Below are 41,423 nucleotides of genomic sequence, written 5' to 3'. Positions count from 1 at the left end.
GTCCGGGACTGGAGATCGTTGATCCAGCCCGCCCGTCGGAGGCTTCAAGGCGGCGAGGTCCGAACAGGGCTCAGCGCCGCCGCGCTTCCGGATAACGACCGCGCGGAGCGATCGGGCTTCGTCGAAACGGTATTCTTTTTCAAACTCCGGACGATGTCCGGCGCTCCGTGGCCCTTTCCATCAACTCACAGCCGGTTTGGCGTGGGATCACACGCACTTGCCCCCACCTGACCGCTTCGCGGTCTGTTCGCCCCCATAGGGGGCGGATGCGCGCGCCGGGCGCCGCAGCGCGGCTTCTTCCCCCTGTGGGGGAAGACGACCGCGAAGCGGTCCGTAGGGGGCAAGTGTTCGCCTGCACTGAGCTCCCCGACGGGAGGACGGCCTGCTAGTCTCGCCGCCGTTCCTCAAGCCTCCGGATTCGCCCGTGTCCCAGATCGCCGTCGCCGACCTCACCAAGGACCAAGCCGATGCCGAACTGGCCTGGCTGGCCGACGAGCTGGCGGCCCACGACCTGCGCTATCACCAGCAGGACGCCCCGACGATCACCGACGCCGAGTACGACGCCCTCAAGCGCCGCAACCTCGACATCGAGGCCCGCTTCCCCGACCTGATCCGCGAGAACTCGCCGTCGATGCGGGTGGGGGCGGCGCGGGCCGAGCAGTTCTCGCCGGTCGAGCACGGCGTGCCGATGCTGAGCCTGGACAACGCCTTCTCCAACGACGAGGCCACCGAGTTCGACGCCCGCATCCGCCGCTTCCTGCGCCTGACGAACGAGCCGGTCTTCTACACCGCCGAGCCCAAGATCGACGGCCTGTCGGCCTCGCTGCGCTACGAGAAGGGCGTGCTGGTCCAGGGCGCGACGCGCGGCGACGGCCGGGTGGGCGAGGACGTCACCGCCAACCTGCGGACCATCGCCGACATCCCCCACAAGCTGAAAGGCTCCGGCTGGCCCGACGTTATCGAGATCCGCGGCGAGGTCTATGTCGAGCTGGAGGCCTTCGCCGCCTTCAACGCCGCCGCCCTGGAGGCCGGCCAGCGCACCTACGCCAACCCCCGCAACTTCGCCGCCGGCTCGCTGCGCCAGATTGATCCCAAGATCAGCGCCCAGCGGCCGCTGCGCTTCTTCGCCTATGCCTGGGGCCTGGTCAGCGACCCGTTCGCCGCCGGCCAGTGGGAGGCGTTGGGCAAGCTGCACGACTGGGGCTTCGTCACCACGGCCCCGCCGGCCAAGCGGGTGCGGGACGCTCAGGGCCTGCTGGACGCCTATGCCGAGTTCGAGGTGCTGCGGCCCAAGCTGCCGTTCGACATCGACGGCGTGGTCTACAAGGTCGACGAGCTGGAGCAGCAGCGCCGCCTGGGCTTCGTCTCCCGCTCGCCGCGCTGGGCCATCGCCCGCAAGTTCCCGGCCCAGCAGGCCCGCACGATCCTGGAGGCCATCGACCTGCAGGTGGGCCGCACCGGGGCGATTACCCCGGTGGCGCGGCTGAAGCCTGTGACCGTGGGCGGGGTCTCGGTGACCAACGCCACCCTGCACAACGCCGACGAGATCGCCCGCCTGGACGTCCGCGTCGGCGACACCGTGGTGATCCAGCGAGCCGGCGACGTGATCCCGCAGATCGTCCAGGTGGCGCTGGAGGAGCGTCCCAGCCCCGCGCCGGAACCCTATGAATTCCCTCACGAATGCCCCTKTCCGCTGAAGACGCCGCTGGCCCGCGAGGTCAACGCCTCGGGTACGGAGTCGGTGGTGCGCCGCTGCACGGGCGAGTTCGCCTGTCCGTTCCAGCGCATCGAGCACCTGCGCCATTTCGTGTCGCGCCGCGCCTTCGACATCGAGGGCCTGGGCGAGAAGCAGCTGGCGGCCTTCTTCGAGGAGGGCTGGATCAAGGAGCCGGCCGACATCTTCAGGCTGGCCCGCGACGAGGAGAAGCTGACGGCGCTGCGCGAGCGCGACGGCTATGGCGAGACCTCGGTGGCCAACCTGGTCAAGGGCATCGAGGCGCGGCGGACCATCGGCCTGGACCGGGTGATCTACGGCCTGGGCATGCGCGACATCGGCGAGACGACTTCGACGGTGTTGGCCCGGAACTTCGACCGCTTCGAGGACCTGCAGGCCGCGGCGGAGAAGGCTGCTCACCAACTGCCGGGGGCGGTCTATCTGGAGCTGGCGGGCGCGGCCGGGGTCGGACCCAAGGCCCGCGACGAGCTGGTCGAGGCCGGCAAGGGCGGGTTGAAGGCCGACCCGTGGCCCGAGGCCGACAGCCTGGAGGTCAAGATCGGCCACGCCGTGCCCAAGCTGAACAAGCCGGCCCGGGCCGCCCTGGCCGAGCGCTACGGCACGTGGGACGCCTTCGCCCAGGCCCTGGCGGAAGCCGGGCAGGGGGCGCCGGGCGACGACTATCTGAACCTGGCGGCCATCGACGGCATCGGTCCGGTGGCGGCCCAGTCGATCGCCCGCTTCTTCGCCGAGGACCACAATCGCGAGAAGGTCGCCAACCTCGTCGCCGAACTCGACATCCAACCGGTGGCCAAGCCCAAGACCGACACGGCCGTGGCCGGTAAGACCATCGTCTTCACCGGCTCGCTGGAGAAGATGACCCGCGACGAGGCCAAGGCCCAGGCCGAGGGGCTGGGGGCCAAGGTGGCCTCGTCGGTGTCGAAGAAGACCGACCTCGTCGTGGCCGGTCCCGGCGCGGGCTCGAAGCTGAAGACCGCGACCGAGCTGGGCATCCAGGTGATGACCGAGGACGAGTGGCTGGCGATGGTGGGAAGCTGATGACCGTCGTCGCCATCGACTTCGAGACCGCCAACGAGCAGCGCTCCAGCCCCTGCGCCATCGGCCTGGCCTGGATCGAGGACGGGGCGATCGTCGAGGTCGAGCACCACTACATCCGGCCAAGCGACATGCGCTTTTCGGGCTGGAACATCGCCGTCCACGGCATCCGTCCGGCCGACGTCGAGGACGCCGACGAATTCCCAGCGGTGCTGGCGCGGCTGCGGGACCGGATCGAGGCGGCGACGGTGATCGCCCACAACGCCGCGTTCGACATCAGCGTGATGCGCCGGACCTGCGAGCTCTACGGCCTGTCCTATCCGCGCTTCGACTACATCTGCACGGTGCAGGTGGCCAAGAACACCTGGCCGCAGCTGCCGTCGGCCAAGCTGGACGCGGTCTGCGGGTTCCTGGGTGTGGACTTCAGGCACCACGACGCCGCCCAGGACGCCTATGCCTGCGGCGCGGTGGCCCTGGCGGCCGTCGAGGCGACCCGGACGTCGCACATCCGCGACCTGCCGGGGAAGCTGGGCATGACGGCCGGGCGGCTGAACGCCGACAGCTACACCACCTGCTCCAGTCCGGGCCTGAGGCGGCGGGCCGGGTAGGGGATCGGCGAGCCTTGTTCGAACTTGGCCATCAATTCATGGCCGGTTCAGCCGAACGCGCGTTAGAAGGGTGACAACAACAGGGAGAGGACCCCCATGAAACTGCCCATCGTCGTCGCCGCCCTGGCTCTTTCCGCGAGCGCCCTGGCCGTTTCCGCCCCTGCCTTCGCCCAGGACGCCACGGGCCTATGGCAGACCGAAACCAACGGCGGTCAGGTCGAGATCAGCCGCTGCGGCAACAGCCTGTGCGGCAAGCTGGTCAACTCGGATCACATCAAGAAGGACCCGACGGTCAAGGACGAGAAGAACAAGGACGCGTCCCTGCGCACCCGGCCGCTGAAGAACATGCAGATGCTGTACGGCTTCAGCGGCGGCCCGACCAAGTGGACGGGCGGCAAGGTCTACAACGCCGCCGACGGCGGCACCTATTCGGGCACGATCACCGTGCTTTCGGCCACCGAACTGAAGCTGAAGGGCTGCATCGTGGCCCCGCTGTGCAAGACCGAGAAGTGGACGCGGATCAAGTAGAACTCGGAGTTTTCCCTCCCCCTCGTGGGGAGGGTGGCCCTGGCGTAGCCAGGGTCGGGTGGCGGCTTGCTGAGCCGGCAGGCCCCACCCACCAGCTTCGCTGGTCCCCCCTCCCCACGAGGGGGAGGGAAGGGCGTTCAGCCCGTCACCGTGTAGATCATGATCCCCGTCGCCACCGACAGGTTCAGGCTGTCGGCCCTGCCGCGCATCGGGATCTTGACGTTGACGTCGCAGGCGGCGGCCAGTTCGGGCGGCAGGCCCTGCTGCTCGTTGCCCATCAGGATCAGCGACGGCTTCACATAGTCGGCGCTCTTGTGGTCGACCGTGGCGGTCAGCAGGGTGCCGACCACGCTGCCGGGCCAGGTCTCGCGCCAGGCCAGGAACTCGGCGATCGAGGCCTTGGCGATCTTGACCGCGAAGATCGACCCCATGGTCGCCCGCACGCCCTCGACCGAATAGGGGTCGACGCAGTCGCCGACCAGGATCACCCCGCCGCAGCCGGCCGCGTCGGCGGTGCGGATCACGGTGCCCAGATTGCCCGGGTCGCGGACGGCCTGCATGGCCACCCAGCACGGGGCGCTCTCGGGCACGATGGCGCTGAGCGGCGTGAACACCTGCTTGAACACCCCGACCACGGCCTGCGGATTGTCGCGCCGCGAGACCTTCTCGAGGATCTCGCGATTGACCTCGATGACCTCGCCGCCGGCCTTCAGGCAGGCCTGGCTGGCCTTCTGGAGCATCGGATGGTCGGCGGCGTCGCGGCCGTACATCAGGATCTTGGGCGCATGGCCGCAGTCGATCGCCTCGATGACGATCTTCAGCCCCTCGGCCAGGAACAGCCCGCTCTCCTCGCGCTCCTTGCGCATATGCAGGGCGCGGACGGCCTTGACCGTATTGTTCGACAGCGAGGTGACGGTCTTCGCGTGCGGGGGGGCGTTCATCGCTTATGCCTCCGAAGCCCAGCGGGCGAAGAACGACAGGCCGATCTGGCGGTCGCCCTTCTCCTCGACCAGGGCCAGTTCGCCCCAGTCGATGACCCCGCCGCGGCCCTTCAGTTCCTGGGCCAGCAGGCCCGACATCGCCGCGCCCGAGACCCGGGCGGCATAGGCGTTCATCAGCAGGAACGAGGCGTCGGGGGCCAGGATCTGGGCGCAGTTCGCGGTCAGCTCGGCCAGGTCCTCGAAGAGGCGCCAGACCTCGCCGTCGGCGCCGCGGCCGAACTTCGGCGGGTCCAGGATGATGCCGTCATACAGCGAGCCGCGCCGGACCTCGCGGGCCACGAAGCGGCGGGCGTCCTCGACGATCCAGCGGATCGGCTTGTCAGCGAGGCCCGCGAACGCGGCGTTCTCGCGGGCGAAGCCGACCGACTTCTTGGAGGCGTCCACGTGGGTCACGGCCGCGCCGGCGGCGGCGCAGACCAGGCTGGCCACGCCGGTGTAGCCGAACAGGTTCAGCACCTTGGGCTGGCGGCCCTTGATCGCGCGGACACGCTGATCCTGCCAGGCCCAGTTGGCGGCCTGCTCGGGGAAGAAGGCCAGGTGGCGGAACGGCGTGAACTGGCCGTGGAACCTGGCCTCGCCCCAGGCCAGGGGGAACTTCTCCAGCGGCTTGCCCTTGAAGCGCYAGCGGCCGGCCTCGTTCTCGTCGGTGGGGTCGAAGACGGCGTCGGCCGCGTCCCAGACCTTCGGGTCCAGGCGCGGGGCCCAGAAGCATTGCGGCTCGGGGCGGACGACGGTGTAGCGGCCGTAGCGCTCCAGCTTCCTGCCATGACCGCTGTCGAGCAGGGCGTAATCGGCCCAGCCGGTGGTGCGCATGACGAGCGGGGCGGCGGCGATGGTCGGATTCATGCCCCCGCCAATACGCGCTCAGGGCAAGGCCCGTCCAGTCCGCGCCAGCAGGCGGGGCAGCAGACGGTTCGCCGCGCGGGGCGTATGGGGGGTCTTGTCCCAGTGGAACGGCGAGACGACGAACTGGCGAAGCGCCTCGGCCGCCGCCAGGCTCTGCAGCGGCCAATAGAGGATCGCGCCCAGCAGCGGCAGCATCCGCTGGCGGTGTCCGGCCCGCTGTTGGGCCACGGTCCCGGCGATGGCGACGCAGGTCCAGCCGAAGAAGACCAGCATCCAGTCCATCAGCGGAACCTCGGCGCACACGCCCAGCGTCGAGCCCAGGCTTTGCAACGCCAGCCAGGCGAGGAGGGGACCGTGCAGATGGGAGGAGACGACCGGAAGGGCCAGGGTAATGACGAGCGCGGCGAGGCCGCGCGGCGTGCGAGCGGCCCGACCCCGCGCATGGACGGCCAGGGTCTGGAGATGGCCCTTGATCCAGCGGGCGCGTTGGGGTTTCCAGACCTTGAACCCCGTCGGCGCGGTCTCGAAGGTGGGGTGGGACAGGACATCCAGCCGACGGCCGTTCGCGGCCAGGCGAAAGCCGATGTCGGCGTCCTCGGTGACGTTGTACGGATCCCAGCCCCGCACGGCCCGCAGGGCGGCGGCTCGGAAATGGTTGCTGGTGCCGCCCAACGGGAAGGGCAGGCCCCAGCGCGCCAGGGCCGGCAGGAAGACCTCGAACAGCACGGCGTATTCCAGGGCGAACTGGTCGGGCAGGAAGCGTGGGTCGGGTTCGATCCGCAACGGCGCCTGCAGGCAGACGAGGCCGGCGTCGGCCTGGGCGAACCGCGCGGCGGCCTCCCGAAGTTGGCCGGGATGCGGCGCGTCCTCGGCGTCGTAGATGACCACCAGTTCGCCGTGAGCCCGTTCGAGGGCGATATTGCAGGCGCGGGGCTTGGTCTGGGGCGAACCGGGCGGCGCGACCAGGACCTGGAAGCCGACTGGAAGCTCCAGCGCGCCGAAGGCGGCCTGGGTCTCGTGATCGCCGGCCTCCAGGGCGATCAGCACCTGCAGGCGGTCCCGGGGGTAGTCGAGCCGCTCGAGGTTGGCGACGAGCTCCGCCGCCACCGACGCTTCGCGATAGAGCGGGACGATGACCGTATAGGCAGGCAGGGCTTCGTCGGCGACCGGAGGGCAGGCCGTCGAAGCGCGGGGCGTGAACGCGGCGACCAGCTTGATGGCCGACTGGCTCATGAAGCCGACGAAGAACAGCAGATGAAAGGCTTCCAGCGTCGCCCGGGATTGCAGTCCGATCAGGACCGCCAGGACGACCGCCACGATGATCAGCCCGATCACCTGGCCCCGAGACAGGCGCCGGTGCGCTCCATCCGGCAGAGGCTCGGCCTTGACCGTTCCGTCTCCGAGCGCTTCGATCCACTGTCCGTCGGCCGTTTTCGCACCGAACGCGCGGCCCCGCTGGTTTCGTTCCTCTCGCGCCATAGCCCCCGCCGCGCAGATATCGCATCCAGCGAGCAGATAACGAATCCTCAACTATGGCGCGTCAATCAGAAAAACACCCGTTTTGGCTAAATCGTTGAGAGTTGCGACGTTTGGGTGATTCCCGTTTAGTGTCGGGTTCGGGGACTAGGTAGGGGAACGCCATATCGTGACGGTCGCGTTGAAGAAGCCGCACAAGTCGGCGCGTAAGCCCAAAGGGGACGGGCATCTGCGTCGCGGAGAAATCCTGGCGGCCGCCGAGAAGATCTTCATCGCCGAGGGCTACGCCGGGGCGACGATCCGCAAGATCGCCGACGCCGTGGGCGTGTCGTCGACGGCGCTGTACATGCACTTCCGCGACAAGGACCAGATCCTGCTGGAGATCAGCGACGACGCGATCGGCCAGCTGCTGGCGGTCAATGTCGACATCGCCCACCGGCCGATCGGCGCGGTGGCGCGGGTCAAGTTGATGCTCGAGGCGTACATGCGCTTCGCCTTCGACAATCCCAACACCTACCAGCTGGTGTTCTGCGGATCGCGCGACGTGATCTCCAAGGAAAAGCAGGCCGCCACGGCCGAGCTGGGCGATCGCTGCTTCGCCGAGTTCAGCGGGCCGATCCACGAGATCGCCGCCGCCGGCCGCCTGCGCACCGGCTCGGGCGAAAGCGCCGCTCAGGTGCTGTGGGCCGCCTGCCACGGACTGGTGGCCCTGCTGATCACCATGCCCGACCGCAACTGGGCGCCGCGCGAGGAACTGATGAAGGTCACCCTCGAAGGGCTGCTGCACGGCCTGGTCACGGACTGACCTCCATGCGCGCCGCCTTGCTCGCCGGCCTCGTCGTCGGCTTGGCGGTCGTCGCGGGCCCCGCCGCCGCACAGACCACAAGGCGGGTGATGTCGCTGGACTCCTGCGCCGACCAGTACGTGCTGGCCCTGGCGCCGCGCGAGGCGATCGTCGGCCTCTCGCCGCGCGCCGACGCGCCGGATTCCTTTCTCCGCGCCAGGGCGATCGGCCTGCCGCAACGCCGGACGACGATCGAGGCCGTGCTGGGCGCGGGTCCTGACGTGGTGGTGCGCCAGTGGGGCGGCGACGCCCGGCTGACGGCGGCCGTCGCCCGTCGGGGCGTGCGGACGGTCAGCTTGGGCGACGCCACCGACTTCGACGGCGTGCGGGCCAATGTCCGGCAGGTCGCCCGGGCCCTGGACCGCCAGGCCGAGGGCGAGGCGCTGCTGGCGCGGATGGACGCCGACCTGGCGCGGGCCAAGGGGGCGGGCAGGGGGCGCGCCGCCTTCTACCTGACCCCAGGCGGCTACACGGCGGGCCCCAGCACCATGATCGACGCCATGCTGCGGGCGGCGGGCTTCACCAACGCTTCGACCCAGCCCTATTTCTCGCCCGCGCCGCTCGAGAGGCTGGTGCTGAACCCGCCCAAGGCGGTGGTGCTGGGCTTCTTCGACCTGACCCGGGCCGGCGCCGACCGCTGGGGACCGGGGCGTCACGCGGCCCTTCGCCAGGCCACGCGGGGACGGGTGGTCGCCTCGCTGCCCGGCGCCATGCTGGGCTGCTCGGCCTGGTTCGCCGCCGACGGGGCGCGGGTGTTGGCGGAGGCGACGCGATGAGCCAGCGCCGTTTGGAGCTGATCCTTCTGCTGGTCCTGGTMGTCGCGGCGGCGATCGCCGTCAGCCTCGGCGAGAGCCCGCTGAGCGCTGCGCAATATCACCAGGCGCTGGTCGACCTGGCTTCGGCGCCGGGCGAGGTGCTGTGGACCATCCGCCTGCCGCGCGTGCTGATGGCCGCCCTGGTTGGGGCCGGCCTGGGCCTGGCGGGAGCGACCATGCAGGGGCTGTTGCGCAATCCTCTGGCCGAGCCCGGTGTGCTGGGCGTGTCGGCCTCGGCGGGACTGGGCGCGTCCCTGGCCATCGCCGGCGGGCTGGCGGCCTTGCCGGGCGCGATCGAGCTGGCCGCCCTGGTCGGGGCGCTGCTGGCCGGGGCGGCGGTGGTCGGCCTGGCGGCGCGGTTCCGCGAGCCCGAGGTGCTGATCCTGTTCGGCGTGGCCTTGTCGGCCTTCGCCGGCGCCCTGACGGCCCTGGTCTTCAACCTGTCGCCGTCGCCGGTGGCCGTCGCCGAGGTCCTGGCCTGGCTGATGGGGTCGGTCGAGAACCGTGACTTCACCGACATCCTGCGCGCCCTGCCGCCGATGGCGATCGGCGCGGGGCTCTGCCTCTACGCGGCGCGGGGCCTGCGGATGCTGACCCTGGGCGAGGAGGCGGCCCAGATGTCGGGCCTGCCGATGGCGCGGCTGCGGGTGGCGGCGGTGGCGGGCTCGGCCTTGCTGGCCGGGGCCTCGGTCGCCGCGGCGGGGGTGATCGGCTTCGTCGGCCTGGCCGCGCCGCATCTGGTGCGCGCCGCCGTCCGGGACGATCCGGGCCGGTTGCTGCGTCCCTCGGCCTTGGCCGGAGCCGTGCTGCTGGTCGCCGCCGACCTGGCCGCCCGCGTGATCCCGACGGAGCAGGAACTGAAGCTGGGCGTGGTCACCGCCCTGTTCGGCGCGCCCGTCTTCGCTCTGCTGGCCTGGCGGGCGGCGCGGAGCTGGCGGTCATGACGGCGGCCTGGACGATCGCGGGCGCGAAGGCCCGACGCGGCAAGGCCCTGGTGCTGGACGGCGCGTCCCTGGACGTCGCGGCCGGCGAGGTGCTGGGCGTGGTCGGCCCCAACGGCGCGGGCAAGACCAGCCTGCTGCGGGCGGGACTGGGCCTGATGCCGCTGGAGGCCGGTTCGGCCTTGCTGGCCGGACGTCCGGTCGGCGACCTGAACCCCGTCGAGCGCGCCCGTCTGGTCGGCTACCTGCCGCAGGAGCGCCGGCTGGCCTGGAACCTGCCCGCCCGGGACGTCGCCGCCCTGGGCGCGCCCGACCTGCCGCCGGATCAGGCGCTGGCCGTCGCCCGCGAGCGGTTGGAACGGGTGGGCGTCGAGACCCTGGCCGATCGTGGCGTGCTGGACATGTCGGGCGGCGAACGGGCCAGGGTGCTGCTGGCGAGGCTGCTGGCGACGCGCGCCCCGCTGCTGGTCGCCGACGAACCGGTGGCCGGGCTGGACCCCGACGCCCAACTCCTGACCCTGGACCTGCTGCGCGGCGAGGCGGCGGCCGGGGCGGCGGTGGTCGTCACGCTCCACGACCTGGGCCTGGCGGCGCGCCTGTGCGATCGGGTCCTGGTGTTGGACCGCGGCCGCGTGGCGTCGCAGGGGGCGCCGGTCGAGGCCCTGTCGTCCGACGTGTTGGCGTCGGTGTTCCGGCTGGACGGCTCGCTGATCGACACGCCCGCCGGACTGGTCGTCGCGGCTAGGCGCCGCTAGCCCGTCAGCGGGTGCCCGGCACGTAGCCGCCTTGCGGGATCGCCGTTGTCGAGGCCGGCGTCGCCCCGCCGATCGGCGGCAAGCCGCTGGCTGTCGTTCCCGCCGGGCCTGCATAGCTGTAGCCGCCGCGTTTCAGGTCGCTCGACAGGGTCAGCGGGGTGACGCCGCCGTTCAGGCGGGCGCGATAGACCATGGTCGTCTCGATGGTCCGCATGACGTAGTTGCGGGTCTCGGAGAACGGGATGCACTCGATGAAGTCGAGCGGATCGGTGGTCGCGCCGCGCGGGTCGCCGCACAGGGTCACCCACTGGGCGGGCCGTCCGGGGCCGGCGTTGTAGGCCGCGGCGGCCATGATGTAAGAGCCGCTGAAGTTGCTGACCATGCTGCCCAGATAGGTCGAGCCCAGGCGCATGTTGTAGAACGGGTCCGACAGCCGGTCGGCGCTGTAGCTCTCGCCCATCTGGCGCGCGACGATGGCGGCCGTCGACGGCATCAGCTGCATCATGCCGCGCGCCCCGACGCCCGAGCGGGCGTTGGGGTCGAAATTGCTTTCCTGGCGCGAGATCGAATAGACGAACGCCGTCTCGGCCGCGCCCGGTCCGGGCGTGAACAGGTGGTCCAGCAGCGGATAGCCGCGCTCCGGCAGGGTGAAGCCGCGCTGGGCGGCGGTGCGCACCGCGCGCATGGCCAGGTCGGGATCACCGTAGCTCCTGGCCAGGTCGACCAGCAGGGCCTCTTCCTCGGCGGTGGGCAGCTGGTCGTCGATGTAGAGGACGAAGACCCGGACCTGGTCGCGGGCTCCGGCCGCCATCAGGGTGCGGACGGCCCGCACCAGTTCGCGACCCTCGAAGCGGGCGCGGTCGGCCTGGGTGATCGTCGGATCCTTATCGAGGCGGATCTCCTTGATCCCGGCCTTCTCGGCGGCCAGCTGGCCGTAGAAGGTGGTGATGTAGCGCGCGCCCTCGGCGTAGAAGGCCTGGGCCGCGATGCGGTCGCCCTGGGCCTCGGCGGCCCGGCCCTGCCAGTAGAGGGCCCGGCCGCGGGTGATCGGCGAGGCGCCGATCTCGGCGATGCGGGCGAAGTGGTCGGCGGCGCGATCGGCGTCCTTCAGGCGGGCGAGGGCGATCCAGCCCGCGAAGAACTCGCTCTCGGCGGCGTCGGATCCGCTCTTCAGGCGGGCGTTGGCGGCGGCGTAGGCGCCGGCGTTGTCGCCGTTCTTCAGGGCGGACATCACCAGCTGCTTGCGCTCGCGCCAGATGGCGGAGGCGGCATCCTCGCTGGGCGGCGGGGCGGGGAACTGGCCGACCAGGGGCAGGGCCAGGGTGTCCAGGCCCTTGCGGCGCAGATAGGACGCGCGCTCGAAGGCCACGCCCGGTTGGGCCTGCTGGGCGGGCGAAAGCGCCGCATAGAGGTCGTTGGCGTTGCTGGCGTTCGAACGCAGGGCGATGCGGGCCTGGGCCGGCGCCTGCTGGTCGTAGGGCAGCAGGGCGACCATGTCGCGGGCGGCGGGCCCCTGGGGACCGTACAGCAGGATGTCGGCGCGGCGGACGTGGTCGTCGGCGGTCAGCAGCGTGCCGAACCGGGCCAGCATGCCGCGCTGGGCGTCGAGCTCGAACACCTGGTCCCGCCACCAGCGGCGAATCAGGTTGCTGGCGTCGGCGGTGCGGCCGGCGGCCTGATAGGCGGCGGCCAGGGACATGGCGCCCTCGGCGGTCTGCGGATCACGGCCGCCGAACCAGGCGATCATGCGCTGGGCGTCCAGGCCGGAGGTGACCAGGGCCTTTTCGGCGGCGTTTTCGCGGCGTTGGGCGCGGGGCCAGCCGGCGAGGTCGCGGCGGGCCTGGTCCAGCTCGAAGAAGCCCATGCTCTCGGCCCCGGCGTCGACCAGGGCCCACAGGGCGATTTTGCGCGACAGCGGGTCCTGGATGCTGGACATGGCCATGCGGATCGTGGCCGGGTCGCGGCTGGTCACCGCGGTGCGMAGGTTGGCCGCGTCGGCCTCGGCCGGCGTGGCGTAGGTGGCGGTCGGCGGCGTGGTGATCAGGCCCGACGGCGTGTAGGGCTGGGGGCCGCGGGGCAGGTCGACGTCGTCCTGGGCCAGCGCCACTCCAAACAGCGCGACAACCGCGGTTCCGCCCAGCAACACCTTACCCAGCCCTGACGCCAAAACGCGGTCTCCTTCGATTCTCTGGCCCTCGCGGGCTGCGTTCTCGCCGTTTTCGGATGATCGAGGGGCCGATTTGCGGCGTACGTGACCCTGTTTGGCGCTTATAGACCGCTTCGCGGCGGATTGACCTATGCAGAAACATCCCCAAATCGGTGCAGAGCGGCACGGACCGGTTGCGGGACAGGGGGAGCGGGACATATTGTCCGCCCCCATCCTCAAGCCGCAACCGTCGCGGCGCGTTTCTCACGGCAAATTGCAAGTCATGGCTCATTCTCCGTTCAAGGGCGTCATTCCGGCGCTGGTCACGCCTTTCCGCGACGGCGCGGTGGACGAGAAAGCCTTCGTGGCCCTTGTCGAGCGCCAGATCGCGGGCGGCGTGCACGGCCTGGTGCCGGTCGGCACCACCGGCGAGACCGCGACCCTGAGCCATGAAGAGCACAAGCGCGTCGTCGAACTGTGCGTGCAGACCGCCCGCGGCCGTGTGCCGGTGATCGCCGGCGCGGGATCGAACTCGACCGCCGAGGCGATCGAGTTGGTCGCCCACGCCAAGGCCGTCGGCGCCGACGCCGCCCTGGTGGTCTCGCCCTACTATGTGCGTCCCAGCCAGGAAGGCGTCTATCAGCACTACAAGGCCATCAACGACGCCGTGCAGCTGCCGGTGCTGGTCTACAACGTGCCCGGCCGCACCGGTTCGGACATCGCCAACGAGACGCTGGAGCGCCTGTCCAAGCTGCCCAACATCGTGGGTATCAAGGACGCCACCGGCGACCTGACCCGCGCCAGCTTCCAGCGGATCATGTGCGGTCCCGACTGGGTGATGCTGTCGGGCGACGACCCCACGGCCCTGGGCTACGTGGCCCACGGCGGCCACGGCGTCATCTCGGTCACCTCGAACGTCGCGCCGGACGCCTGCGCCACCTTCATCAACGCGTGCCTGAACGGCGAGTGGGAGACCGCGCTGTACTGGCAGGATCGCCTGGTGAAGCTGCACAAGGCGCTGTTCCTGGACGCCTCGCCGTCGCCGACCAAGTTCGCCATGGCGCACCTGGGCCTGTGCGAGGCCGACACCCGTCTGCCGATCTCGCCCTGCAGCGAGGCGGTCAAGCCGGCGATCCTCGAGGCCATGCGCGAGGCGGGTCTGGTCTGATGACCAAGCCGATCGCCGAGAACCGCCGCGCGCGGTACGACTACTTCATCGAAGAGACCGTCGAGGCCGGGCTGATGCTGACCGGCACCGAGGTGAAGTCGTTGCGCGTGGGGCGGGCGAACATCGCCGAGTCCTACGCCTCGGTGGAAGGGCGTGAGATCAAGCTGATCAACGCCGACATCCCGCCCTACGGCCACGCCAACCGCTTCAACCACGAGCCGCGCCGGCACCGGAAGCTGCTTCTGCACCGCAAGCAGATCGACAAGCTGATCGGCGCGGTCCAGCGCGACGGCCGGACGCTGATCCCGCTCAAGCTCTATTGGAACGAGAAGGGCCTGGCCAAGCTGGAGATCGGCCTGGCCAAGGGCAAGAAGAACCACGACAAGCGCGAGACCGAGGCCGCCCGCGACTGGCAGCGCGACAAGGCGCGCCTGATGAAGGGCGACCGAGGGGACTGACCGCCCGCTACTTCGTCTTGGTCGGCCGGGCCGCGACCAGCTCCACCTCCAGCAGCAGGTCCGGACGGACCAGACCCGCGACGCCGACCACGGTGCTGGCCGKCGGCGGTGTCGCGCCGAAGAAGTCTCCGGCCGCCTGACGATAGGCGGGCAGGGTGGTCTGGATGTCGACCAGGAAGCTGCGGACCTGGATCACGTCGGCGGGCGTTAGGCCGCGCGCGGCCAGGGCGGTACGAAGGTTGCGGAACACGGCCTGGGCCTGACCCTGGGCGTCCTTGGGCGCGACGCCGTCGGGGCCCTGGGCGGTCAAACCGGAGACGAAGACCAAGTTGGTCCCGGCGGGAACCTCGACCACGTTGGTGAAGCGGGGGCTGGTGAACAGTCCCGGCGGGTTGTCGCGGACGACGGCGTCCTGGGCCGTCGCCGGAGAGGTCCAAAGCGCCAGGGCGGCCGCCAGGGTCAGCAAGGTCTTCATCGTGGTCCGCTCCGCGTTCAGGGCCGGGTCGCCATCCAGATCACATGCCGCGCGCCGCGTCCCTTGTGGGCGCGGACGCCGATCTCCTCGACGGCGTAGCCCGCCCGCTTCAGGCGGGTCGTGAAGCCGTTGTCGCGGGTCGACGACCAGACCTCCAGCACGCCGCCGGGGCGCAGCGCGCGCTTGGCCGCGGCCAGGCCGGCGGGGCCGTAGAGGCTGTCGTTCTCCTTGCGCGACAGGCCGCCGGGTCCGTTGTCGACGTCCAGCAGGATGGCGTCGTAGCCGGCCGCCTCGGCGCCGATCGCCTCGCCGACATCGCCCAGGTGCAAGCTCACGCGCCGGTCGTCGAGCCCGCCGCCGTGGAGTTGGCTGAGCGGCCCCCGCGCCCATTCGACGACGGCCGGGACCAGTTCCGCGACCACGATCTTGGCGTCCGGCCCGAAGGCGGCGAGGGCGGCGCGCAGGGTGAAGCCCATGCCCAGGCCGCCGATCAGCACCCGCGCCTTGGGGCGCTGGCCGATCCGTTCGAAGGCCAGGGTGGCCATGGCCTCTTCCGAACCGCTGAGGCGGCTGTTCATCAGCTCGATCGGTCCGGCCATGATCGAATATTCGGTCCCACGCCGCATGAGCTTCAGCTCGCCGCCGTCGCCGGGGACCTTGGCGGTGTCCAGATGCTGCCAGGGGATCATGGGAAGTCTCGAACGCGACGAAGGCGCACGGGCTAACACAGGGCGGCGGATCGAGCCATCACCGCTTGACGCAGCGGGCGCGCGGCGCGACCCTTAAGCTAACAATGATAACCTACGGAGGATCCGCTCATGGCCGACGGTGCATCGCCCATCGCCACGTCGCTCAAGGACAAGGTCAGCGAGGCCGAATGGAAGGCCCGCGTCGATCTGGCGGCGCTCTATCGCCTGGTCGCCGTCCACGGTTGGGACGACATGATCTTCACCCACATCTCGGCCCGCATCCCGGGGCCCGAGCACCACTTCCTGATCAACCCCTACGGCATGTTCTTCGGCGAGATGACCGCCTCGTGCCTGGTGAAGGTGGATCTGGACGGCAACGTCATCGACAAGACCCCGTACTTCATCAATCCGGCGGGTTTCACGATCCATTCGGCCATCCACGCCGCGCGCGAGGACGCCCAGTTCGTCATGCACCTGCACACCGATCAGGGCGTGGCGGTGTCGGCGAACAAGGAAGGCCTGCTGCCGCTGTCGCAGCACGCGTTAATTGTCTTGCCTCAGCTATCGTATCACGATTATGAAGGCATTGCGCTCAACCTTGACGAACGGGAACGGCTGGTGGCTGACCTCGGCGAGAAGAAGCTGATGATGCTGCGCAACCACGGGACCTTGTCCACGGGGATGACGGCCGCCGAATGCTGGCTGGGCATGTTCTATCTCGAGCGCGCCTGCGCCCAGCAGGTGATGGCGCTCAGCGGCGGTCGCGGGAACGTGCTGGAGGCGCCGGAAGGCGCCCAGGCCGAGGTCCGCAGCCAGACGGGCATGGGTCTCGGCATGATCGCCGGCCTGGCCTGGCCGGGCTGCCTGCGCAAACTCGACCGGGAGTCCCCCGGCTACGCGGATTGACGCCCAAGCGACGAAAACGAAACGCCGCCGCGATCCTCGGGGTCGCGGCGGCTTTCTTTTGCGCGGTGCTTGGCCCGCTGGACGCGGCCTGGGCCGGCGCCTGGCCGATGAAGGACGGCGAGGGCCTGGCCATCCTCAAGTACGAGGACCAGAAGGCCGACAGGGGCTATGATCCCGAAGGCGCGGAGAGGTCGATCAGTCCCCGGCGCGACCAGACGCTCTCGCTCTACGGCGAATACGGACTGACCGACCGGCTGACCCTGCAGACCAAGGCGGCGCTGACCCGTGGCCATGACAACTTCGTCGACTATGACGGGCTGGGTCCCCTCGAACTGGGCCTGCGTTATGCGCTGCTGCATACGGATCGATCAGCGATCAGCCTTTATCTGGGCGCCACCAAGGACGGCGTGGGGCGCAATGCGGGCTATGCGGCGCCGGGGCAGGGCGACATGGACCTGGAGGCGCGTCTCCTGGCGGGGACGTCCCGGCAGTGGCGCAAGGCGCAGGGCTTCGCCGAACTGCAGGTCGCCCGCCTCAAGCGTAGCGGCCTGGCGGACGAAACCCGCATCGACGCCACTCTGGGCCTGAGGCCCACGCCCCGCTGGCTTCTGATGGCCCAGGCCTACACGGGCAAGGCCGAATCCGAGCCCGTGGCGTCGCGCTGGCGCAAGCGCGAGGTGTCGGTCACGCGCGACCTGGGCGTGTGGAGCCTGCAGGCGGGATGGCGACAGACCTTGTCCGGACGAGAGACCCCGATCGACCATGGTCCTGTCGTGGCCGTGTGGCGGCGCTTCTGATATTTCAACGATGTAATATTCGGTCATCCGTGTGTCACTGGACGCAGGCTAGGGCTGGCGGTTATTGAGCCGCTTTCGTGCTAGCTGAGCCGGTCCCACCCGGCGCCCGGAGCTTTTCGTGATCCGCAGACACTTCTTCCTCGCCGGGGCCGTCGTMGCCGTCCTGCTGATGCTGCTGGTCGGCGGATTGAAACTGGCCTTCGGCGGCAAGACGCCGGGGCAGGGCGGACCGGGCGGCGGCGGACGCGCGACGCCGGTGTCGCTGGTCGTCGCCCAGCCCCGCGGCTTCACCGACCGGGTCGAGGTGCTGGGCGTGGCCAAGGGCCGCCAGTCGGTCACCATCACCTCCAACACCGCCGAACTGATCACCGCCGTCCACTTCAGCGACGGCCAGGCCGTCTCCAAGGGGCAGGTCCTGGTCGAGCTGAAGGGCGATCAGGAGGACGCGGGCATCGCCCAGGCCCAGGCCCAACTGGCCCAGGCCGATCGTGAATACACGCGGTGGAAGACCCTGGCTGAAAAGGGCATCGCGCCCCGCGCCTCGKCCGACCAGTACCTGGCCGCCCGCGACACCGCCCGCGCCGCCCTGGCCGCCGCCAGCGCCCAGAAGTTGGACAAAGTGATCCGCGCCCCGTTCTCGGGCCGGGTCGGCATTTCCGATATCGCGCCGGGCGCCCTGATCAGCCCCGGAACCCCGATCGTCACCCTGGACGACGTCTCGCTGATCCGCGTCGACTTCTCGGTGCCCGACCGCTACCTGCCGATCCTGCGCGAAGGCCTGGCCATCACCGCCAAGCCGGACGCCTTGCCGGGCGAGATGTTCACGGGCCGCATCGCCCAGATCGACACCCGCATCGATCCGGCCACCCACGCCCTGAAGGCGCGCGCCGAGTTCCCCAACAGCGACGGCCGTCTCAAGCCGGGCATGCTGATCAAGGTCGGTATCGACCAGGGCCAGCATCAGAACGTCGCCGTTCCCGAGGCGGCCGTGCAGTTCGAGGGCAACCAGGCCTCGGTGTTCCTGATCGCCAAGGGGCCGAAGGGGCAGGTCGCCCGTCGCACCGCCGTGCAGACCGGCGTCACCGCCGACGGCTTCATCGAGATCACCTCCGGCCTGAAGCCKGGCGACAAGATCGTCGGCGACGGCCTCAACCGCGTACAGGACGGCGCGCCGGTCAGCACGGGCGGCGGCAAGGGCGACAAGGCCCAGGGCGGCGACAAGGCCGGCGGCGGCCACAAGCAGAAGGCCGGCTGATGCTTTCCGACCTTTCCGTCCGCCGCCCGGTCTTCGCCGCGGTCGCCGCGATCATTCTCTGCGTCGTCGGCCTGGCCGCGTTCAAGAGCCTGCCGATCCGCGAACTGCCCAGCGTCGATCCGCCCGTCGTGTCGATCTCGACCAGCTATCGCGGGGCCTCGGCCGAGGTCATCGAGGAGCGGATCACCCAGATCATCGAGCGCCAGGTCGCCGGCATCCAGGGCATCGACCGCGTCAACAGCTCGTCGCGCGACGGCCGCTCGCAGATCACCATCACCTTCACGCTGGACCGCGACCTCGACGCGGCCGCCAACGACGTGCGCGACGCGGTCAGCCGGGTGGCGGCGAACCTGCCGGACCAGGCCGATCCGCCGCAGATCGCCAAGGCCAACGCCGACGCTTCGCCGATCATCGTCCTGAACCTGACATCCGACACGCTCAGCACGCTGGAGCTGGCCGACTACGCCGACCGCTACTTGGTCGAGCGCATGTCGACGATCCCCGGCGTGGCCCAGGCCAACCTCTACGGCGCGCCGCTCTACGCCATGCGCATCTGGCTGGACGCCGACGCCATGGCCGCGCGCGGCGTCACGGTCGACGACGTCGAGAACGCGCTCAACGCCCAGAACGTGGAACTGCCCGCGGGTTCGCTGGAGGGCGCCTCCAAGGACTTCACGATCCGGGTCAGCCGGGCCTATTCCAAGCCCGAGGACTTCCTGAAGCTGCCTCTGCGCGGGGGCGACGCCGACGGATTCGTGGTCCGCCTAGGCGACGTGGCGCGGGTCGAGGAAGGCGCGGACGAGCGCCGCAAGCTGTTCCGCGGCAACGGCGTGAACCAGGTCGGCATTGCCCTGACACGCCAGTCGCAGGCCAACGACGTGGCCATCTCCGAAGCCGTGCGCAAGGAAGTCGCGACGATCAACCAGACGCTGCCGGCCGGCGCCAAGATGATCGTGGCGATCGACAACTCGGTGTTCACCGCCGAGGCGATCCACGAGGTGTGGATCACCATGGGGATCTCGATCGCCCTGGTGGCCCTGGTCAACCTGCTGTTCCTGGGTAGTTGGCGGTCGGCCCTGATCCCGTCGATCGTCGCGCCCATCTGCATCCTGTCGACCTTCATCGTCCTGGCGCCGCTGGGCTTCTCGCTGAACCTGCTGACCCTGTTGGCCCTGGTGCTGGCCGTCGGCCTGGTGGTCGACGACGCCATCGTGGTGGTCGAGAACATCCAGCGCCGCGTGGACGAGGGTGAACCGGCGAACGTGGCGGCCCTTCGCGGCACCCGCCAGGTGTTCTTCGCCGTCGTCGCCACCACGATCGTGCTGATCTCGGTGTTCGCGCCGCTCATGTTCCTGCCCGGCTATATCGGCCGGCTGTTCGTCGAGCTGGCCGTGGCCATCGCCGCCGCCGTGGGCTTCTCGGCCCTGCTGGCGCTGAGCCTGTCGCCGATGATGGCGTCCAAGCTGCTCAGGCCGGCCAGCTCGAACTGGCTGTCCAGCCGCGTGGACAAGGCCATGGACGCGCTCAAGGACAGCTACCGCCACTCGCTGGAAGGTCTGTTGGGCAAAGGCTCCGCCACCCTGGTGACCGGCCTGTCGGTGCTGGTCCTGGCGGTGTGCGCCGGCGGCCTGTTCGCCTTGCTGCCCCAGGAACTGGTGCCGGCGGAGGACCGCGGTCGCGTCGACGTATCGATCAACGGTCCCGAAGGCAGCGGCTTCGACGCCACGGTCAAGGTCGCCGACCGGATCGAGACGATTATCGACAAGTACCGCCACGATGGCGTCGCCGAGCGGACGATCATCACCGTGCCGCGCTTTGGCCAGACCCAGTTCAACACCGGCAACGCCGTCATCGCGCTCAAGCCCTGGGGCGAGCGGGACAAGTCGGCCGACCAGGTCGCCGCCGAGCTCAACAAGAGCCTCTCGAAGATCACCAGCGTTCGCGCCGTGGCTTCGGTGCGCGGCGCCTTCCAGCGTGGCGGCGGCGGGGGGGGCGGAGGCGGCACCAACGTCGACCTGATCGCCGTCGGTAACGACTATGTCCAACTGGCGGCCTGGATGAAGCCGATCCTTGACGCGGCCCAGGACAATCCCGGCCTGTCGCGGCCGCGCCTCGACTACGAGCCGACCTCGCCGCGACTGTCGGTGCAGATCGACCGCGACAAGGCCGCGACCCTGGGCATTTCCGCCCAATCGATCGGTCGATCGCTGGAGACGATGTTCGGTTCGCGCAAAGCCACCACCTACATCAAGACCGGTCAGGAATACGACGTCATCCTGCAGACGGCGCTGGACCAGCGTCGCGGCATCGAGGACCTCAACCGCCTCCAGGTGCGGACCGCCTCGGGGGCCCTGGTGCCGCTGTCGACGGTGGTGACCACCGAACTGCGCGGCGACATTCCCGACCGTCCGCGCGTCGATCGCTTGCGCGCGGTCACCCTGACCACCCAGCTGAATCCCGGCTACACCGTGGCCGACGCCGTGAAGTTCTTCCAGGACCAGGCGGCGGCCCATCCCACCCCCGGCGTCAGCGTCAAGTGGGGCGGCCAGGCCAAGGACTATCTTGAAGCCTCCGGCGCCGTGGGCCTGGCCTTCGGCCTGGCGCTGCTGCTGGTGTTCCTGGTGCTGGCGGCGCAGTTCGAAAGCTGGATCCATCCGGCCGTGATCATGCTGACCGTGCCGCTGGCGGCGCTGGGCGGCCTGTTCGGCCTACTGATCACCGGCTCGACCATCAACACCTACAGCCAGATCGGCCTGATCATTCTGGTCGGCATCGCCGCCAAGAACGGCATCCTGATTGTCGAGTTCGCCAACCAGCTGCGCGACGAGGGGCTGAAGGTCCGCGAGGCGGTGATCGAGGCGGCAGCCCTGCGTCTGCGCCCGATCATCATGACCTCGATCTCGGCCGCCATGGGCGCGCTGCCGCTAATGCTGTGGGCGGGCGCCGGTGCGGGCAGCCGCAAGACGATCGGGGCGGTGATCTTCACCGGCGCGATCTTCGCCACCCTGCTGACGCTGTTCGTGGTGCCGGTGTTCTACAATCTGCTGGCGCGCTTCACGAAGTCGCCGGAGTGGACGGCGCGGCAGATCGAAGAGTATGAAGCCCGCGAGAAGAGTGGTGAGGGGCAAGCCTCACCCGTCTGAACCGGGTGAGGAAGCATGGCTGAAGCCATTCTGGCGGCGAAGCGGCAGGAGCTTGCGCTCCTACGGCGCATCGAGGAACGCATTCTCTGGTTGGCTTCGTGGACGATCCACAACGCCAACCACCTGCGTGAAAGCCGCGACGGGCTGAAGGTCGGCGGTCACCAGGCGTCCTGCGCCTCGATGACCACCCTGATGACCGCGCTCTACATGAAGGCGCTGCGGCCGCAGGACCGCGTGGCGGTCAAACCGCACGCCAGCCCGGTGTTCCACGCCATCCAGCACCTGTTCGGCCGCCAGAGCCTGGAGAAGTTGAAGGCCTTCCGGGCCCTGGGCGGGGCCCAGTCCTATCCGTCGCGGACCAAGGACACCGACGACGTCGACTTCTCGACCGGCTCGGTCGGTCTCGGCGTGGCCATGACCGCCTTCGCCTCGCTGAGCCAGGACTATCTGGCGGCGCGGGGCGCGGTGAAGCCAGAGCGGATMGGGCGGATGATCTCGCTGCTGGGCGACGCCGAGCTGGACGAGGGCAACATCTACGAAGCCCTGATCGAGGCCTGCAAGCACGACATCCGCAACACCTGGTGGATCGTCGACTACAATCGCCAGAGCCTGGACGCGACCACCAAGGATCGGATGTTCACCCGCTATGGCGAGATCTTCGAGGCCGCGGGCTGGACCGTCGAGACGCTGAAATGGTCCAAGCGCCAGCGCGAGGCCTTCGCCAAGCCCGGCGGGGCGGCGCTGCAGCAATGGATCGAGACCGCCCCCAACGACCTCTACGCGGCCCTCAGCTACCAGGGCGGCGCGGCCTGGCGCGAGCGGCTGAACACGGACCTGGCCGGCGACGCCGACGCCTTGAAGCTGATCGCGGCCTACAAGGACGTTGATCTCGGCGAGCTGATGACCGAGCTGGGCGGCCACTGCATGGAGACCATCCTGGAGGCCTTCGAGCGGGCCGGCCAGGACGACGCGCCGCGCTTCTTCATCGCCTACACCGTCAAGGGCCTGCGCCTGCCGTTCCAGGGGCACAAGGACAACCACGCTGGCCTGATGACCGAGACCCAGATCGCCGAGCTGCGCGCCCGGCTCGGCGTGGTCGAGGGCGAGGAGTGGGACGCGCTGTCGGGCCTGTCGTCCGCCGAGCATACGGCCCTCAAGGGCCTGGTCGCCCGCGCCCCGTTCGCCGCCCAGGTCGAGCGCGAGCACGTCGCGCCCCGGATCGCCATCCCGACGGCCGATGAACTGCTGGCCCCGGTGCTGGGGGGCGGCGAGCAGTCGACCCAGGCCGCCTTCGGCAAGGTGATGTTCGAGATCGCCCGCCGCGACGACGAGTTCGCCGGCCGGGTGGTGACCACCTCGCCGGACGTGACGGTCTCGACCAACCTGGGCGGGTTCGTGAACCGTCGGGGCGTGTTCCAGCGTCGGGCGCACGAGGATGTCTTCAAGCGCCGGCGCATCCCGTCGGCCCAGGTCTGGTCCAAGGCCGAGACCGGTCAGCACGTCGAGCTGGGCATAGCCGAGAACAACCTGTTCATCGCCCTGGCGGCCCTGGGCTTGACCGCGCCGCTGTTCGGCGAGCGGCTGTTCCCGGTCGGCACCTTGTACGATCCCTTCATCGCCCGCGGTCTCGATGCGCTGAACTACGCCTGTTACCAGGACGCCCGCTTCCTTCTGGTCGCCACGCCGTCAGGCCTGACCCTGGCCCCCGAGGGCGGCGCGCACCAGTCGATCGGCTCGCCGCTGATCGGCATGAGCCAGCCGGGCCTGGACAGCTACGAGCCGGCCTTCGCCGACGAGACGGCGGTGCTGATGGCCCACGCCTTCGGCCAGATCCAGGCCGAGCAGGGGGCTTCGACCTATCTGCGGCTGTCCACCCGCGTGATCGCCCAGCCCGACCGCACCGACGACGCCTGGCGCCAGGGCGTGGTCGACGGCGCCTACTGGTTGCGGCCGCCGGCGCCCGGCGCGCGCCTGGCCATCGTCTATGCCGGCGCCCTGGCGCCCGAGGCCCTGGCGGCCTTCGAGGCGGTGCTGGAGGATGAGCCGGGGGCGGGCCTGCTGGCCGTGACCTCGGCCGACGTCCTGCATCGCGACTGGACCGCCGCGGGCCGCGCACGCTGGACCGAAGGCGGACCGCGCGTCTCGACCATCGAGACCCTGCTGGCGCCGTTGGCGCGGGACGCGGGGTTGGTGACCGTCATCGATGGCGCGCCGTCGACCCTGTCGTGGCTGGGCTCGGTGCGGGGCATGCGCCTGCGGGCCCTGGGGCTGGAGACCTTCGGCCAGTCGGGCGATCTGCCGGACCTCTACGCCAAGTACCGCCTGGACGCCGACGCCGTCCTGGACGCCTGCGCCGACCTGCTGATCTGACGACCGCGAGGATGGTTCAGGACGTCGGGCCCAGCAGCTCGACGCCCTGGATCAGCCCATCCGCCAGCGTGTAGATCGCCGCCTGCCGAGTGTCCGACCACAGGTGGCCCGACGGCGAGTGGATCGAGGACTGGAACTCGGTCCGGACCCGCCCGTCCGGCAAGGTCTCGACCGTGATCAGGTTGAGGTCCGGCGCGAACTCGAACATGCGTCGGTAGAAGTCGCGGGCGGCGGCCAGGCCGTCAACTTCCCCGCCGTCGAGGAAATCCTCGAAGCGCACCTGGGCATGGGTCGTGGCCAGGACAGCTTCGAGGTCGCGTCGTTCGATCGCATCGTAGTAGCGGACGATCAGGTCGGTCGCCGCGCTCATGCTTCGCGTCCCTTGTCGAGGAATTCGATGTCCATCCGCGCGACCTTGCCGTCACGGAGCGTGAAGACCTGTCGCTGACAGCTGTCGGACCAGACCTGGCCCGCCAGGTTGCGGACGATCTGGTTGACGTCGACGGCGATCCGGCCGTCCGGCCGCGTCTCGAACGCGACGGGCGCGGCGTCGACGGTGATCATCTTGTCGTTCTCGGTCCAGTAGGTCGCCACCGCGTCGAGGCCGATCAGCCGTCCGCCCTGGATCTGGTCGGGCCAGTCGACGTCGTCCGCCAGCAAGACCGAGAACGCGGCCAGGTCGCGCCGGTTGTAGGCCTCGTAAAGCCGCGTGAGCAGCGCTTGGGCGTCGTCCATGCTCGGCCTCAGCCGTTCGGAGGTTTGTAGCCCGTCTCGACCTTTAGGTAGGCGATAAGATCGATGCGATCCTTGGGATCATGCAGGCCCGCGAAGGTCATCTTGGTGCCCGGCATGAAGCCGCGCGGATTGTCCAGCCACTTGTCCAGATGCTCGGCGTCCCAGTCGAAACCGGCGGCGGCGACGACGGGCGAATACTTGTAGCCCGGTTTGCTGCCCGCCTTGCGCCCGAAGACGCCGTAGAGGTTGGGGCCCGTCATGTCGGGGCCGCCCTCGGTGATGGTGTGGCAGGACCGGCAGAGCGCGAACTTGCTTTGGCCGTTCATCAAGTCGCCGGTGTTGTATGGGGCGGGCAGGGCGGCCAGCAGGGCCTGCTTCTCGGCGTCGGTCGGCGCCGGCGTCGACGCGGCAGGCGTCGAGCTGGCCGATCCGCCGTTCGAGGCTGATCCACCAGGCTTCGAGCAACCGGCCAGGATGAGGCTTACGACCGCTGCCGCGGCGAGGTGAAACTGACGCATTTACTAGTCCCCGACTGACATTATGCCGCAAGCTGTGCGGCGCGGCGCCGCATTCATTTCCTGGCCCAAATGTGGGTCTCGCATCCAATATATAACGTCRTTATCCGGTCAAGGTCTCGCCACMTTTCGGAGAGCGCCCTGCGACAACGCGCGTTATCCCACAGAATGTAAAAGCAAAATGACCGATTACAAACCGTGGGTATGCACATAAAAAATTGACCAGAATTAACCATAAACGTACCCAGAAAGTCGTCGGAGGGGCTGCTCCGGCGACCGGGTAGGAAAAAATCATGGACTGGAACGAAGAGCGCACCGCCACGCTTCGCAAGCTGTGGCTCGAGGGGATGAGCGCCAGTCAGGTGGCGCGGCAATTGGGCGGCGTCAGCCGCAGCGCGGTGATCGGCAAGGTGCACCGCCTGGGCATCACCGTCCGGGACATTCCCACCCGTCAGCGCACCGCGGTGCGCACCGCCGTCCGAGCCCAACCTCGCGCTCGGGTCGCCCGCGAAGCCGCTCCCGTCCGCTCCGCCGTCCGTGTGATCGAGATCGCCGAGATGGCGCCGACCTCGAACATCCTCGGCCTTGAGACCCACTCCTGCCGTTGGCCGATCGGCAATCCCGACTCCCACGACTTCGGCTTTTGCGGTCGTGAAAAGACCGCCCGCGCCTCGTACTGCGACGAGCACGCCCGGGGCGCCTTCCGCAAGCTGGCCTCGCCCTCCGAACTCAAGGCCTGGGCCCGCCAGCCGGTCGCCCAGATCGAACGCCACACCGCCTGATCACCTTCATCGCCTGAACCCAAGCTCCAGGACGACCCCCATGAACATGGTCTTGATCGAAAACACCGCCGGCAGCAGCCAGGTGATCACCATCATCGAAGAGTTCGCCGGGCACTCGGTGTCGCGCGACCTCAATCCCGGCGAGAACACCCGCATCCCGGTCGGTCAGTTCAAGTCGATCGTGGTGCGCGAGACCTATCCCGACGACTGGTTGACCCGGGCCCGCGCGCGCAACGCCACGGCCCCGGAAGCGGTCGCCAACCGCGCCGCCTGACCGGGCCTTACGCCCTCGATGAGCGAGAAATGCACGGCCCCCGCGAACTTGTTCGCGGGGGCCGTGTCGTCTGGAACTGTATGGTTAGCGGTGACGTTAGGGGCTCGATCGAACGGCGTTCGCTGCCGTTCACGCCAGGGGGAACGGCGCTGGGTTCCAACAGATGCAAATGCGCGCATTCGTGATCGCGCAAGCGGAGCCGTGATTGTGTGTGGCTTCCGCGTGTGAGATGAAGACGCGCCATTTGGCGTGGGGGGAACCATGTCAGAGCAGAAGCAAGGGGAGGGCCGCGGTTTGCCGTTGCCGACCTATGTCAGCTATCTGATGTACCAGACCGAACAGCATCGGCGCGCCTTGGCGGCCGACTGCATCGCGCAACACGGGTTGAGCTTCGCCAAGTGGGTGGCGCTGGCTTCCCTCGCGCGGTTCGGCGAATGCTCGATGACGCGTCTGGCGCGACTGTCGGCCGCAGACCGCACCACCCTGACCCGGTCGATCGACGGCCTGATCCGCGACGGCCTGGTCGAGCGGGGAACCCAGGCGTCGGATCGGCGCAAGGTGGTGGTTCGTCTGACCCCGGAAGGCCTGGAGATCCTGGGACGCATCCGCGAGGACATCCATCCGATCAACCAGGAAGTCTGCGCCGAACTGACCGTTGAGGAGCAGACCAACCTCGCGACCTATCTCCAGAAGATCCTCGGCGGACTGATCACCGAACCGGAGTGGAAGCACGAGGTGTTGTCCTATGGACCGGGTCCGGTCGTTCCGGCCTGGGAACGCGGCTAGGAATCCAGCTTCGCGGGCCGGCTGATCACCCATCGCGTGACCGGCTGGCGGAAGTTCAGCGGTCCGGGCACCGTGATGTGGGTCTTCAGATATCGGAAGCCGGCCGATCTCAGCGTGCGGTTCGGCGCGGCGTTGAACGCGTGGGGTTCGCAGAACAACCGCTTCAGCCTCAGTTGTTCGAAATAGAGCTCGACGCTGCGGCGCACGGCCTCGACCCCGAGACCGCGTCGACGCTCGTCGGGCGCGGTGACGTGCAGGTGCATGTGGGCGTGTCGGCCGAAGGCGATCTTGTCGGCGCTCGAAAAGCCGACGGGGCGTTCGTCGTCCAGCCAGGTCAGGAGCAGGGTTTCGCGGCGTTCCAGCGGCTGCTGGAAGACCACCTCGTAATAGGCTCGCCAGTCCTCGCGCTTGGGCAGGCGCTCCGGGTCCACCCCGATGAGCTCCAGATGCTCCGGAGGCGACGCATGGAAGTAGTCGATGATCAGATCGACCTCGGACTCCGCCATTTCTCGGACCACCAGGCTCATGGGCCGCCCCGCCGCCAGCGCTTGGCGGACAGTGATCAATATCCGTAAAAATTGTCCAGATATAATTACTTACGTAAAGGTTGAGTTTGCGGCGGGTGGCTCAACACCTCGGGCGCTGCAACTCAGTCGTCGCCTCTCGGGCGTCCGCGAAGCGCCTTGACGCCGGCGCGCTTGCCCTTGGTCTCCAGCCGCTTGAGCTTGCTGGAATAGGTCGGTTTGGTGGGCCGCCGGGGCTTGGGCTTTTCGGTCGCGCGACGGATCAATTCGACCAGCCGGTCGCGGGCCTCCTGGCGGTTCATCTCCTGGGAGCGGCTGCCTTGGGCGAACAGGACGATCACGCCGTCCTGCGTGAGGCGGCTGCCGGCCAGGGCTTCGAGCCGGGTCTTCACGTCTTCCGGCAGGGTGGGGGAGTTGCGGACGTCGAAGCGCAGCTCGATCGCCGTGCTGGTCTTGTTGACGTGCTGACCGCCGGGGCCCGAGGCGCGGGTCGCCTTCTCGACGATCTCGTCGTCCTCGATACGCAGCCAGGAGGTGATCTCGATCATCGGACCACGCGCTTGGCCCTGACCACGGCCTGGTCGAGCGCCTGCAGGAACTTGGAACGGTCGGCGGGACCGAAGGGCTTGGGGCCGCTGGTGACCTCGCCCATCGACCGCAGGTGCTCGCCGATCATCCGCGAGGCCAGGGCGGAGCCGATGGTGTCGACCGTGAACAGCCGTCCTGTCGTGCCCAGGGCCTGGCCGCCGGCCTTCAGCACGCGATCGGCCAGCGGGATGTCGTTGGTGATCACCACGTCGCCGGGGCCGGCCCGTTCGGCGATCCAGTCGTCGGCGATGTCGGGACCAGCGTCGACCACGATCTGCTCGATGGCGGGGGTCTGGGGAATCCGGATCCAGCTGTTGGAGACCACGAAGGTCTTCAAGCCGTAGCGGGCGGCGACCTTGTAGACCTCGTCCTTCACGGGGCAGGCGTCGGCGTCGATGTAGATCGTCGTTTTAGGAGGGACGGGGGTCATGCGCCGTCTCGTAGCGCCTTCCCGAGCCGGGCGCCAAGCGTCGTGACGGCCTCGACCGCCGCGGGCAGGACGTGGGTGAAGTTGACGAAGCCGTGGGCCTGGCCCGGAAAGGTCTTCAGCTCGACCGGTACGCCGACCGCTTCCAGGGCCTGGGCGTAGGCGACGGCGTCGGGATGGACGGGGTCGAGCAAGGCGCCGCTGACCAGGAAGGTCGGCGGCGTAGCCGTTCCGACGGCGTCAAGCAGCGAAGGGGCGCGGGCGCTGGCCAGCTGGGCGTTGATGTAGGCCACCGCGAGGCGGCCGATCAGCCGGGCGTCCCGCAGCAGGGTCTGCGCCCAGACCTCGTCGTCCAGATGGACCAGCGGATAGAACAGGCCCTGGGCCTTTACCGCGCCGGGCCGGCGCGTGTTGGCCTCGTTGGCCACGGTGGCGGCCAGATAGGCGCCGGCGCTGTCGCCGGCCACGGCCAGGCGATCGGGATCGACGCCCAGTTCGCCTGCCTGGTCCAGCAGCCAGGCCAGCGCCGCCCGGGCGTCGTCGACCTGCGAAGGGAAGGGATGTTCGGGCGCCAGGCCGTAGGCGGCGGACACCACGCGCACGCCGGCGGCGTCGGCCAGGCGCTGGCAGACGGCGTCGTGGGTCTCGATGTCGGAGATCACGAAGCCGCCGCCGTGGAAGAACAGGATCGCCGGGCCCACGGCGGAGGCCTGCATCGGCACATACAGCCTGGCCGCGCGCTTTCCACTGGCGGCCGGGTAGTCGAGGTTGCGGATCTGGGCCAGGCGTGGAAGCTTGCGGTCGCGATGGGCGATCGCGAAGCGCACGGCGCGGCGGACGCGCTCGAGCCCGAAGCGATGGGCACCGGCCACCCGTTCGGCGAAGACGCTGGTCAGGGGCGCGTTCATCGGTCTTCCACCTTGGCCGTTCGAACGCCGGAAGGCTTATCTGGCCGGGAGGCGACTGTCCACGCGGGGCTTATGGCGTGGGGCGGCCGGACGAAACCAGGTTCGACGAAAACGACTCGCCGCCGATTGCGCGAGCCGAGGCGCCGCCGTTTCGCCCGTCGCGCGAACGCCATGCGCCCAGGGTTTGAGCAGCTTCGTCCCGGTTGCCCGCTTTGCGTACAACCCAGCGTTCTTCGCAGCTTCACCATAATGCGCGGCGTTCTTGCCCTTGATTGACCGTCCCGGCGCACTAGTTATCAACCCGTGGAGCCGCCCTTGGCGCTCCTGCCCTTCCTGGGCGTTTCCTCCCTAATGACTGCCCGGCCTTCGTGCCGGGCATTTTTTTTGGCGGTTCGGGGACCTTTGATCGACGCGCGCCGGGCGTGGCCTTAAACTCGGCCTTCAAGCGTGAAGCCGCTCCGACGACGTCGGCGGCCCCGAGGCAGACCGAGTGCGGAGACCGAGTATGGACAAGGCCGAAATCAATCGCGTCGTCGAGCGACACAAGGCCGAACAGGAGGCCCTCGACCAGCGTCTGGAGGCCCTTCGCAGCGGCAAGCTGCAGGTCGGCTCGCGCACGGACGACGGCGAGGTGCAGGACGAGACCCACGTCCACATCAGCGAACTGGAGCGCCTGCGTCAGTGGCTGGCCGAGAACGTCGCGCGCTACGAGGCGTTGCTGGGCGCCTAGGCTCGGGACCGGTCAGGCCTGGGGCGTGTCGTTCCTCAGGCCCCGCAGCCCCACCACGCCGATGGCGGCCATGAGCCGGTCGACCGTCACGCCCTCGACGGTGGGGACCCACTTGGCCAGCCAGATCAGCATGCCCAGCAGCAGTTGGACCACCAGCGACGACTCGCACGGCGTGATCGATCCGTCGGCCATGCCGTCCTGGATGATCCTTTCCAGGCGGCGGGTCAGGTGCTCGCTGCAGGCGGCGATTGCGTCGCGCTGGTCCTCGTCCAGATAGGACCGATCCCCGAAGTAGAGCAGGGGGCCGTTGCGGGCGGACTCCACCAGCAGCGCCCGCAGGAAGCGTTCCAGTCTTTCGAAACCGGCGCCGCCGTCCTGATCCGTCTCGCTGAGGACCCGCTCGAACCGCTCCAGCGAGCTCTGGTGGCAGGCGAAGACCAGGGCCTGCTTGTTGGGGAAGTAGTAGTAGAGCGCCGCGTCGCGCAGATCGAGCGCCGCGGCGATCTCGGTCATCGTGGCCAGGGCGTAGCCCTTGACGTTGATGATCTCGGTGGCCGCCCGGAGGATCGCGTCCCGCTTCTTGGCCGATTTCGGGCTGTGCGACAGCGGTTTGTGACCGTCCGGCGGTGCCGTCACGGTCTCGTCTTCCCCGGTCAAGGTTGCGCGCTCCCCTGGTGTTCTCTTTACGGAACTTCCGCAGTGGTAGCGGTCGGACGCCGCCTTGGGCAAGCGCGCTGAAGAACGATGTTCTATTTCATCCTAAAATTTCTAACTTGCTCTAGAATATCTGGGGTGTACTAGAATCGACCCTGGGACGTGAAAGCGCCGAAACAGGCGCTCGCGGCTCCGGGGGAAACTGAATGGCCGCGAACGCTGCGCAGGACCGTGTCCGCGCCCTCGTCGAGGGCGATGCGCCGCGCGACGTCACCGCCGTACCGCTCTACCGAATCCGAAATCGCCGAACCGCTCGTGTCCGCACGGGCAGGGGCGGCTCGTGTCGCGACCGCTTCGCGCGCTGAAAACAACAACAGATCCCAGGGAGAAATACGTGAAGAAGGTGCATTTCGTCGGCGCGTCGTTGCTGGCCCTAATCGTGGCGGGTCCCGCCCTGGCCCAGGACCAGACGCCGCCGCCCGCCAACGCCGCCGCGACCGTCGAGGAGATCATCGTCACGGCGACCAAGCGCGAGCAGACGCTGCAGGACGTGCCGATCTCGGTGGCGGTCACGGGGCAGAAGACCCTCGAGCGGGCCCAGATCCGCGACCTTCTGGATCTGCAGTCGGTCGTGCCGTCGCTGAAGGTTTMGCAGTTCAACGCCGCCAGCCAGACCAACTTCATCATCCGCGGCTTCGGCAACGGCAACGGCAACGACGGCATCGAGAGCTCCGTCGGCGTGTTCATCGACGGCGTCTACCGTTCGCGTTCGGCGGCGGCCCTKGACGACCTGCCCGAGGTCGAGCGCATCGAAGTGCTGCGCGGCCCGCAGTCGACCCTGTTCGGCAAGAACGTGTCGGCGGGCGCGATCAGCATCGTCACCAAGCAGCCGCAGTTCGATTTCGGCGGCAAGGCCGAGGTCACCCTGGGCAACTACGACACGCGCCAGGTGAAGGCCACGATCACGGGCCCGCTGAGCGACACGGTCGCCGTGCGCCTGTCGGGCGGCGTCAACGAGCGTGACGGCTACGCCACCAACCTCACCACCGGCAACGACGTCAACGACCGCGACCGTTGGTCGATCCGCGGCGATCTGCTGTGGGTGCCGACCGACCAGACCCAGGTGCGGATCATCGCCGACTACAACAAGATCACCGAAGTCTGCTGCGCGGTGAACTCGATCTACAACGGCCCGGCCACCCAGTTCATCGGCGCGCCCGCGCCCTACGGCCTGGGCAAGCCGATCAGCGATCCGAAGAAGATCTTCGACCGCGACGTCGTCTTCAACACCGACCCGTCCAACCGCCTGACCGGCAAGGGGATCTCGGGCCAGCTCGACCAGGACGTGGGCTTCGCCAAGCTGACGGCGATCACCGCCTATCGCGAACAAACCAGCGCCTCGTACCAGGACGTCGACTTCACCGGCGCCGACCTGGCCAACAAGGGCGACGGCAACGACATCAAGACCTTCACCCAGGAACTGCGCCTGGCTTCGACCAGCGACGGCCCGTTCAACTGGCTGATCGGCGGCTTCTACCAGGACGAAAAGCTGCAGACCGGCCGGACGATCAACTACGGCTCTGATATCCGCGCCTATGCCGAGGGCCTCAGCGGCCAGGTTCCGGCCGCCCTGCTGGCCGCCCTGCCGGTGGGCTTGCGTCCGGCGCTGACGGGCAAGTCCAATCTCTACGCCCTAGAGTTCCTGCAGAGCCTGGTGACGCCGTCGATCCATCCGGGCTCGACCTACTTCCAGGCCGGCCAGGGCATCGACGACGACTATTCGATGAAGCAGCGGTCCTATTCGCTGTTCGGTCAGGCCGACTACAAGATCACCGACAAGCTGACGATCACCGGCGGCCTAGCCTATCTGAACGACCGCAAGCGCGTGGTCTCGGATGTGGTCCTGCGCGACCCGTTCTCGTCCCTGAACCTGCAGAACGTGCCGCAATTCACGGCGCTGGGCCTGCCGGCCAACCTGTACGGCGCGCTGGGCAGCCTGCAATTCTACTACGGCAACACCACCAACCATGCGCCGGTCAACTTCCCGAACGCCAACGAGTCCGGCGAACTGAAGGGCGACAAGGTCACCTACGCGGTCCGCGCCGCCTACGACTTCGGCTGGGTGAACGCCTATGTCAGCTATTCGACGGGCTGGAAGGCCGGGGCCTACAACCTGTCGTCCGACAGCCGGCCGCCGAACGCCAACGGCGTGGGCCGCACCGCCGCGCCCGAGGACGTCAGCGTCTACGAAGCGGGTCTGAAGGCCAACTTCCAGGGCGGCTACCTGAACCTCGCGATCTTCGACCAGTCGATCAAGGGCTTCCAGTCGAACGCCTATACCGGCATCGGCTACAGCCTGGTCAACGCCGGCGAGGAGTCGGTGAAGGGCTTCGAGGTCGACAGCGCCTACCGGCCGCTGGACTGGCTGTCGCTGACGGCGTCGGCGACCTATCTGGATCCGACCTACGACTCGTTCACAGGCGCGGCCTGCGTGAACTACGACACCACCCGCTGCCCGGTGAACCCGGCCACCGGCCTGCGGCCCAACTTCCGCGACCTGACCGGCGACAAGCCGGCCGGCATCCCCAAGTGGACCGTGTCGACCTCGGCCACCGTCTCGCACGACCTGGGCAAGGGCTACGCCGGTTACCTGCGCGTCGAGTACGACTACACCAGCAAGGTGCAGCTGAGCGAGACGACGCCGCCGGACGTCGGGACCTGGGGGCAGAACGTCATCAACGCCAGCCTGGGCGTGACCGACGACGCGCACGGCCTGGAGCTGACCTTCTGGGGGCGCAACCTGACCGACGACGAGAGCCTGATCGCCACGTTCCCGACGGTGGCCCAGGACGGCAGCTACAGCGGCTATCCGACCCCGCCGCGCACCTACGGCGTGACTCTGCGCAAGACCTTCTGATCCACCCTCCGACCACCTGACTTCGCCGCCCGGTCCCTTTCGGATCGGGCGGTTTTCTTTTGGGCGCTGCGCAATGGAGGGAGTGGTGCCGGATGCAGGGATCGAACCCGCGACCTTCGGTTTACAAAACCGCTGCACTACCGCTGTGCTAATCCGGCCCGCCGCTCGCCGAACGGGGCGTTCTCCTTAGCCGCATCGGCGGGGAGGGGGCAAGGGCGGCCGCGACGTCATCCATTGCCGCGTCATCAAAGCAAGCTAAGGTGCTTCCAAACAATCGTTTGGAGGGACGGATGCGGATTCGGCTGACGATGGCGGCGGCGATGGCGGCGATCGCCTTGGCCCCGATGGCGGCGCATGCGGCGCCCAAGCCCGCGCCCGCCGCGATCCTGGCCCCCGCGACGCCCGAGGCCGAAGGCTTCTCGGCCGAACGTCTCAAGCGCCTGGACACCTACATGCAGGGCCTGGTGGACCAGGGTCACCTGCCGGGCGCGGTCACGATGGTCGCGCGCCATGGCAGGGTCGTCAGCTACGACACCTACGGCAAGAAGGCCATCGGCGGCGCGCCGATGACCAAGGACACGATCTTCCGCATCTATTCCCAGACCAAGCCGGTGACCGGCGTGGCGATGATGATGCTGTTCGAAGAGGGCAAGTGGCGGCTAGACGACCCGGTCACCAAGTTCGTGCCCGAGTTCGCGCATCTGCAGGTCTACAAGGGCCAGAACCCCGACGGGACCTTCATCACCGAGCCGGCGACGCGCGTGCCGACCATGCGCGAGATCATGAGCCACACCGGCGGCTTCGCCTATGGTCTGCGCACGGATCAACCGGTCGAGAAGGCCTATCGCGACAGCGGTCTGCTGGGCTCCAAGACCCAGGCCGAGTTCCTGGACAAGCTGGTCAAACTGCCCCTGGCCAGCCAGCCGGGTACGGAATGGCGCTACAGCGTCTCGGTCGACATCCAGGGCCTGATCGTCGAGCGGCTGTCGGGCATGAGCCTGGCCGACTTCATGAAGAGCCGCATCTTCGATCCGCTGAAGATGACCGACACCGCCTTCTATGTGCCCGCGGCCAAGAGCGACCGCCTGGCGGCGCTCTACATTCCCGACCCCAAGACCCGCAAGCTGGTCACGGCCGACAACTTCATGGTGCTGGACGTTACCAAGCCGCCGGCGATCGCCTCGGGCGGCGGCGGCCTGGTCTCGACCACGGCCGACTACGCCCGTTTCGCCCAGATGCTGCTGAACGGCGGCGAACTGGACGGCGCGCGCATCCTGTCGCCGGGCACGATCAAGCTGATGGCGTCCAACCATCTGAGCGACATCGTGATGGGCGCGCCCGACGCCTCGTTCTCTCCCGCCAAGGGCGTGGGCTTCGGGCTCGACTTCGCGGTGGTGATCAATCCGGCCCGGGACGGCACGCTGCAGGGCGAGGGGACCTACAGCTGGGGCGGAGCGGCCGGGACCTGGTTCTGGATCGACCCGAAGAACGACCTCTTCATGCTGGGGATGATCCACATCCTGGCCAAGGAGATCGATCCGGCCCTGGCCAAGATCAGCGATGACGCCTCGACCCTGGTGTATCAGGCCCTGGTCGATCCGGCGAAGTAGGCAGGCCCTCGAAGGCCAACGAAAACAAGCTTAGGGAGCCCGACATGAAGGCCGCCGTTTATTACGAAACCGGTTCGCCGGACGTGCTGAAGTACGAGGACGTCGCCGATCCGCCCTGTTACCCCAGCGGCGTGGTGATCCGCGTCGAGGCCGTCAGCATCGAGGGCGGCGACACCCTCAACCGCGGCGGCGGCCCGATGGCCGGCAGCCCGCACATCGTCGGCTACCAGGCGGCCGGCGAGATCGTCGAGGTCGGGGCCGAGGTCACCCACCTGAAGGTCGGCCAGAAGGTGGTGACCGTGAACGCCTTCGGCTCGCATGCCGAGTTGCGCAGCGTGCCGGCCCGCAACGCCTGGCCGATCCCCGACGGGTTCGACGTCCGCCAGGCGGCGGCCATCCCGGTGCCGTTCGGCACCGCGCACGAATGCCTGTTCGGGGCCGGCCACCTGAAGTCCGGTGAGACCGTCCTGGTCCAGGCCGGCGCGGGCGCCGTGGGCGTCGCGGCGATCCAGCTGGCCAAGCGGGCCGGGGCGACGGTGCTGGCCACCGCCTCCAGCGACGAGCGCCTGGAGCGTCTGAAGCCCTTCGGCCTGGACCACGGGATCAACTATCGCCGCGACGATGTGGTCGAGCAGGTGATGAGGCTGACCGGCGGCAAGGGCGCGGACCTGGTGGTCGATCCTGTCGGCGGCCAGACCCTGCAGGCCAGCATCCTGGCCCTGGGCTATCGCGGCCGCATCTCGCTGGTCGGCCAGGCCGGGCGCGAACCGACCAAGGTGGACGTCTCGTCCCTGATGGGCGGCAATCGCAGCCTGACGGGGGTGTTCCTGGGCGCCGAGATCATGACCGACCGCGTGCATGACATGATCCAGACCCTGATCGACGAGGCCGCGCGCGGCGAGCTGAAGGTGCTGATCGACAAGACCTTCCCGCTGTCGGAGGCCGCGGCCGCCCACGCCTATATCGAGAGCCGCCAGGCCGTCGGCCGGGTGCTGCTGATCCCATGACCAACCGCGTCCTGGCCCATACGGGCGCCAAATATCCGATCGTCCAGGCCCCGATGGGCTGGATCGCCCGCTATCCGCTGGCCAGCGCCGTCTCGCGGGCCGGCGGGCTGGGGATCATCGAGACCTCGTCCGGCGAGACCGAGAACTGCAAGGCCGAGATCCGCAAGATGGCCGACAGCGGCCTGCCGTTCGGGGTGAACCTGCCGATCCTGTTCCTGAAGGACGACGCCATGCTGCGCTTCGTCTGCGAGAGCGGCGTGAAGTTCGTCACCACCTCGGCGGGCAGTCCGGCCAAGTTCGTGGGGCCGCTGAAGGACGCCGGCATCGTCGTCTATCACGCCGTGCCGACGGTGGACGCGGCGGCCAAATGCGTCGAGGCCGGCGTCGACGGCCTGGTGGTCGAGGGCGCCGAGGGCGGCGGCTTCAAGAACCCCGAGGAGGTCTCGACCCTGGTGCTGCTGCAGGCCATCCGCGCGCGGGTGGACGTGCCGCTGATCGCCGCCGGCGGCATCTGCGACGGTCGCGGCATGGCCGCCGCCTTCGCCCTGGGCGCCGAGGCCGTGCAGATGGGCACCCGTTTCGTCAGCGCCGCGGAKAGCCCGGTCCACGCCAATTACAAGGCCGCCATCACCGGGTCCAAGGAGACCGGCACCTGGGTGCTGAACAAGAAGGCCAGCCCCTGCATCCGCGCGCTGAAGTCCGAGCGCACTCGCGAAATCCACGAGGCCGGCCTGATGCCGCCCGACGCCCTGAAGGGCATCCTGGGCGTCTATTTCGGCGGCGACATGGAGGCGGCGCCGGCCCTTGCGGGCCAGACCGTCGGCCTGATCGACGAGGTCAAGCCGGCCGCCCAGATCATCGACGAGACCGTCGCGCAATTCTTCGACATCACCCAGCGGCTGGGCGCGCTCGCCGCCGGCCGCAGCTTCTGAGAGACCGATCCCATGATGCAGAACCTGTTTTCCCTGAAGGGCCGCGTGGCCCTGGTCACCGGCGGCTCGCGCGGCATCGGCAAGATGATCGCCGAGGGCTTCCTGACCTACGGCGCCCGCCGGGTGTACGTTTCGGCGCGCAAGGCAGCCGCCTGCGACGCGACCGCCGAGGAGCTGTCGGCCCTGGGCGAATGCATCTCGCTGCCGGCCGACGTCTCGACCCTGGAGGGCATCAACGGCCTGGTGGCGCGGATCGCCGAGCGCGAGGACAAGCTGGACATCCTGGTCAACAACGCCGGCGCCGCCTGGGGCGCGGCGTTCGACGAGTTCCCCGAGAGCGGCTGGGACAAGGTCGTGGACCTGAACATGAAGACGCCGTTCTTCCTGACCCAGGCCCTGATCGGCCACCTGCGGGCGGCCGGCAAGGAACACGTGGCCAAGGTGATCAACATCGCCTCGATCGACGGCCAGTCGGTGGCCCGTGAGGAGACCTATCCCTACGGCGCGTCCAAGGCCGGCCTGCTGCACATGACCAAGCGCATGGCCCTGCGGCTGGCGCCCGACAACATCGCCGTCAGCTGTATCGCCCCGGGGGCCTTCGCCTCCGACATGAACCGGGTGGCCCGCGACCATGCCGACGCGGTGGCCAAGGCCATTCCGGCCGGGCGGATCGGCACGACCGAGGACATGGCCGGGACGGCGATCTTCCTGGCCTCGCGGGCCGGGGACTATGTGACGGGTTCGGCCGTCACCGTGGACGGCGGGGTGTCGTTCGCGCGCTGAGCGCTTCAAGGCTTCCCGGGTGACGGGAAGCCGCCCAGCTCGGCCGGCTCGGCGTCGCTGAGCTCGACCCCGGCGTTCGAGCCGCAGCCGACCGGTTTGGGCGGCCGCGCGCCGCGCTCGCGGGCCGACATCAGGGCCCAGCCGCCGGGCTTGAGAATCTCCAGCGGCGAGAAGCGCGCCTTGTAGGCCATCTTCTCGCTGCCCGGCACCCAGTAGCCCAGATAGACGTAGGGCAGGGCGTTCAGCTGGGCCTGCAGGATGTGGTCCAGGATGATGAACGAGCCCAGGCTGCGCTTGGTCAGGCTGGGGTCGTAGAAGCTGTAAACCAGCGACAGGCCGTCGGCGAGGACGTCGACCAGCACGCAGGCGATCAGGTCGCCCGGGCCGCGGTCCTTCGAGCGCAGGCGGTATTCGATCAGGTGCGTGCGGACCGCCGTGTCCTCGACCATGGCCACGTAGTCGGGCCAGGTCATCTCGGCCATGCCGCCGTCGGCGTGGCGGGTCAGCAGGTAGCGGCGCAGAAGCTCGAACTGCTCCAGCGTGGCCTCGGCCTCGACCAGGTGGCGTTCCAGGTCGGCGTTGCGGGTCAGCACCTTGCGTTCGGAGCGCGAGAAGACGTAGTCGCCGGCCGGGGCGCGGGCCGACTGGCAGGCGCGGCACGTCTCGCAGGCGGGGCGGTAGGCGATGTTCTGCGAGCGACGGAAGCCGACCTGGGTCAGGCTGTCATTGACGGTCGGTCCGTCGGACAGCGGCAGGTGGGCGAAGACCTTGCGTTCCTCGCGACCGGGCAGATAGGGGCAAGGCGTGGGCGCCGTGAGGAAGAAGCGCAGCTGTCGCGTCGGAAAATGCTGCGTCACGGAAAGCGCCCGATCCCTCTAGTGGCCTCGCCCGCGATACCGGGCCGATAAGCGATTAGGCGGCATCCGCGACGGTTGCGCAAGCTGTGCAGCACGCTTGAGCGTCATCACATCATGCGACGCCCCATGGGGCGTCCTCGAGGGCGCCTCAGAGTCCATCGGGAAGCACCGGCTTCTCGCGCAGGAGCACGATGGAGATGCGGCGGTTGCCGGGCAGGGTGGGATCGTCCGCGTACAGCGGCTCGGAATTGGCCTTGCCCGAGACCTGGTAGATGCGGTCCTCGTCCACCCCGGCGCCGCGCAGGATCTGGCGCGAGGCGTCGGCGCGGCCGGCCGAGAGGGCCCAGTCGCTGTCGGCGCGCTTGCCGGCCGAGCTGGCGCTGGTGTGGCCCGAGATGGTGATGCGGTTGGGCAGCTGGTTGATCACCTTGGCCACCGCGCGCAGCAGGATGCGGGCCCGGTCGTTCGGCTCGCGCGAGTTCTCCTTGAACATCGAGCGGCCGTCCTGGTCGACCAGCTGGATGCGCAGGCCTTCCGGGGTCTGGTCGATGAGGATCTGCTTGGACAGCTCGGCCAGTTCCGGCATGTCCTGCAGCGACTGGCGCAACGACTGGGCGGCCGAGGCGAAGCTGTCCTGCTCCTTCTTGGCCAGGGCGTCGCGCAGCGCCTGTTCGCTGGCCGAGTCCAGATTGGCCGAGGCCGCGCTCTGGCCGTCCTTGTCGGTTTCCTTGGGGGCTTCGGGGGCCATCTGCTGGATGACCGACATCTTGCCATCGGCCTTGGCGCCGTCGTCGCCCAACGAGGTGCCGCCCAGGATGCCGCCCGAACCGCTGGTGCTGGACGAGATCGAGGCGGGCGCGAAATAGTCGGCGATGCCCTGCTTCTGCTCGGGGCTGGTCGTGTTCAGCAGCCACATCAGCAGGAAGAAGGCCATCATGGCGGTCACGAAATCGGCATAGGCCACCTTCCAGGCGCCGCCATGGTGACCATGGCCGCCGCCCTTCTTGATCTTCTTGATGACGATGATCGGCTGGTCGCCGCTGACGGCCATTGCGCTTAAGCCTGTTTAACCCTGTTCGACCGAAGGTGACGGCCGGACGTTAAAATGCCGTTGCGATCCGCGCCGCGAAGGGCGATGTCGGGCCTCTTCCAAGAGGAGTTTCCGACATGAAGACGGCGTTCATCGGCCTGGGCGTGATGGGTTTCCCGATGGCGTGCCATCTGAAGGCCGCCGGCCACGAGGTCACCGTCTTCAACCGCACGCCCGAAAAGGCCGCCCGCTGGGTCGAAAAGCACGGCGGCGCGTCGGCGCCGACCATCGCCGAGGCGGTGGCGGGCGCAGAGCTGGTCTGCCTGTGCGTGGGCAATGACGACGACGTGCGCGGCGTGGTGGCGCAGGTGCTGCCGGCCATGGGGGAGGGCGGGGTGATCGTCGACCACACGACCACCTCGGCCACCGTGGCCCGCGAGATGGACGCCGCCGCGCGGGCGGTGGGCCGCTGGTTCGTGGACGCCCCGGTGTCGGGCGGCCAGGCCGGCGCCGAGAACGGCCAGCTGACGATCATGGCCGGCGGTGACGCGGCCGCCTACGCCCGGGTCGAGCCGGTGCTGATGGCCTACGCCAAGGCCATCCGGCCGATGGGGCCCTCGGGCGCGGGCCAGCTGACMAAGATGTGCAACCAGATCGCCATCGCCGGGGTGGTCCAGGGCGTGGCCGAGGCCCTGCACTTCGCCAAGCGCGCCGGCCTGCCCACCGACGACGTGCTGGCGGCGATCTCCAAGGGCGCGGCCCAGTCCTGGCAGATGGAGAACCGCTGGAAGACCATGTCGGAGGGCAAGTTCGACTTCGGCTTCGCGGTCGACTGGATGCGCAAGGACCTGGGCATCGCCCTGGCCGAGGCGGGCGTGAACGGGGCGAAGCTGGAGGCCACGGCGATGATCGACGGCTTCTACGGCGAGGTGCAGGCGATGGGCGGGAACCGTTGGGACACCTCCAGCCTGGTGGCGCGGTTGGAGAAGTAGGGGCTCGTTTCCTGCGCCTTCAGCGCGGCGACCACTTGCCCCCTACGGACCGCTTCGCGGTCGTCTTCCCCCAGAGGGGGAAGAGGGGCGCGGTTCGGCTCGGCGTCCTCCGCCCCCTACGGGGGCGGACAGACCGCGAAGCGGTCAGGTGGGAGCAAGTGGGTGTGATCTCACGCCAACGGCTGTGAGCTGATGGAAAGGGCTGCGGAGCGCCGGACATCGTCCGGGGTTTGAAAAAGAATACCGTTTCGACGAAGCCCGATCGCTCCGCGCGGTCGTTATCCGGAAGCGCGGCGGCGCTGAGCCCTGTTCGGACCTCGCCGCCTTGAAGGAAGCCTCCGACGGGCGGGCTGGATCAACGATCTCCAGTCCCGGACCGCG

At 69.0% G+C, this 41,423-nt stretch carries 40 protein-coding genes and 1 tRNA gene; 24 read left to right on the top strand and 17 right to left on the bottom strand.

The window, feature by feature from the left end; translation table 11 throughout:
* Window positions 1–424: 424 nt before the first annotated feature.
* From ligA to AC1U89_RS22955, 3 genes are all read left to right on the top strand, one after another.
* Window positions 425–2,773 (top strand): NAD-dependent DNA ligase LigA, encoded by a 2,349-nt coding sequence (gene ligA / locus AC1U89_RS22965; RefSeq protein ID WP_479901943.1) that lies wholly within the window; start codon window positions 425–427, stop codon window positions 2,771–2,773.
* The gene (locus AC1U89_RS22960; protein ID WP_479901942.1) at window positions 2,773–3,378 is read left to right on the top strand and encodes a 3'-5' exonuclease; all 606 of its coding nucleotides are present in this window, start codon (window positions 2,773–2,775) and stop codon (window positions 3,376–3,378) included. Before ligA ends, AC1U89_RS22960 begins: the two co-directional genes overlap by 1 nt.
* A gap of 96 nt (window positions 3,379–3,474) precedes the next feature.
* Complete coding sequence (locus AC1U89_RS22955) at window positions 3,475–3,906, top strand: DUF2147 domain-containing protein (RefSeq protein WP_479901941.1); 432 nt, start codon at window positions 3,475–3,477, stop codon at window positions 3,904–3,906.
* Between the two features lie 137 nt (window positions 3,907–4,043).
* Here AC1U89_RS22955 and AC1U89_RS22950 read toward each other — a convergent pair whose 3' ends face one another.
* Genes AC1U89_RS22950 through AC1U89_RS22940 form a run of 3 tightly spaced genes read right to left on the bottom strand, consistent with a single transcriptional unit; the run spans window position 4,044 to window position 7,088 of the window.
* Complete coding sequence (locus AC1U89_RS22950; RefSeq protein WP_479901940.1) at window positions 4,044–4,847, bottom strand: TrmH family RNA methyltransferase; 804 nt, start codon at window positions 4,845–4,847, stop codon at window positions 4,044–4,046.
* Between the two features lie 3 nt (window positions 4,848–4,850).
* A complete protein-coding gene (locus tag AC1U89_RS22945; protein ID WP_479901939.1) occupies window positions 4,851–5,753 on the bottom strand; it encodes a class I SAM-dependent rRNA methyltransferase in 903 nt (300 codons plus the stop codon).
* An 18-nt stretch (window positions 5,754–5,771) separates the two neighbouring features.
* On the bottom strand, window positions 5,772–7,088 hold the full coding sequence (locus AC1U89_RS22940; protein WP_479901938.1) for a glycosyltransferase: 1,317 nt from the start codon (window positions 7,086–7,088) through the stop codon (window positions 5,772–5,774).
* 310 nt (window positions 7,089–7,398) lie between these two features.
* Here AC1U89_RS22940 and AC1U89_RS22935 point away from each other — a divergent pair, with 310 nt between their 5' ends.
* The 4 genes from AC1U89_RS22935 to AC1U89_RS22920 are packed head-to-tail and all read left to right on the top strand — an operon-like array spanning window position 7,399 to window position 10,584.
* Window positions 7,399–8,034 (top strand): TetR/AcrR family transcriptional regulator, encoded by a 636-nt coding sequence (locus AC1U89_RS22935; RefSeq protein WP_479901937.1) that lies wholly within the window; start codon window positions 7,399–7,401, stop codon window positions 8,032–8,034.
* A gap of 5 nt (window positions 8,035–8,039) precedes the next feature.
* Window positions 8,040–8,849 carry an ABC transporter substrate-binding protein gene (locus tag AC1U89_RS22930; protein WP_479901936.1) on the top strand — a complete coding sequence of 270 codons (810 nt, stop codon included), beginning with the start codon at window positions 8,040–8,042 and terminating at the stop codon, window positions 8,847–8,849.
* Window positions 8,792–9,832: a FecCD family ABC transporter permease gene (locus tag AC1U89_RS22925; RefSeq protein WP_479901946.1), complete on the top strand. Its 1,041-nt coding sequence runs from the start codon at window positions 8,792–8,794 to the stop codon at window positions 9,830–9,832. Before AC1U89_RS22930 ends, AC1U89_RS22925 begins: the two co-directional genes overlap by 58 nt.
* On the top strand, window positions 9,829–10,584 hold the full coding sequence (locus tag AC1U89_RS22920) for an ABC transporter ATP-binding protein (RefSeq protein ID WP_479901935.1): 756 nt from the start codon (window positions 9,829–9,831) through the stop codon (window positions 10,582–10,584). The genes AC1U89_RS22925 and AC1U89_RS22920 overlap by 4 nt, the downstream gene beginning before the upstream one ends.
* A gap of 4 nt (window positions 10,585–10,588) precedes the next feature.
* On the opposite strand, the gene AC1U89_RS22915 is transcribed toward AC1U89_RS22920, so the two are convergent.
* Window positions 10,589–12,751, bottom strand: a complete 2,163-nt coding sequence (locus AC1U89_RS22915) for a transglycosylase SLT domain-containing protein (protein WP_479901934.1) — start codon at window positions 12,749–12,751, stop codon at window positions 10,589–10,591.
* A gap of 262 nt (window positions 12,752–13,013) precedes the next feature.
* Here AC1U89_RS22915 and dapA point away from each other — a divergent pair, with 262 nt between their 5' ends.
* A complete protein-coding gene (gene dapA / locus AC1U89_RS22910) occupies window positions 13,014–13,898 on the top strand; it encodes a 4-hydroxy-tetrahydrodipicolinate synthase (RefSeq protein ID WP_029916479.1) in 885 nt (294 codons plus the stop codon).
* On the top strand, window positions 13,898–14,356 hold the full coding sequence (gene smpB, locus AC1U89_RS22905; RefSeq protein ID WP_056759915.1) for an SsrA-binding protein SmpB: 459 nt from the start codon (window positions 13,898–13,900) through the stop codon (window positions 14,354–14,356). The genes dapA and smpB overlap by 1 nt, the downstream gene beginning before the upstream one ends.
* Window positions 14,357–14,363: 7 nt before the next feature.
* On the opposite strand, the gene AC1U89_RS22900 is transcribed toward smpB, so the two are convergent.
* A complete protein-coding gene (locus AC1U89_RS22900; protein ID WP_479901933.1) occupies window positions 14,364–14,831 on the bottom strand; it encodes a RidA family protein in 468 nt (155 codons plus the stop codon).
* A gap of 17 nt (window positions 14,832–14,848) precedes the next feature.
* Window positions 14,849–15,520 carry a spermidine synthase gene (locus AC1U89_RS22895; protein WP_479901932.1) on the bottom strand — a complete coding sequence of 224 codons (672 nt, stop codon included), beginning with the start codon at window positions 15,518–15,520 and terminating at the stop codon, window positions 14,849–14,851.
* Between the two features lie 129 nt (window positions 15,521–15,649).
* On the opposite strand from AC1U89_RS22895, the gene AC1U89_RS22890 reads away from it, so the two are divergent.
* From AC1U89_RS22890 to AC1U89_RS22870, 5 genes are all read left to right on the top strand, one after another.
* Window positions 15,650–16,426, top strand: coding sequence for a class II aldolase/adducin family protein (locus tag AC1U89_RS22890; protein ID WP_029916472.1), 777 nt, complete (start codon window positions 15,650–15,652; stop codon window positions 16,424–16,426).
* A gap of 107 nt (window positions 16,427–16,533) precedes the next feature.
* Window positions 16,534–17,223, top strand: a complete 690-nt coding sequence (locus AC1U89_RS22885; protein ID WP_479901945.1) for a hypothetical protein — start codon at window positions 16,534–16,536, stop codon at window positions 17,221–17,223.
* Between the two features lie 118 nt (window positions 17,224–17,341).
* Complete coding sequence (locus AC1U89_RS22880) at window positions 17,342–18,478, top strand: efflux RND transporter periplasmic adaptor subunit (protein WP_479901931.1); 1,137 nt, start codon at window positions 17,342–17,344, stop codon at window positions 18,476–18,478.
* A complete protein-coding gene (locus AC1U89_RS22875; RefSeq protein WP_479901930.1) occupies window positions 18,478–21,621 on the top strand; it encodes an efflux RND transporter permease subunit in 3,144 nt (1,047 codons plus the stop codon). Before AC1U89_RS22880 ends, AC1U89_RS22875 begins: the two co-directional genes overlap by 1 nt.
* Before the next feature lie 15 nt (window positions 21,622–21,636).
* Complete coding sequence (locus tag AC1U89_RS22870; protein ID WP_479901929.1) at window positions 21,637–23,991, top strand: transketolase; 2,355 nt, start codon at window positions 21,637–21,639, stop codon at window positions 23,989–23,991.
* Window positions 23,992–24,007: 16 nt separating this feature from the next.
* Here AC1U89_RS22870 and AC1U89_RS22865 read toward each other — a convergent pair whose 3' ends face one another.
* Genes AC1U89_RS22865 through AC1U89_RS22855 form a run of 3 tightly spaced genes read right to left on the bottom strand, consistent with a single transcriptional unit; the run spans window position 24,008 to window position 25,244 of the window.
* On the bottom strand, window positions 24,008–24,361 hold the full coding sequence (locus AC1U89_RS22865; RefSeq protein ID WP_479901928.1) for a nuclear transport factor 2 family protein: 354 nt from the start codon (window positions 24,359–24,361) through the stop codon (window positions 24,008–24,010).
* The gene (locus AC1U89_RS22860; protein WP_479901927.1) at window positions 24,358–24,726 is read right to left on the bottom strand and encodes a nuclear transport factor 2 family protein; all 369 of its coding nucleotides are present in this window, start codon (window positions 24,724–24,726) and stop codon (window positions 24,358–24,360) included. Before AC1U89_RS22860 ends, AC1U89_RS22865 begins: the two co-directional genes overlap by 4 nt.
* A gap of 8 nt (window positions 24,727–24,734) precedes the next feature.
* Window positions 24,735–25,244 carry a c-type cytochrome gene (locus tag AC1U89_RS22855; RefSeq protein WP_479901926.1) on the bottom strand — a complete coding sequence of 170 codons (510 nt, stop codon included), beginning with the start codon at window positions 25,242–25,244 and terminating at the stop codon, window positions 24,735–24,737.
* A gap of 290 nt (window positions 25,245–25,534) precedes the next feature.
* On the opposite strand from AC1U89_RS22855, the gene AC1U89_RS22850 reads away from it, so the two are divergent.
* The 3 genes from AC1U89_RS22850 to AC1U89_RS22840 all read left to right on the top strand — a co-directional run bounded on the left by AC1U89_RS22850 (window position 25,535) and on the right by AC1U89_RS22840 (window position 27,083).
* Window positions 25,535–26,023: a GcrA family cell cycle regulator gene (locus AC1U89_RS22850; protein ID WP_479901925.1), complete on the top strand. Its 489-nt coding sequence runs from the start codon at window positions 25,535–25,537 to the stop codon at window positions 26,021–26,023.
* Between the two features lie 40 nt (window positions 26,024–26,063).
* Entirely contained in the window at window positions 26,064–26,297 is a 234-nt protein-coding gene (locus AC1U89_RS22845; RefSeq protein WP_479901924.1) for a hypothetical protein, read from the top strand.
* A gap of 261 nt (window positions 26,298–26,558) precedes the next feature.
* The gene (locus AC1U89_RS22840; RefSeq protein WP_479901923.1) at window positions 26,559–27,083 is read left to right on the top strand and encodes a MarR family winged helix-turn-helix transcriptional regulator; all 525 of its coding nucleotides are present in this window, start codon (window positions 26,559–26,561) and stop codon (window positions 27,081–27,083) included.
* Here AC1U89_RS22840 and AC1U89_RS22835 read toward each other — a convergent pair.
* The 4 genes from AC1U89_RS22835 to AC1U89_RS22820 all read right to left on the bottom strand — a co-directional run bounded on the left by AC1U89_RS22835 (window position 27,080) and on the right by AC1U89_RS22820 (window position 29,530).
* On the bottom strand, window positions 27,080–27,610 hold the full coding sequence (locus AC1U89_RS22835) for a GNAT family N-acetyltransferase (RefSeq protein ID WP_479901922.1): 531 nt from the start codon (window positions 27,608–27,610) through the stop codon (window positions 27,080–27,082). The two genes, AC1U89_RS22840 and AC1U89_RS22835, sit on opposite strands and share 4 nt — an antisense overlap.
* 122 nt (window positions 27,611–27,732) lie before the next feature.
* A complete protein-coding gene (arfB, locus tag AC1U89_RS22830) occupies window positions 27,733–28,155 on the bottom strand; it encodes an alternative ribosome rescue aminoacyl-tRNA hydrolase ArfB (protein WP_029916457.1) in 423 nt (140 codons plus the stop codon).
* The gene (locus tag AC1U89_RS22825) at window positions 28,152–28,625 is read right to left on the bottom strand and encodes a YaiI/YqxD family protein (RefSeq protein ID WP_479901921.1); all 474 of its coding nucleotides are present in this window, start codon (window positions 28,623–28,625) and stop codon (window positions 28,152–28,154) included. The genes arfB and AC1U89_RS22825 overlap by 4 nt, the downstream gene beginning before the upstream one ends.
* The gene (locus AC1U89_RS22820; RefSeq protein ID WP_479901920.1) at window positions 28,622–29,530 is read right to left on the bottom strand and encodes an alpha/beta hydrolase; all 909 of its coding nucleotides are present in this window, start codon (window positions 29,528–29,530) and stop codon (window positions 28,622–28,624) included. Before AC1U89_RS22820 ends, AC1U89_RS22825 begins: the two co-directional genes overlap by 4 nt.
* Before the next feature lie 505 nt (window positions 29,531–30,035).
* Between AC1U89_RS22820 and AC1U89_RS22815 the strand changes: the two genes are divergently transcribed.
* Entirely contained in the window at window positions 30,036–30,260 is a 225-nt protein-coding gene (locus AC1U89_RS22815; RefSeq protein ID WP_479901919.1) for a hypothetical protein, read from the top strand.
* 12 nt (window positions 30,261–30,272) lie between these two features.
* Here the strand turns inward: AC1U89_RS22815 and AC1U89_RS22810 are convergent, their stop codons facing one another.
* A complete protein-coding gene (locus tag AC1U89_RS22810) occupies window positions 30,273–30,917 on the bottom strand; it encodes a TetR/AcrR family transcriptional regulator (RefSeq protein WP_479901918.1) in 645 nt (214 codons plus the stop codon).
* A 391-nt stretch (window positions 30,918–31,308) separates the two neighbouring features.
* Here AC1U89_RS22810 and AC1U89_RS22805 point away from each other — a divergent pair, with 391 nt between their 5' ends.
* The gene (locus AC1U89_RS22805) at window positions 31,309–33,831 is read left to right on the top strand and encodes a TonB-dependent receptor (RefSeq protein WP_479901917.1); all 2,523 of its coding nucleotides are present in this window, start codon (window positions 31,309–31,311) and stop codon (window positions 33,829–33,831) included.
* A gap of 83 nt (window positions 33,832–33,914) precedes the next feature.
* Here AC1U89_RS22805 and AC1U89_RS22800 read toward each other — a convergent pair.
* A tRNA-Thr gene (locus AC1U89_RS22800) sits at window positions 33,915–33,989 on the bottom strand.
* Window positions 33,990–34,121: 132 nt separating this feature from the next.
* Here AC1U89_RS22800 and AC1U89_RS22795 point away from each other — a divergent pair.
* From AC1U89_RS22795 to AC1U89_RS22780, 4 genes are read left to right on the top strand one after another with little or no spacing between them, the layout of a single operon-like run.
* Window positions 34,122–35,441 carry a serine hydrolase domain-containing protein gene (locus AC1U89_RS22795; protein ID WP_479901916.1) on the top strand — a complete coding sequence of 440 codons (1,320 nt, stop codon included), beginning with the start codon at window positions 34,122–34,124 and terminating at the stop codon, window positions 35,439–35,441.
* Between the two features lie 44 nt (window positions 35,442–35,485).
* Window positions 35,486–36,448: a quinone oxidoreductase family protein gene (locus tag AC1U89_RS22790; RefSeq protein WP_479901915.1), complete on the top strand. Its 963-nt coding sequence runs from the start codon at window positions 35,486–35,488 to the stop codon at window positions 36,446–36,448.
* Window positions 36,445–37,380, top strand: coding sequence for an NAD(P)H-dependent flavin oxidoreductase (locus AC1U89_RS22785; RefSeq protein WP_479901914.1), 936 nt, complete (start codon window positions 36,445–36,447; stop codon window positions 37,378–37,380). Before AC1U89_RS22790 ends, AC1U89_RS22785 begins: the two co-directional genes overlap by 4 nt.
* A 15-nt stretch (window positions 37,381–37,395) precedes the next feature.
* The gene (locus AC1U89_RS22780; RefSeq protein ID WP_479901944.1) at window positions 37,396–38,163 is read left to right on the top strand and encodes an SDR family oxidoreductase; all 768 of its coding nucleotides are present in this window, start codon (window positions 37,396–37,398) and stop codon (window positions 38,161–38,163) included.
* A 5-nt stretch (window positions 38,164–38,168) separates the two neighbouring features.
* On the opposite strand, the gene AC1U89_RS22775 is transcribed toward AC1U89_RS22780, so the two are convergent.
* Window positions 38,169–39,020 carry an arginyltransferase gene (locus AC1U89_RS22775; protein WP_029916436.1) on the bottom strand — a complete coding sequence of 284 codons (852 nt, stop codon included), beginning with the start codon at window positions 39,018–39,020 and terminating at the stop codon, window positions 38,169–38,171.
* Window positions 39,021–39,168: 148 nt separating this feature from the next.
* Window positions 39,169–40,071 carry a flagellar motor protein MotB gene (locus AC1U89_RS22770; RefSeq protein WP_479901913.1) on the bottom strand — a complete coding sequence of 301 codons (903 nt, stop codon included), beginning with the start codon at window positions 40,069–40,071 and terminating at the stop codon, window positions 39,169–39,171.
* Window positions 40,072–40,187: 116 nt separating this feature from the next.
* Between AC1U89_RS22770 and AC1U89_RS22765 the strand changes: the two genes are divergently transcribed.
* Window positions 40,188–41,042 carry an NAD(P)-dependent oxidoreductase gene (locus AC1U89_RS22765; RefSeq protein ID WP_479901912.1) on the top strand — a complete coding sequence of 285 codons (855 nt, stop codon included), beginning with the start codon at window positions 40,188–40,190 and terminating at the stop codon, window positions 41,040–41,042.
* The last annotated feature ends 381 nt before the right edge of the window (window positions 41,043–41,423 follow it).

The sequence above is a fragment of the Caulobacter sp. 05T431 genome, from assembly GCF_056665975.1.
The sequence above is the reverse complement of the archived record's forward strand: the minus strand, read 5'-3'. Positions and strand labels throughout refer to the sequence as shown.

Excerpts from the sequence above, each read along its gene's own strand:
- AC1U89_RS22960 (WP_479901942.1), top strand. The coding sequence starts at position 2,773 with ATGACCGTCGTCGCCATCGACTTCGAGACCGCCAACGAGCAGCGCTCC.
- AC1U89_RS22955 (WP_479901941.1), top strand. The coding sequence starts at position 3,475 with ATGAAACTGCCCATCGTCGTCGCCGCCCTGGCTCTTTCCGCGAGCGCC.
- AC1U89_RS22950 (WP_479901940.1), bottom strand. The coding sequence starts at position 4,847 with ATGAACGCCCCCCCGCACGCGAAGACCGTCACCTCGCTGTCGAACAAT.
- AC1U89_RS22930 (WP_479901936.1), top strand. The coding sequence starts at position 8,040 with ATGCGCGCCGCCTTGCTCGCCGGCCTCGTCGTCGGCTTGGCGGTCGTC.
- AC1U89_RS22920 (WP_479901935.1), top strand. The coding sequence starts at position 9,829 with ATGACGGCGGCCTGGACGATCGCGGGCGCGAAGGCCCGACGCGGCAAG.
- dapA (WP_029916479.1), top strand. The coding sequence starts at position 13,014 with ATGGCTCATTCTCCGTTCAAGGGCGTCATTCCGGCGCTGGTCACGCCT.
- smpB (WP_056759915.1), top strand. The coding sequence starts at position 13,898 with ATGACCAAGCCGATCGCCGAGAACCGCCGCGCGCGGTACGACTACTTC.
- AC1U89_RS22895 (WP_479901932.1), bottom strand. The coding sequence starts at position 15,520 with ATGATCCCCTGGCAGCATCTGGACACCGCCAAGGTCCCCGGCGACGGC.
- AC1U89_RS22890 (WP_029916472.1), top strand. The coding sequence starts at position 15,650 with ATGGCCGACGGTGCATCGCCCATCGCCACGTCGCTCAAGGACAAGGTC.
- AC1U89_RS22885 (WP_479901945.1), top strand. The coding sequence starts at position 16,534 with ATGAAGGACGGCGAGGGCCTGGCCATCCTCAAGTACGAGGACCAGAAG.
- AC1U89_RS22875 (WP_479901930.1), top strand. The coding sequence starts at position 18,478 with ATGCTTTCCGACCTTTCCGTCCGCCGCCCGGTCTTCGCCGCGGTCGCC.
- AC1U89_RS22865 (WP_479901928.1), bottom strand. The coding sequence starts at position 24,361 with ATGAGCGCGGCGACCGACCTGATCGTCCGCTACTACGATGCGATCGAA.
- AC1U89_RS22860 (WP_479901927.1), bottom strand. The coding sequence starts at position 24,726 with ATGGACGACGCCCAAGCGCTGCTCACGCGGCTTTACGAGGCCTACAAC.
- AC1U89_RS22855 (WP_479901926.1), bottom strand. The coding sequence starts at position 25,244 with ATGCGTCAGTTTCACCTCGCCGCGGCAGCGGTCGTAAGCCTCATCCTG.
- AC1U89_RS22850 (WP_479901925.1), top strand. The coding sequence starts at position 25,535 with ATGGACTGGAACGAAGAGCGCACCGCCACGCTTCGCAAGCTGTGGCTC.
- AC1U89_RS22845 (WP_479901924.1), top strand. The coding sequence starts at position 26,064 with ATGAACATGGTCTTGATCGAAAACACCGCCGGCAGCAGCCAGGTGATC.
- AC1U89_RS22840 (WP_479901923.1), top strand. The coding sequence starts at position 26,559 with ATGTCAGAGCAGAAGCAAGGGGAGGGCCGCGGTTTGCCGTTGCCGACC.
- AC1U89_RS22835 (WP_479901922.1), bottom strand. The coding sequence starts at position 27,610 with ATGAGCCTGGTGGTCCGAGAAATGGCGGAGTCCGAGGTCGATCTGATC.
- arfB (WP_029916457.1), bottom strand. The coding sequence starts at position 28,155 with ATGATCGAGATCACCTCCTGGCTGCGTATCGAGGACGACGAGATCGTC.
- AC1U89_RS22825 (WP_479901921.1), bottom strand. The coding sequence starts at position 28,625 with ATGACCCCCGTCCCTCCTAAAACGACGATCTACATCGACGCCGACGCC.
- AC1U89_RS22820 (WP_479901920.1), bottom strand. The coding sequence starts at position 29,530 with ATGAACGCGCCCCTGACCAGCGTCTTCGCCGAACGGGTGGCCGGTGCC.
- AC1U89_RS22815 (WP_479901919.1), top strand. The coding sequence starts at position 30,036 with ATGGACAAGGCCGAAATCAATCGCGTCGTCGAGCGACACAAGGCCGAA.
- AC1U89_RS22795 (WP_479901916.1), top strand. The coding sequence starts at position 34,122 with ATGCGGATTCGGCTGACGATGGCGGCGGCGATGGCGGCGATCGCCTTG.
- AC1U89_RS22790 (WP_479901915.1), top strand. The coding sequence starts at position 35,486 with ATGAAGGCCGCCGTTTATTACGAAACCGGTTCGCCGGACGTGCTGAAG.
- AC1U89_RS22780 (WP_479901944.1), top strand. The coding sequence starts at position 37,396 with ATGCAGAACCTGTTTTCCCTGAAGGGCCGCGTGGCCCTGGTCACCGGC.
- AC1U89_RS22770 (WP_479901913.1), bottom strand. The coding sequence starts at position 40,071 with ATGGCCGTCAGCGGCGACCAGCCGATCATCGTCATCAAGAAGATCAAG.